This window comes from Streptomyces sp. 150FB (assembly GCF_000818195.1).
GTDB lineage: Bacteria > Actinomycetota > Actinomycetes > Streptomycetales > Streptomycetaceae > Streptomyces.
On the sequence record NZ_JTHL01000001.1, the window covers coordinates 7877580 to 7933887 of the forward strand.

General features: G+C 69.7%; 56 protein-coding genes and 2 pseudogenes (1 of these 58 running past the window's edge). 36 read left to right on the forward strand and 22 right to left on the reverse strand.

Annotated features, from left to right (window positions below):
• Positions 1-1427, reverse strand: a 1427-nt coding sequence (locus QR77_RS33805) for a PucR family transcriptional regulator ligand-binding domain-containing protein (protein WP_040029104.1), incomplete at its 3' end; no start/stop codon positions are given.
• A 353-nt stretch (positions 1428-1780) separates the two neighbouring features.
• Here QR77_RS33805 and QR77_RS33810 point away from each other — a divergent pair.
• The 10 genes from QR77_RS33810 to QR77_RS33855 all read left to right on the forward strand — a co-directional run bounded on the left by QR77_RS33810 (position 1781) and on the right by QR77_RS33855 (position 11665).
• The gene (locus tag QR77_RS33810) at positions 1781-2671 is read left to right on the forward strand and encodes a xanthine dehydrogenase family protein subunit M (protein ID WP_040025839.1); all 891 of its coding nucleotides are present in this window, start codon (positions 1781-1783) and stop codon (positions 2669-2671) included.
• Between the two features lie 2 nt (positions 2672-2673).
• Positions 2674-3366 carry a (2Fe-2S)-binding protein gene (locus QR77_RS33815; protein ID WP_040025840.1) on the forward strand — a complete coding sequence of 231 codons (693 nt, stop codon included), beginning with the start codon at positions 2674-2676 and terminating at the stop codon, positions 3364-3366.
• A 3-nt stretch (positions 3367-3369) separates the two neighbouring features.
• Positions 3370-5796: a molybdopterin cofactor-binding domain-containing protein gene (locus tag QR77_RS33820; RefSeq protein ID WP_040025842.1), complete on the forward strand. Its 2427-nt coding sequence runs from the start codon at positions 3370-3372 to the stop codon at positions 5794-5796.
• A gap of 241 nt (positions 5797-6037) precedes the next feature.
• Entirely contained in the window at positions 6038-7498 is a 1461-nt protein-coding gene (locus QR77_RS33825) for an NCS2 family permease (protein WP_040025844.1), read from the forward strand.
• Positions 7499-7566: 68 nt separating this feature from the next.
• On the forward strand, positions 7567-8721 hold the full coding sequence (locus QR77_RS33830) for an XdhC/CoxI family protein (protein WP_040025845.1): 1155 nt from the start codon (positions 7567-7569) through the stop codon (positions 8719-8721).
• Positions 8722-8805: 84 nt separating this feature from the next.
• Complete coding sequence (locus tag QR77_RS33835) at positions 8806-9363, forward strand: hypothetical protein (RefSeq protein WP_040025846.1); 558 nt, start codon at positions 8806-8808, stop codon at positions 9361-9363.
• 41 nt (positions 9364-9404) lie between these two features.
• Entirely contained in the window at positions 9405-9953 is a 549-nt protein-coding gene (locus tag QR77_RS33840; protein ID WP_040029105.1) for an isochorismatase family protein, read from the forward strand.
• A gap of 60 nt (positions 9954-10013) precedes the next feature.
• Positions 10014-10460 (forward strand): NUDIX domain-containing protein, encoded by a 447-nt coding sequence (locus QR77_RS33845; protein WP_040025847.1) that lies wholly within the window; start codon positions 10014-10016, stop codon positions 10458-10460.
• A 289-nt stretch (positions 10461-10749) separates the two neighbouring features.
• Positions 10750-10938, forward strand: a complete 189-nt coding sequence (locus tag QR77_RS33850) for a hypothetical protein (RefSeq protein ID WP_040025848.1) — start codon at positions 10750-10752, stop codon at positions 10936-10938.
• Between the two features lie 265 nt (positions 10939-11203).
• A complete protein-coding gene (locus tag QR77_RS33855) occupies positions 11204-11665 on the forward strand; it encodes a lamin tail domain-containing protein (protein ID WP_040025849.1) in 462 nt (153 codons plus the stop codon).
• Positions 11666-11786: 121 nt separating this feature from the next.
• Here QR77_RS33855 and QR77_RS33860 read toward each other — a convergent pair whose 3' ends face one another.
• The gene (locus QR77_RS33860; protein ID WP_078877476.1) at positions 11787-13010 is read right to left on the reverse strand and encodes a lactonase family protein; all 1224 of its coding nucleotides are present in this window, start codon (positions 13008-13010) and stop codon (positions 11787-11789) included.
• Between the two features lie 291 nt (positions 13011-13301).
• On the opposite strand from QR77_RS33860, the gene QR77_RS33865 reads away from it, so the two are divergent.
• The 5 genes from QR77_RS33865 to QR77_RS33885 all read left to right on the forward strand — a co-directional run bounded on the left by QR77_RS33865 (position 13302) and on the right by QR77_RS33885 (position 18480).
• On the forward strand, positions 13302-14579 hold the full coding sequence (locus QR77_RS33865; RefSeq protein ID WP_040025851.1) for a VWA domain-containing protein: 1278 nt from the start codon (positions 13302-13304) through the stop codon (positions 14577-14579).
• The gene (locus QR77_RS33870) at positions 14579-15511 is read left to right on the forward strand and encodes a hypothetical protein (RefSeq protein ID WP_040025854.1); all 933 of its coding nucleotides are present in this window, start codon (positions 14579-14581) and stop codon (positions 15509-15511) included. Before QR77_RS33865 ends, QR77_RS33870 begins: the two co-directional genes overlap by 1 nt.
• Positions 15512-15722: 211 nt before the next feature.
• Positions 15723-16601 (forward strand): metallophosphoesterase, encoded by an 879-nt coding sequence (locus tag QR77_RS33875; RefSeq protein ID WP_201778840.1) that lies wholly within the window; start codon positions 15723-15725, stop codon positions 16599-16601.
• Complete coding sequence (locus tag QR77_RS33880; RefSeq protein WP_173476392.1) at positions 16598-17260, forward strand: 4'-phosphopantetheinyl transferase superfamily protein; 663 nt, start codon at positions 16598-16600, stop codon at positions 17258-17260. Before QR77_RS33875 ends, QR77_RS33880 begins: the two co-directional genes overlap by 4 nt.
• A 95-nt stretch (positions 17261-17355) precedes the next feature.
• Entirely contained in the window at positions 17356-18480 is a 1125-nt protein-coding gene (locus QR77_RS33885) for a winged helix DNA-binding domain-containing protein (protein ID WP_040025855.1), read from the forward strand.
• Positions 18481-18510: 30 nt separating this feature from the next.
• Here the strand turns inward: QR77_RS33885 and lysA are convergent, their stop codons facing one another.
• Both lysA and QR77_RS47085 read right to left on the reverse strand, forming a co-directional pair.
• Entirely contained in the window at positions 18511-19842 is a 1332-nt protein-coding gene (gene lysA, locus QR77_RS33890) for a diaminopimelate decarboxylase (RefSeq protein ID WP_040025856.1), read from the reverse strand.
• Positions 19839-19991: a hypothetical protein gene (locus QR77_RS47085; protein WP_160310983.1), complete on the reverse strand. Its 153-nt coding sequence runs from the start codon at positions 19989-19991 to the stop codon at positions 19839-19841. Before QR77_RS47085 ends, lysA begins: the two co-directional genes overlap by 4 nt.
• Positions 19992-20375: 384 nt before the next feature.
• Between QR77_RS47085 and QR77_RS33900 the strand changes: the two genes are divergently transcribed.
• A complete protein-coding gene (locus QR77_RS33900; protein ID WP_040025858.1) occupies positions 20376-21143 on the forward strand; it encodes a class I SAM-dependent methyltransferase in 768 nt (255 codons plus the stop codon).
• 29 nt (positions 21144-21172) lie between these two features.
• Here QR77_RS33900 and QR77_RS33905 read toward each other — a convergent pair whose 3' ends face one another.
• Positions 21173-21817: a LysE family translocator gene (locus QR77_RS33905; protein ID WP_040025859.1), complete on the reverse strand. Its 645-nt coding sequence runs from the start codon at positions 21815-21817 to the stop codon at positions 21173-21175.
• Positions 21818-21876: 59 nt separating this feature from the next.
• Positions 21877-22731 carry a helix-turn-helix transcriptional regulator gene (locus tag QR77_RS33910; RefSeq protein ID WP_040029108.1) on the reverse strand — a complete coding sequence of 285 codons (855 nt, stop codon included), beginning with the start codon at positions 22729-22731 and terminating at the stop codon, positions 21877-21879.
• Between the two features lie 207 nt (positions 22732-22938).
• Between QR77_RS33910 and QR77_RS33915 the strand changes: the two genes are divergently transcribed.
• The 4 genes and pseudogenes from QR77_RS33915 to QR77_RS44310 form a co-directional block, all read left to right on the forward strand.
• Positions 22939-24648: an AMP-binding protein gene (locus QR77_RS33915; protein WP_040025860.1), complete on the forward strand. Its 1710-nt coding sequence runs from the start codon at positions 22939-22941 to the stop codon at positions 24646-24648.
• The gene (locus QR77_RS33920) at positions 24645-26276 is read left to right on the forward strand and encodes an AMP-binding protein (RefSeq protein WP_052489250.1); all 1632 of its coding nucleotides are present in this window, start codon (positions 24645-24647) and stop codon (positions 26274-26276) included. The genes QR77_RS33915 and QR77_RS33920 overlap by 4 nt, the downstream gene beginning before the upstream one ends.
• 118 nt (positions 26277-26394) lie before the next feature.
• The gene (locus QR77_RS33925; protein WP_052489251.1) at positions 26395-26946 is read left to right on the forward strand and encodes a TetR/AcrR family transcriptional regulator; all 552 of its coding nucleotides are present in this window, start codon (positions 26395-26397) and stop codon (positions 26944-26946) included.
• 67 nt (positions 26947-27013) lie between these two features.
• Positions 27014-27157, forward strand: a pseudogene (locus QR77_RS44310) (helix-turn-helix domain-containing protein); the annotation flags it as partial.
• A gap of 71 nt (positions 27158-27228) precedes the next feature.
• Here QR77_RS44310 and QR77_RS47605 read toward each other — a convergent pair.
• A complete protein-coding gene (locus QR77_RS47605) occupies positions 27229-27420 on the reverse strand; it encodes a hypothetical protein (protein ID WP_040025861.1) in 192 nt (63 codons plus the stop codon).
• A 139-nt stretch (positions 27421-27559) separates the two neighbouring features.
• Between QR77_RS47605 and QR77_RS33935 the strand changes: the two genes are divergently transcribed.
• On the forward strand, positions 27560-28684 hold the full coding sequence (locus QR77_RS33935) for an NAD(P)/FAD-dependent oxidoreductase (protein WP_040025862.1): 1125 nt from the start codon (positions 27560-27562) through the stop codon (positions 28682-28684).
• Between the two features lie 24 nt (positions 28685-28708).
• Here QR77_RS33935 and QR77_RS33940 read toward each other — a convergent pair whose 3' ends face one another.
• The 3 genes from QR77_RS33940 to QR77_RS33950 form a co-directional block, all read right to left on the reverse strand.
• Positions 28709-28918: a DUF397 domain-containing protein gene (locus QR77_RS33940; RefSeq protein WP_040025863.1), complete on the reverse strand. Its 210-nt coding sequence runs from the start codon at positions 28916-28918 to the stop codon at positions 28709-28711.
• Positions 28919-29046: 128 nt separating this feature from the next.
• Positions 29047-29247, reverse strand: a complete 201-nt coding sequence (locus tag QR77_RS33945; protein ID WP_040025864.1) for a DUF397 domain-containing protein — start codon at positions 29245-29247, stop codon at positions 29047-29049.
• A complete protein-coding gene (locus tag QR77_RS33950; RefSeq protein WP_040025867.1) occupies positions 29244-30095 on the reverse strand; it encodes a helix-turn-helix transcriptional regulator in 852 nt (283 codons plus the stop codon). The genes QR77_RS33945 and QR77_RS33950 overlap by 4 nt, the downstream gene beginning before the upstream one ends.
• A gap of 390 nt (positions 30096-30485) precedes the next feature.
• Between QR77_RS33950 and QR77_RS33955 the strand changes: the two genes are divergently transcribed.
• Both QR77_RS33955 and QR77_RS33960 read left to right on the forward strand, forming a co-directional pair.
• The gene (locus QR77_RS33955) at positions 30486-30698 is read left to right on the forward strand and encodes a hypothetical protein (protein ID WP_040025868.1); all 213 of its coding nucleotides are present in this window, start codon (positions 30486-30488) and stop codon (positions 30696-30698) included.
• A gap of 44 nt (positions 30699-30742) precedes the next feature.
• Entirely contained in the window at positions 30743-30943 is a 201-nt protein-coding gene (locus QR77_RS33960; RefSeq protein WP_078877919.1) for a hypothetical protein, read from the forward strand.
• Positions 30944-31082: 139 nt separating this feature from the next.
• Here the strand turns inward: QR77_RS33960 and QR77_RS33965 are convergent, their stop codons facing one another.
• The 3 genes from QR77_RS33965 to QR77_RS33975 all read right to left on the reverse strand — a co-directional run bounded on the left by QR77_RS33965 (position 31083) and on the right by QR77_RS33975 (position 34605).
• Positions 31083-31583, reverse strand: a complete 501-nt coding sequence (locus QR77_RS33965) for a GNAT family N-acetyltransferase (RefSeq protein ID WP_040025872.1) — start codon at positions 31581-31583, stop codon at positions 31083-31085.
• Positions 31584-31651: 68 nt separating this feature from the next.
• Complete coding sequence (locus QR77_RS33970; protein WP_040025873.1) at positions 31652-32005, reverse strand: VOC family protein; 354 nt, start codon at positions 32003-32005, stop codon at positions 31652-31654.
• Positions 32006-32130: 125 nt separating this feature from the next.
• On the reverse strand, positions 32131-34605 hold the full coding sequence (locus QR77_RS33975; protein WP_078877920.1) for a glycoside hydrolase family 2 protein: 2475 nt from the start codon (positions 34603-34605) through the stop codon (positions 32131-32133).
• Positions 34606-34944: 339 nt separating this feature from the next.
• Between QR77_RS33975 and QR77_RS33980 the strand changes: the two genes are divergently transcribed.
• The 3 genes from QR77_RS33980 to QR77_RS33990 are packed head-to-tail and all read left to right on the forward strand — an operon-like array spanning position 34945 to position 38147.
• Positions 34945-36270: an extracellular solute-binding protein gene (locus tag QR77_RS33980; protein WP_040025874.1), complete on the forward strand. Its 1326-nt coding sequence runs from the start codon at positions 34945-34947 to the stop codon at positions 36268-36270.
• A gap of 42 nt (positions 36271-36312) precedes the next feature.
• Complete coding sequence (locus QR77_RS33985; RefSeq protein ID WP_052489252.1) at positions 36313-37287, forward strand: sugar ABC transporter permease; 975 nt, start codon at positions 36313-36315, stop codon at positions 37285-37287.
• On the forward strand, positions 37284-38147 hold the full coding sequence (locus QR77_RS33990) for a carbohydrate ABC transporter permease (protein WP_052489253.1): 864 nt from the start codon (positions 37284-37286) through the stop codon (positions 38145-38147). Before QR77_RS33985 ends, QR77_RS33990 begins: the two co-directional genes overlap by 4 nt.
• 27 nt (positions 38148-38174) lie before the next feature.
• Here QR77_RS33990 and QR77_RS33995 read toward each other — a convergent pair whose 3' ends face one another.
• Positions 38175-39182 (reverse strand): LacI family DNA-binding transcriptional regulator, encoded by a 1008-nt coding sequence (locus tag QR77_RS33995; RefSeq protein WP_236710930.1) that lies wholly within the window; start codon positions 39180-39182, stop codon positions 38175-38177.
• Between the two features lie 332 nt (positions 39183-39514).
• Positions 39515-40222: a hypothetical protein gene (locus QR77_RS34000; protein WP_052489254.1), complete on the reverse strand. Its 708-nt coding sequence runs from the start codon at positions 40220-40222 to the stop codon at positions 39515-39517.
• Between the two features lie 305 nt (positions 40223-40527).
• On the opposite strand from QR77_RS34000, the gene gcl reads away from it, so the two are divergent.
• A complete protein-coding gene (gene gcl / locus QR77_RS34005) occupies positions 40528-42297 on the forward strand; it encodes a glyoxylate carboligase (protein ID WP_040025877.1) in 1770 nt (589 codons plus the stop codon).
• A 75-nt stretch (positions 42298-42372) separates the two neighbouring features.
• Here gcl and QR77_RS34010 read toward each other — a convergent pair.
• Positions 42373-42846: pseudogene (locus QR77_RS34010) on the reverse strand (DUF4037 domain-containing protein); the annotation flags it as partial.
• Between the two features lie 54 nt (positions 42847-42900).
• A complete protein-coding gene (locus QR77_RS34015) occupies positions 42901-43812 on the reverse strand; it encodes an SDR family oxidoreductase (RefSeq protein ID WP_040025878.1) in 912 nt (303 codons plus the stop codon).
• Between the two features lie 144 nt (positions 43813-43956).
• Here QR77_RS34015 and QR77_RS34020 point away from each other — a divergent pair, with 144 nt between their 5' ends.
• Positions 43957-44853 (forward strand): LysR family transcriptional regulator, encoded by an 897-nt coding sequence (locus QR77_RS34020; RefSeq protein WP_052489255.1) that lies wholly within the window; start codon positions 43957-43959, stop codon positions 44851-44853.
• Positions 44854-45221: 368 nt separating this feature from the next.
• Here QR77_RS34020 and QR77_RS34025 read toward each other — a convergent pair whose 3' ends face one another.
• From QR77_RS34025 to QR77_RS34035, 3 genes are all read right to left on the reverse strand, one after another.
• Entirely contained in the window at positions 45222-46112 is an 891-nt protein-coding gene (locus QR77_RS34025) for a 2-hydroxy-3-oxopropionate reductase (RefSeq protein WP_040025880.1), read from the reverse strand.
• A 34-nt stretch (positions 46113-46146) separates the two neighbouring features.
• Positions 46147-46968 carry a TIM barrel protein gene (locus QR77_RS34030; RefSeq protein WP_040025881.1) on the reverse strand — a complete coding sequence of 274 codons (822 nt, stop codon included), beginning with the start codon at positions 46966-46968 and terminating at the stop codon, positions 46147-46149.
• Between the two features lie 227 nt (positions 46969-47195).
• The gene (locus QR77_RS34035) at positions 47196-48434 is read right to left on the reverse strand and encodes an SGNH/GDSL hydrolase family protein (RefSeq protein ID WP_201778841.1); all 1239 of its coding nucleotides are present in this window, start codon (positions 48432-48434) and stop codon (positions 47196-47198) included.
• A 182-nt stretch (positions 48435-48616) separates the two neighbouring features.
• On the opposite strand from QR77_RS34035, the gene QR77_RS34040 reads away from it, so the two are divergent.
• Genes QR77_RS34040 through QR77_RS34050 form a run of 3 tightly spaced genes read left to right on the forward strand, consistent with a single transcriptional unit; the run spans position 48617 to position 50070 of the window.
• Positions 48617-49351, forward strand: coding sequence for a TetR/AcrR family transcriptional regulator (locus tag QR77_RS34040; protein ID WP_040025884.1), 735 nt, complete (start codon positions 48617-48619; stop codon positions 49349-49351).
• A 60-nt stretch (positions 49352-49411) separates the two neighbouring features.
• Positions 49412-49681, forward strand: a complete 270-nt coding sequence (locus QR77_RS34045) for a thiamine-binding protein (protein ID WP_040025885.1) — start codon at positions 49412-49414, stop codon at positions 49679-49681.
• Positions 49678-50070: a helix-turn-helix domain-containing protein gene (locus QR77_RS34050; protein ID WP_040025887.1), complete on the forward strand. Its 393-nt coding sequence runs from the start codon at positions 49678-49680 to the stop codon at positions 50068-50070. The genes QR77_RS34045 and QR77_RS34050 overlap by 4 nt, the downstream gene beginning before the upstream one ends.
• Before the next feature lie 78 nt (positions 50071-50148).
• On the opposite strand, the gene QR77_RS34055 is transcribed toward QR77_RS34050, so the two are convergent.
• Positions 50149-50352 carry a hypothetical protein gene (locus tag QR77_RS34055; protein ID WP_107069150.1) on the reverse strand — a complete coding sequence of 68 codons (204 nt, stop codon included), beginning with the start codon at positions 50350-50352 and terminating at the stop codon, positions 50149-50151.
• Between the two features lie 141 nt (positions 50353-50493).
• Here QR77_RS34055 and uraD point away from each other — a divergent pair, with 141 nt between their 5' ends.
• The 5 genes from uraD to QR77_RS34080 all read left to right on the forward strand — a co-directional run bounded on the left by uraD (position 50494) and on the right by QR77_RS34080 (position 55753).
• Positions 50494-51039, forward strand: a complete 546-nt coding sequence (gene uraD, locus QR77_RS34060) for a 2-oxo-4-hydroxy-4-carboxy-5-ureidoimidazoline decarboxylase (RefSeq protein ID WP_052489256.1) — start codon at positions 50494-50496, stop codon at positions 51037-51039.
• A 5-nt stretch (positions 51040-51044) separates the two neighbouring features.
• Positions 51045-51455, forward strand: a complete 411-nt coding sequence (uraH, locus tag QR77_RS34065) for a hydroxyisourate hydrolase (protein ID WP_040029117.1) — start codon at positions 51045-51047, stop codon at positions 51453-51455.
• A 3-nt stretch (positions 51456-51458) separates the two neighbouring features.
• On the forward strand, positions 51459-52409 hold the full coding sequence (pucL, locus tag QR77_RS34070) for a factor-independent urate hydroxylase (RefSeq protein ID WP_040025893.1): 951 nt from the start codon (positions 51459-51461) through the stop codon (positions 52407-52409).
• 227 nt (positions 52410-52636) lie between these two features.
• Complete coding sequence (locus QR77_RS34075; protein WP_040025894.1) at positions 52637-54013, forward strand: 8-oxoguanine deaminase; 1377 nt, start codon at positions 52637-52639, stop codon at positions 54011-54013.
• 315 nt (positions 54014-54328) lie between these two features.
• A complete protein-coding gene (locus QR77_RS34080; RefSeq protein ID WP_052489783.1) occupies positions 54329-55753 on the forward strand; it encodes a nucleobase:cation symporter-2 family protein in 1425 nt (474 codons plus the stop codon).
• A gap of 29 nt (positions 55754-55782) precedes the next feature.
• Here QR77_RS34080 and QR77_RS34085 read toward each other — a convergent pair whose 3' ends face one another.
• Positions 55783-56308, reverse strand: partial view of a GH92 family glycosyl hydrolase gene (locus QR77_RS34085; protein WP_040029119.1) — the 3' end only. Its footprint extends 2783 nt past the window's final position; 526 of the gene's 3309 nt are visible here — the last part of the coding sequence; its start codon lies beyond the right edge, outside the window — the gene reads right to left on this strand; its stop codon occupies positions 55783-55785.

Consider the following 56308-nt stretch of genomic DNA (forward strand, 5'->3'; position numbering starts at 1 on the left):
CCGTCGCCGGCCAGACCGGCGGACAGGGGAGCCTGTACGGCGCGCAGCAGCGCGTCCGCGTGCAGTTCGCCGTCCTTGTCGCCGTCACCAGGCCGCCGGGCCTCGGGGTCCTGGCCGGCGAGGGAGTCGGCATCCTCGGCCGCCGCCGGCGGCGGCAACGGCACCAGCGCGACTGCCTCATCGCCCGTATGGGCAACGGCGATTCGGTCGGAGGCATCCCCTGACCCACCGGACCCAACGGCCCCGGGTGCGTCGGCCGTACCCCCGCCCACCCGTGCCGGTCCCGCGAGAATCTCTTCCAGCAGCGACTGGGCCAGCGCGCCCCCGCCGCCCTTCCCACTGGCCGCACTGAGCCCACCAGTCCCACTGGCCGCACTGGTCCCACCGACACCGACACCGACGCCATCGCCTCGGCTGCCCGCCGCGCCGCCGTCCCATTCCACCCGCGCCACCACCACCTGCCAGCGCGGCGCCGCCCCCACCCCCGGCAGCAGCACAGGGGCCGCCACCCGCAGCCGCGCCGCGATCTCGGCCGGGGCCGCGCCCGCCTGGACCAGTTCCAGGACCTCCTGGGCGAGCCGGCGCCGTACCGCGCGTGCCGCGTCCCGCCGGTCGCGTTCGACCGCGATGAGCTGGGTGACGCCCTGGAGCAGATCGATCCTGGCCGCCGGCCAGTCGCTCGCGTCCGCCTCGACGGCGAGCAGCCACTCGGACAGCGCGGCCTCCCGTACGTCCCCCGCACCGCCGCCGTCCTGGTGCGCGAGGTCCCGCACGGGGAACAGCGAGTACGTACGTCTGTCGACGGCCACCCGGTAGGGCCCCCTGCGCCCGGTGCGCGCGGCGGCCAGATGCTCCCCGGCCAGCGTCGCGGCCAGCGCGCCCGGCAGCGGCTGTCCCGCGCCGGCGATCTGCCGTCCGGTCGGGGAGAGCACCCACGCCCGCAGATCGAGGTCAGCGCCCAGCAGATCGAGGACCACCTCGGGCCCGCCGCCCGCGGGCCCCGGGGTCATCAGCCTGCGGTGCCGGTCGACGACGGCGGCCAGGTCCCCGGCCCGCTCGCCCGACACCTGGCGGACCACGTACTCGGTGATGGTCGCGAACGCCACATCCTCGTTCACAGCGAGGAGCGGCAGCCGATGGCGCAGGCACGCCTGCACCACGTCGTCGGGAATGTCCGGCCGCCCTGCCTCGCCCGCCGCCAGCCCCGCGACCCCGGCGGCCGCGAGGATGCGTACGAACGGCTCACTGTCGGCCGGTTCCCGCCGCCAGGCGAGCCCGGACAGGACCAGCTCGCCGCCCGAGAGATAGCGGCTCGGATCCCGCAGATCGGTGGTCATCACACCCCGGACCGTCCGGTCCAGTTCGTCCTCGCCGCCGAGCAGCCGCAGACCCAGCGCATCGGTCTCCAGCAGTGCGCGCAGCCGCATCTCGTCGCCACCGATCCTTTTCATCGTTTCCGGGATTCCCATGGAATCCCTGGGGGCACGTCCTCCGCACCCGGGGCGCCGCACCGCCCGGCTCACCTGTCCGGAAGGGGCGCAGGGTTACCGAGCGCCACTTTTCGTTCGAATCTACAAGACTCGGAAGGCGCCCAGCCAACACCTTCATGGTTTCGGTGACTGCACCCAGCCGGAGCACAGCTTGTGTACTGGGACCACGCAGCGTTAACAACTCATGAACAGCCAGTCGACCCCCGGCCCACGGGCCGAACATACGTCGTACCGACAACCTCGCACCGACAACTTCGCACCGACAACGCATACGCGGAAGAGAGCCGCTCATGGACTTCCTTCGCCCCGCAAGCTGGGAGGAGGCGCTCGCCGCCAAGGCCGAGCACCCCACGGCTGTACCGATCGCGGGTGGCACGGATGTCATGGTCGAGATCAACTTCGACCACCGGCGCCCCGCTCACCTGCTGGATCTGAACCGCATCGACGAGCTGCGTGACTGGGCCGTCGGCGAGGAGAGCGTCCAGTTGGGCGCCTCCGTCCCGTACGCCCACATCATGGAGCACCTCCGCGCCGAACTGCCGGGTCTCGCGCTCGCCTCGCACACCGTCGCCTCGCCTCAGATCCGCAATCGCGGCGGCGTCGGCGGCAACCTCGGCACCGCCTCCCCGGCGGGCGACGCCCATCCGGCGCTCCTCGCCGCCGGGGCCGAGGTCGAGGTCGAGTCCGTACGCGGCTCGCGCCGCATCCCGATCGACGATTTCTACACCGGTGTGAAGCGCAACGCGCTCGCCGCCGACGAACTCATCAAGTGGGTGCACGTCAAGAAGGCGGAGGGGCCCCAGCAGTATTCGAAGGTCGGCACGCGCAACGCGATGGTCATCGCCGTGTGCGCCTTCGGGCTCGCACTCCACCCGGGCACCCGCACGGTACGGACCGGCATCGGGTCCGCCGCGCCCACACCCGTACGGGCGCTGGACGCCGAGTCGTTCCTGAACGCCGCGCTCGACGACGGCGGCTTCTGGGACAGCGGCAAGATCATCACGCCGTCGATCGTCACTCAGTTCGCGCAGCTCGTCTCCGGGGCCTGCAACCCTATCGACGATGTGCGCGGAACCGCCAAGTACCGCCGTCACGCGGTCGGCATCATGGCCCGCCGCCAGCTCGGCTGGACCTGGGAGCAGTACCGCGAGAGCGGCCGCCCCCTCGAAGGAGCTGCATAGCCATGCGTGTGAACTTCACGGTGAACGGACGCAGGCACGAGGCCGACGACGTCTGGGAGGGCGAGAGCCTGCTGTACGTACTGCGCGAGCGCATGGGCCTCCCCGGCTCGAAGAACGCGTGTGAGCAGGGCGAATGCGGGAGCTGTACGGTACGGCTCGACGGCGTCCCGGTCTGCTCGTGCCTCGTCGCCGCCGGCCAGGCCGAAGGCCGCGACATCGTCACGGTCGAGGGGCTCGCCGACTTCGCGAGGCGGCGCGACGACGCCGCCCGGAACACGGCACAGTCCACCGCCACTGCCCCCGCCCCCGGCGCGGGCATCAGCATCCAGCAGGCCCAGCAGTGGCAGGCGAAGGGCCCCGACTCCGGGACAGGCACCCCCCTGACAGGCGACCCCCGCACGACCGACCCCCGCACGACCGACCCCCGCACGACCGACTCCCGCCCCGGCGAAGGCGCCGACCTCTCCCCGGTCCAGCAGGCCTTCATCGACGCGGGCGCCGTGCAGTGCGGTTTCTGCACCCCCGGACTGCTGGTCACCGCCGACGAGATGCTGGAGCACAACCCCTCCCCGACCGACGCGGACATCCGCGAGGCGCTGTCCGGCAACCTCTGCCGCTGCACCGGGTACGAGAAGATCCTCGACGCGGTACGCCTGGCGGCAGCCCGTCAGGACCGTACGGAAGAGGCGGTCTGACCCATGGCCACCACAGGCACCCCCGGCAATCTCACCCAGGGCACCAGGACCAGAGGCGGCGTCGGCGAGTCGACTCTGCGCCCCGACGGCATACTCAAGGTCACCGGCGAATTCGCGTACTCCTCCGACATGTGGCACGAGGACATGCTGTGGGGCCACACGCTGCGCTCCACGGTGGCGCACGCCGAGATCAGGTCCATCGACACCGCCGAGGCACTCGCCACGCCCGGTGTGTACGCCGTACTCACCTACGACGACCTGCCGACCGAGGTGAAGCACTACGGCCTGGAGATCCAGGACACCCCCGTCCTCGCCCACGGCAAGGTCCGCCACCACGGCGAGCCGGTGGCGCTCGTCGCCGCCGACCACCCGGAGACCGCGCGCCGGGCCGCCGCCAAGATCCGTATCGACTACGCCGATCTGCCCGTCGTCACGGGCGAGGCGTCGGCGACGGCGCCCGGAGCGCCGCTCGTCCACGAGGGCCGGGACGACCTCCCCCAAGAACCTCCGACAAGCTCCGGTTCAGGGGGGACCCCCTCCAGCGGCCATGTCCCGCACCCCAACATCGTGCACCGCCAGCCCATCGTGCGCGGCGACGCCGACGAGGCGGCGAAGCGGGCCGATGTGATCGTGACGGGTGATTACGTCTTCGGCATGCAGGACCAGGCCTTCCTGGGGCCGGAGTCGGGCCTCGCCGTCCCCGGCGAGGACGGCGGTGTCGACCTCTACATCGCCACACAGTGGCTGCACTCCGACCTCCGTCAGATCGCCCCCGTTCTCGGACTGCCCGAGAAGAAGGTCCGGATGACACTCTCCGGCGTCGGCGGCGCCTTCGGCGGCAGGGAGGATCTGTCGATGCAGATCCACGCCTGTCTGCTGGCGCTGCGCACCGGCAAACCGGTCAAGATGGTCTACAACCGCTTCGAGTCCTTCTTCGGCCATGTCCACCGCCACCCGGCCACACTCCACTACGAGCACGGCGCGACGCGCGACGGCAAGCTCACGCACATGAAGTGCCGCATCGTGCTGGACGGCGGTGCCTACGCCTCGGCCTCCCCGGCCGTCGTCGGAAACGCCTCGTCGCTGTCCGTCGGCCCGTACGTGATCGAGGACGTCGACATCGAGGCCATCGCGCTCTACACCAACAACCCGCCGTGCGGGGCGATGCGCGGCTTCGGCGCCGTCCAGGCGTGCTTCGCCTACGAAGCCCAGATGGACAAGCTCGCGGCCCGACTGGGCCTGGACCCGGTGGAGTTCAGGCAGCTCAACGCCATGGAGCAGGGATCGCTGCTGCCGACGGGACAGCGGGTCGACTCCCCGGCGCCCGTCGCCGAACTGCTGCGCCGCGTCAAGGCCAGGCCGCTGCCGCCGGAACAGCAGTGGCTCACCGCCGGCGAGGCCGCCGACGTACGGTCACTGCCCGGCGGGCTGTCCAACACCACGCACGGCGAGGGTGTCGTACGGGGCGTGGGCTACGCGGTCGGCCTGAAGAACGTCGGCTTCTCCGAGGGCTTCGACGACTACTCGACGGCCCGGGTACGGATGGAGGTGATGGGCGGCGAGGCGGTCGCGACCGTACACACCGCGATGGCCGAGGTGGGCCAGGGCGGTGTCACCGTCCACGCGCAGATCGCCCGTACGGAACTGGGCGTCGCGCAGGTCACCATCCAGCCGGCGGACACCCGTGTCGGCTCGGCGGGCTCCACGTCCGCCTCCCGGCAGACGTATGTCACCGGCGGCGCGGTGAAGAACACCTGCGAGCACGTCAGGGAGCAGGTGTTGGAGATGGGCCGCCGCAAGTTCGGTACGTACCACCCCGCTTGGGCCACCGCCGAGCTGCTGCTCGAAGGCGGCAAGGTCGTCACCGACGGCGGCGAGGTCCTCGCTTCGCTCGCCGACGTGCTGGAAGGCGAGTCGGTGGACCTGGAGTTGGAGTGGCGGCACCGTCCGACCGAGGCCTTCGACCTGCGTACGGGACAGGGCAACGGCCATGTCCAGTACTCGTTCGCCGCGCACCGCGCCGTGGTCGAGGTCGACACGGAACTGGGCCTCGTCAAGGTCATCGAGCTGGCCGTCGCCCAGGACGTCGGCAAGGCGCTCAACCCGCTGTCCGTCATCGGCCAGATCCAGGGAGGCACCACCCAGGGCCTGGGCATGGCCGTGATGGAGGAGATCATCGTCGACGCCAAGACGGCGCGGGTGCGCAACCCGTCCTTCACCGACTATCTGATCCCCACCATCCTCGACACCCCGACGATCCCCGTCGACCTGCTCGAACTCGCCGACGACAACGCGCCGTACGGTCTGCGCGGCGTCGGTGAGGCCCCGACCCTGTCGTCCACCCCGGCGGTGCTCGCCGCCATCAGGAACGCGACGGGTCTGGAGCTGAACAGGACACCCGTACGGCCCGAACACCTCACCGGCACCTGACAGTTCGGGCCGCTCCGGCCCCACTCGCCACCACAGGAGGAGCGCATCACAGGACTGCCACGACGACAACTACAGCACCAGTAAGACCTGTAACACCTGCAAGACCTGCAAGACCTGCAACACCCGCAAGACCAGTTCGCCTCGGGCCGTCCCCCGGGTCGTGCAGCCCACGCACCATCCCAAAACCCGCGCAGTCACGCTCGTGGCGCGGGTGCCCCTTTGAACCTTGGGAGTAGGCATCATGACCCAGTCGTCAGTGGAGCCCAGGACAACCGCCGAGGACGCCGGCACAGGCTCGCGTCCTCCGGCCGGGAGGTCCTGGCTCGACCGGTACTTTCACATATCGCACCGAGGATCCACCATCCCGCGCGAACTGCGCGGCGGCGTCACGACCTTCATGGCCATGGCGTACATCCTGCTGCTCAACCCGCTGATCCTGTCCGGCAAGGACATCGGCGGCGATGTGCTCAGCCAGAAGGCGCTGATCACGGCGACCGCGTTCGCCGCCGCCCTCACCACCCTGCTGATGGGCTTCGTCGGCAAGGTCCCGCTGGCGCTCGCCGCCGGGCTCTCCGTGTCCGGTGTGGTCGCCGGCCAGGTCGTCCCCGTGATGAGCTGGCCGCAGGCCATGGGCATGTGTGTGATGTACGGAGCCGTGATCTGCCTGCTGGTCGTCACCGGCCTCCGTGAGATGATCATGAACGCGATCCCGCTCGCGCTGAAGCACGCGATCACCATGGGCATCGGCATGTTCGTGGCCCTGATCGGGCTGGTGAAGGCCGGTTTCGTGCACGCCTCCACGGGCGGCGGACCCGTCACACTCGGCCCCGCGGGTGAACTCGCCGGCTGGCCCGTCCTGATCTTCTGCGTCACCCTGCTGCTCATCTTCATGCTCCAGGCCCGCAAGGTGCCCGGTGCGATCCTGATCGGCATCGTCATCGGCACGGTCATCGCCGTGGTGCTCAACGCGGTGGGCCACATCAGCCCCAAGGCGTGGGGGAGCGGCCCGCCGGAGCTGAGCGGCGGCGCCGTCTCCATGCCGGACTTCTCGCTCTTCGGGAAGGTCGAGTTCGGCGGCTGGGGCCAGGTCGGCGCGATGACGGTCGGCATGATCGTCTTCACGCTCGTACTCGCCGGGTTCTTCGACGCGATGGCCACCATCATCGGTGTCGGTACGGAGGCCCAACTCGCCGACTCCAAGGGCCGGATGCCCGGACTCTCCAAGGCGCTGTTCATCGACGGCGCGGGCGGTGTGATCGGCGGTGTCGCCGGCGGCTCCGGCCAGAGTGTTTTCGTCGAGTCGGCGACAGGCGTCGGCGAGGGCGCGCGTACGGGCTTCGCCTCCGTCATCACCGGCCTGCTCTTCGCCGCCTGCCTCTTCTTCACCCCCATCACCCAGATCGTGCCGGGTGAGGTCGCGGCCGCGGCTCTCGTGGTCATCGGCGCGATGATGATGCAGAACGCCAGGCATGTGGACTGGAGCGACCGCGCGGTCGCGGTCCCGGTCTTCCTGACGGTGGTGCTGATGCCGTTCACCTACGCCATCACGCCCGGTGTGGCCGCCGGTGTCATCTCGTACGTCGCCATCAGGACCGCCCAGGGCAAGGTGCGGGAGGTCGGCCCCTTCATGTGGGGGCTGACGGTGATCTTCCTCGTCTACTACGCCCTCCATCCGATAGAGGCCTGGCTGGGCGTCTCCTGACCCGACAGCCCCCCCGCACACCCCGTGCCCCCTCCATACAGCCCCCGTGACCCATTGAGGAGACCGAGATGCTGGATATCGCCGAAGAACTGAACCGGTGGGTCGAGCAGGGACGTGACATCGCGGTCGCCACCGTCGTGGCGGTCGGCGGCAGTGCGCCCCGCCTGCCCGGAGCAGCCCTCGCCGTCGACGGCGAGGGAGCGGTGATCGGCTCGGTCTCGGGCGGCTGTGTGGAGGGGGCCGTGTACGAACTGTGCCAACAGGCGCTGGAAGACGGGCAGGTGGCGCTGGAGCGCTTCGGATACAGCGACGAGGACGCCTTTGCCACCGGACTGACCTGCGGCGGTGTCATCGACATCCTGATCACCCCGATCCGTGCCGACTCGCCCGTCCGGCAGGTGTACGCGGCGGCGCTCGCCGCCGCGGCGCGGGGGGAGGCGGTCGCCGTCGCGCGGATCACAGAGGGACCGTGGGAGCTGCGCGGCCGTATCCTGACGGCCAGTCAGGACGACACGTACGAGGGCGGCTTCGGCGGGCACCCGGAGCTGGACCGTACGGCGGCGGGCGAGGCCCGCGCCCTGCTGGACGCCGGCCGTACCGGCACGGTGGTCATCGGGGAGGGCGGTTCGCGCTGTGGACAGCCGCTGACGCTGTTCGTGGAGTCGAGCGTCCCACCGCCGCGCATGGTGGTCTTCGGCGCCGTCGACTTCGCCGCCGCGCTGGTCAGCACCGGCAAATTCCTCGGCTACCACGTCACGGTGTGCGACGCGCGCTCCGTCTTCGCGACCCCGGAGCGCTTCCCCGACGCCGACGAGATCGTGGTCGACTGGCCGCACCGCTACCTGGAGTCGACCCGCACGGACGGCAGGACCGTGCTGTGCGTACTCACCCACGACGCCAAATTCGACGTGCCGCTACTGGAGTTGGCCCTCAGGCTGCCGGTCGCGTTCGTCGGGGCGATGGGCTCGCGCCGTACCCACGAGGACCGCAACGCGCGGCTGCGCGACATCGGCGTCACCGAACTCGAACTGGCCCGCCTGCACTCCCCGATCGGCCTCGACCTCGGCGCCCGGACGCCGGAGGAGACCGCGCTGTCGATCGCGGCGGAGATCGTCGCGACCCGCAGGGGCGGCACCGGAGTCCCGCTCAAGGGCGCGCACACCCCCATCCACCACGACACCTCGCGGGCGCCACGGCTGGACCGGATCGACTCCGTGGCCTGAAGGCGCGCCCCCGCGCTTCCCGGCTGGCCGTGTCCCGCGAAAACCCCATGCCGTGGCCAAGAGCCCCGGCATACCGTGGCACGCATGGATGTGACGTTCACGAAGCTCGCGGGGCGCCGCTATCAGATCTCGGTCGTCCGGGAACACGGACCGGAGTTGGCCCCACGACAGGGGCCCGGCTATCACGCCTCCGTACCGCACGACGCCGTGCACTTCCTTGCCGAGGCCGAGGCACCGCTGTCAGGCGGTGTCTTCGGGCGGGTCGCCGCCGGCTGGAACAACATGTTCTGGCCCGCCGACCCCGAGGCGAGGCGGCGTCAGGCGCGTCGTGAGGCGAGGAGGTCGCCGAGCAGAGCCGAGCATGCCGACATGGCGCGCTCCGAGCGTCTGGCCTCCATGTGTCTGCCGCTGTGGGAGGTGCGAGCGGGCCAGATTTCCGAACTCCCCCTGTGGTTCTCCTCGGTGGAGCCGGACATCCTCGGCTCGCCGCTGGTGGGGCGGATACTGGCGCGCATGGACGACTTCGCGGCGAGCTGGCACGCACTGCCTGAGGGCGGCGGTGTCACCTTGTCGTGGCCGTCCGGTGGGCGCCTCGGCTCGACACCGGGAACCCGTAGGCCCGCGCCGGGATCACACGCGTGACCCGTACCGTACTCGACAGTGTCCAGCCCCTCGGCGGCTCCTTGCCACACCTCTCCGCGCTCCTCGTCATCGACATGCAGAACGCGACGGTCGCGATGGCCCACCGCGCCGCCGAGACCGTCGCGGCGATCGCCGGACTACGCGAAAGCGCCAAGGCCGCCGGCGTACCCGTCGTGACGATCCAGGACCAGGGCAACGGGATGGAGGCGGGCACCGAGGCCTGGCGAGTCGTACCCGAACTCGCGCCCGCCGATGGCGAGTCGGTCGTCCACAAGACCAGCCCGGACAGCTTCCTCGACACCGATCTCGACAAGACCCTGAAGACGCTGAGCGTCACCGAGGTGATCGTCACCGGGTTCGCGACGGAGATCTGCGTGGACACCACGGCACGCAGCGCGTTGAGCCACCGGTACGACCTGGTGGTGGTCACCGACGCGCACACCACATCCGTCAGGCCGGACAACGGCGACTACGCCCCGCCTGACGCATCCATCGCACACCACAACGAGATCTTCCGCCACCTCACCTTCCCCGGCCGCATGATCCGGGTACTGCCGGCGTCCGAAGTGGCCTTCGCGGCGCCCGGGTAGCGGCACGGACGGGTCGGTACCGTCGGTGGTCTCGCCCGACCCAACAACCCCCCAGGGAACATGAATCCGGAACTCGCACAACCCGTCATCGACACCCATGTCATCCTCCGCGACGGTGACAAGATGCTCTTCTCCCAGCGCGGCGGCCCCTACGGCTACGGTCGCTGGCACATGCCGTCGGGCAAGCTCGACCGGGGCGAGTCCCTGAGCGCCGGGGCCGCGCGGGAGTTGATGGAGGAAACCGGGGTCGCCGTCGATCCGGACCACCTGCGCATGGTGTACGTCGTGCACCATCAGCAGAGCGACACCGTGGAACGCATCGGGTTCTTCTTCGAGGCCACCCAGTGGACCAACGAACCCGTCAACCGGGAACCGGCGAAGTGTCTCGGCCTGGAGTGGTTCAGTGTCCACGAACTGCCCGAGGACATCATCGAGTACCCGAAGGAAGGTCTCCTCGGCTACCTGAGAGACGACAGCAGTGGCCTGACAGAGCACGGCTGGACGTAGCTTCCCACGCGGCTTCCCACGCGGCTTCCCACGCGTTACGCGGAAGGTCCGCCCCGGGCGGCACGCGCGCTGCCGTTCCGTGCCGCGACCCCCCACGGGCACAGCACGGAACGGCGCGGTCGCTGCTTCCTCACGATACGGGAGCGCTCCCAAAAGCTTTGTCCCGGACGGGTGCTCCCGTCAAGTGCGGGGATGTCGCGAGATATGTGCGGCCCGGCTCGGTTACGTTGCGCATGGTCGATTCATCCGCATTCGTGACCATTCGCCGGCCCCGCCCGAGGAGCCGCCCATGTCCCGCCTCCGCCCGCCCGCCGTTCTCATCCCCGTCGTCCTGGCGTTCGCGTTGACAGGCGGGGCCCCCGGGGCCGACCCGGGAGCGGGCTCGGGGGCGGGGCCCGTTCTCGTCAACTGGAACGCGCCATTGGTCTGGGCCGCGACCTGGCTGGACGTCACGGCGCCGCTCCTCGCGAACAGATAAAACGCCCCGGCGCCTCGTGCCGGATCCCCAACAGCCCTTGCGGCGCCTGGGTACGTGCATCAGCCGTCGCGCGGGCGGCTGCGGGCGCCGGGGAGCGTGCGCCAGGGGTGAAAAGGGTGCGTAAATGTCCCTGTTTTGTAACCTGAAGGCGGATTTTCGACGGCATCCCACGGTCTGGAGCCACAGTGTGGAAGCGCCCGGCGATCGTCCGGGCACAGGCACCATCGGCACCCAGGGAGGGTGCCGAGAACGCAGGAGGATTCCTATGTTCAGCTCCGTACCCCGCATCACCGCCGCGGTCTTCGGCTCGGCCGCGCTGGTGGCCACCGCCGTTCTCCCCGCCACGGCCGCCGGCCACGAATCGGCGCCGCGCCCGCCCCGTTCGGCCGTCGTGCTCGGCGCCGTGCAGTACGACAGCCCCGGACGTGACGACCGCTCCAACCGGAGCCTGAACGCGGAGTGGGTCACGGTCAAGAACACCGGCAAGAGGGCCGTCGAGCTCAAGGGTTGGACCCTCGCCAAGGACGGCCGCCACACGTACCACTTCAAGAACCTGCGCCTCGCCGGCAACCAGTCGGTGCGTGTGCACACCGGCACCGGCCGCAACACCGCACGCGATGTCTACCAGGGCAGCCGCCTCTACATCTGGGACAACACCGACACCGCAACCCTGCGCGACGCCCACAAGCACGTCGTCGACTCCAAGCACTGGGGCCGGGGGCGCTGACCGCGCCCACCCTCGTACCTCAGGTGCGCCGCGGGCCCACAAGGCCCGCGGCGCACCGCCGCGTTCACGGTCCGGCAGGGGAGCAGCGGAGGAGTGGATACGTGACGGATCGGCCGCCCGGCTACAGCGGCAGCGCGCAGACGGCCACCGGAGAGGCGAACGGCTCGCCCACGGCGGCGAGTTCACCGCTCGTGCCGTCCACCCTGAAGACCGTCACCGAACTCGACTTCTGGTTCGCGGCGAACAGCAGGTCACCGGTGGGTGAGAACGCGATCTGCCGCGGATAGTCGCCGCCGACCGGCGTGGTGCCGAGCAGCCGCAGTTCGGCGCCGTCCGCTTCGACGGCGTACCTGGCCAGGGTGTTGCCGCCACGGTTCGCCAGATACGCGAAGCTCCCGTCGGCCGTCACCAGGATCTCGGCGGGGAAGTTGCTGCCCGCCGTGCCGGAGCCGCTGGACTGCGGCTCGCCGGGCGTGAGTCGGCCGCTCTCCGCGTCATAGGCGCAGACGACCACGGTGTTGTCCAACTCGTTGGCCAGATAGGCGAAAGCACCCGCCGGGTGGAAGGTGAGATGACGCGGTCCCGCGCCCGGCCGCAGCGCCGCGATCGAGACCCGGGTGAGCGTGCCGGCCGATTCGTCGAGACGGTACGTGTACACCGTGTCGGTGCCCAGATCGACCGCGAGGACATGCCCGCCGTCCGGACTCGTGATGATCTGGTGGGCGTGCGGCCCGTCCTGGCCGGGTCCGGGCGGCGGCGTGGAGTGTGCGACCAGATCCGTACGTTCACCCAGCGCGCCCGAGGCGTCGATGGGGTGCACGGCCACGCTGCCCGACGTGTAGTTGGCGCTCAACAGCCAGTTGCCGCCCGGGTGTACGGACAGATGGGTCGGTCCGGCCCCGCCCGTGGAGCGGGTGCCGATGACCGTGGGCGCGCCGTCACCGGTCAGGGCGATCGCGGTGACACCGCCGTCCTGCTTCTCGTCGACCGTGTAGAGCGTCGAACCGTCCGGGTGGACCGCCAGATACGAGGGGTCGGCCACCCCGGTGAGTGTGGAGCCGCCCGAGATCGCACCCGTCGCCGGATCGTAGGACGCGACGCCAACGCCCGTACCGCCACCGGCCTGTGAGGTGTACGTGCCGAGGTACAGCGGCCGGGAAGCCGCCGCCCGGCCCGAGGGCGGGATTTCCGCGCCGTCGGGCGCGGGTGTACGGGTGACGGACTCGGCGGCGGCCGACGCCGGGGCCGCCGCCACCACCGTGGTCGCGGCGAGCGCTCCCATGAAGTGGCGCCGGCTGAGGCCACTCCACTGTCCTTGCGATGTCTGTTCTTTCCTGCGGGTCATACCGGGCACCTCGGATATCTGATGTGGGGGGAGTTGGGGTGCTGGTGATTGATGTGGCGCACACACAGTGACCCGAAACGGCCCGCGACGACAAGGGGACCCGCCCGACTGCTTTGACGGCGGGGAACGCGAGTCTTTCGGCAGCGGGAAATCCGGGTGCCCGACAAGGGCGAAGGCAAGGGCAAAGACAAGGGCAAAGAAAAGGGCAAAGACAAGGGCGAATGCGACCGGGATATGACGAGCCGTCAGTTCCTGTTTGGTTTACCGCTCGATCCTCAATATCATCCGGCGATGATCATAAGTAAACGGCCGGCGATCGCACTGTGCGGTGTGCTGGCCACCCTGGCCGTAGGGCTGCTGCCCGCATCCGCCTCAGCCGCCGACGAACCCGTGAACCGGCCCGCCCCGAAGGTCGATCTGGTCCTCGACGTCAGCGGCTCGATGCAGGCCCGCGACATCGACGGCCAGTCCCGGATGGCAGCGGCGAAACAGGCCTTCAACGAGGTACTCGACGCCACTCCCGAGGAAGTGCAGCTCGGCATCCGCACCCTCGGCGCCAACTACCCGGGGAAGGACACCAAGGTCGGCTGCAAGGACACCAAGCAGCTTTACCCCGTAGGGCCGTTGGACCGTACGGAGGCCAAGACCGCGGTCGCCACCCTCGCGCCCACCGGCTGGACCCCGATCGGACCCGCCCTCCTCGGCGCGGCCGACGACCTCGAAGGCGGCAACGCCACCCGCCGTATCGTGCTCATCACGGACGGCGAGGACACCTGCGCACCGCTCGATCCCTGCGAAGTGGCGCGCGACATCGCCGCCAAGGGCATCCACCTCGTCATCGACACCCTGGGCCTGGTCCCCGACGACAAGACCCGCAAGCAGCTCAGTTGTATCGCCGAGGCAACCGGCGGCACCTACACCTCCGTCCGGCACACGAACGAACTGTCGGGCCGCGTCACACAGTTGGTGGACAGGGCGGCCGACCCGGTCGCCACCCCCGTGGTGACGCAGGGAGCGGCGAGCTGCGCCCAGGCACCCGAACTCAAGCCCGGGCTCTACAGCGACCGCGAGAAGTTCTCCGAGCACCGCTGGTACCGCGTGAACGTCCTGCCCGGACAGGAACTGCGCGCCTCGGTGAGCGTCGCCGACGACCGTGCGGTGGACAAGGACTACGGCGTGCTGCTGCGCGCGGTGACCACGCACGGCAGAGAGATCGTCCGTGGCTCCGAGTCGGGCGACGGACGCACCGATGTGATCTCGACGGGCCTGCGCTACCCGAAGCCACCGGACGACAACGCCGACGACAGCGTCGAGCCCACGCCGGAGGCGGTCTGCCTCCAGGTCAGCAACGCGTTCTCCGCGCCCGACTCCGTGAAGACCACCCCGGGCCTGCCCGTCGAGCTGACGGTCGACCTGGTGGACTCGCCCGACCAGCCGTCCGACATCGCCGCGTTCGGCCTCGGCCGTGGCTGGTGGCTGCTCGGTCTGATGGCCCTCACCGGTCTGCTCGCCGGACTGATCTGGGGCTGGATCTCACGCTGGCGCGTAGCCGTCTGGAGGACCAACTGATGGGTACCACCGGAATGTTGACGCGCGGTGTCACCGCCGGCTCCCTGCTCGCCGCCGCTCTGCTCCTCGGCGGAGCGGGCAGCGCGAGCGCCGACGGCACGGACAGTACGGACAGCGCGAGCCCGTCCCCCAGCGCCTCGGAGGGTGCGGGCCCCACCGAGGCAGGTACCAACTTCCTCAACGCCAAGGCTTTCCAACCGGGCCAGCAGGCCACGGCCGACGCGTCCACGGGCGACTACCTGTACTGGGTGTTCCCCGCCGATGCCGGGCAGCGCCCCACCGTGACGGCGAAGGTCAGCTTCCCGACCTCCGCCGCGGCCAGGTCGGCCGCTTCCACCTGGCAGGTGGACGTGTACGACGGGCTGCGCCGCCGCCAGCCGTGCGTGTACGGAGCGCAGACCAGGGCGATGGCCTCGGACGCGACCACGGTCGAGGTGAACTGCACACTGCGACCCGTACGGGCCTGGGCGGACACCTGGTCGACGGACCCGCTGCCCGGCAGTTACTACATACGCCTCACGGTCGTCGACGCGCAGGCGGTGGACCTCGGTCTGCCGGTGCGCGCCGAGGTCGGCGTCGCGATCAAGGACATCGGCGGCTCCCAGGCGGTCGGCGGCCACCTCGCGAAGCCGCTGACGCCCGGCTTCAAGGACGCCAGTACGGTCGCGGGCGGCTCCGAAGCGAGCAGTGACGCCCCGAGTGACGAGGCGAGCGACGACGCAGGCTCGGACGACCCGAGCGCCGACCCGAGCGCCGATCCGCAGACAGCGGCGGCGAACGGCGAGCCCGAGGACGGCTGGTCCTCCGGCTGGTGGTCGGACCGCTGGCTCTGGACAGCGGGCGGGGGAGTGGTCGCCGCACTGGCCGCCATCGCCGGCTACTCGCTGGCCCGGCCTTCCCGCCGCTCGTCGGGTCTCCCGCCACGGATGTGACCCGGTCCGGTCCGGTCCTGACCCGTCCTGACCCGTCCTGACCCGTCCTGACCCGTCCTGATCCGATACGCGGAGGCAGGCCAGGTCGGGCCCGGTCCGGCCCGATGCGGCGCACGTCACACGGCGGCGGCTCTGGGGTAACTCCCAGGCCGCCGCCCCTGTTTCGGTATGGGCTGGCCTGGGCGGAGGGCGCCGGGATAGCCTCGCGAACGTGACCTTGCCCAGCGAATCCGCCAGCCCGGGCGACCCGGTGCCCAAGCTCCTCGCGATCAGCGACCTCCATGTCGCCTTCGCCGAGAACAAAGCGATCCTCGACACCCTCCGGCCGACCACCGACGAGGACTGGCTGATCGTCGCCGGGGACACCGCCGAGAAGGTCGCCGACATCGAGTGGGCGCTGCGCGCGCTCTCGGAGCGGTTCGCCAAAGTCCTCTGGGTGCCCGGCAATCACGAGCTGTGGACCCACCGGGAGGACCCGGTCGTGCTGCGCGGCGACGCCCGCTACCAGCATCTCGTAGCGATCTGCCGGGACTTGGGGATATCCACGCCCGAGGACCCCTACCCCGTCTGGAAAGGCGCCGGCGGCCCCGTGACGGTCGCGCCGCTCTTCCTGCTCTACGACTACACCTTCCGCCCCTCGGGCACGCGGACGAAGGCGGAGGCGCTGAAGGTCGCGTACGACGCAGGGATCGTCGCCAGCGACGAGGTGCTGCTGCACCCGGACCCGTACCCGACCCTCGACGCGTGGTGCAGGGAGCGCGTGCGGCTGACCGAGGAGCGGCTCGCGGCCAGGGACCCGGAGCTGCCCACCGTACTGATCAACCACTGGCCGATGGCCCGCCATCCCACGGACATCCTCAGGTACCCGGAGTTCGCCCTGTGGTGCGGCACCGAGCTGACAGCCGACTGGCACCTGAAGTACAGGGCGGCCGCGATGGTCTACGGCCACCTCCACATCCCGCGCACGACCTGGCAGGACGGCGTGCGGTTCGAGGAGGTCTCCGTCGGCTACCCCCGCGAATGGAGCAACCCCCGTCACCCCGATCCGGCGCTGCGCCAGATCCTTCCGTATACGGAGACCACACGGTGATCGACGAGATCCTGCCGCCGCAGGTCATGTCCGTGGCCAGGACCGACGACGTGACGGTCCCCGATCTCTTCCCCGAGGAGGAGGCGCTGATCGAGCGCGCCGTCCTCAAGCGCCGCCTGGAGTTCACCACCGCCCGGCACTGCGCCCGGCGCGCGCTCGCCCGCCTCGGCCTGCCGCCCGCGCCGCTGCTGCGCGACGAGCGGGGGGCGCCCCGCTGGCCGGAAGGGACGGTCGGCAGCATGACCCACTGCGACGGTTTCCGGGCAGCCGCTGTCGCCCGGCGGAGCGAGATCGCCACCCTCGGCATAGACGCCGAACCCCACGGTGAACTCCCGGACGGCGTACGGGAGGTGGTCACCGTCAACGGTGAACTCGCCCTGCTGGAACGGCTGGCGGCCGACCACCCGGAGATCCACTGGGACCGGCTGCTGTTCAGCGCCAAGGAGTCGGTCTACAAGGCGTGGTACCCGGTGACCAAGCGCTGGCTGGACTTCACCGAGGCGGAGCTGACCATTGACGTGCCGGGCCGGGGCTTCACCGCGCGCCTCCTGGTGCCCGGCTTCGAGCTGCCGGGGCACGGCACGGTCAAGGAGTTCGACGGCCGCTGGACGGTCCGGGACGGCCTGGTGATGACGTCGGTGGTGATCCCCGCGGGATGACCAACCGCCCGGTCGTCCTACGGGATGACCGGCCTCCCGTAGGACGACCGGCATTGCGGACAGAAGGTGGCCGCGATGCTCGCTACGGTGCGGACATGGCAGCGAAGACGACGTACCCCGTACTCACCACCCGCGCACTGGGCCGCGCCACCCTGGACCGCCAGTCGCTGCTGCGCCGCTCCGCGATGTCCCCGAAGGACGCGCTCACCCGGCTGGTCGGGCTCCAGGCCCAGAACGTCAAACCGCCCTACGTCCAACTCGCCGCCAGGCTCGAAGACTTCGACCCCGAGGATCTGTCCGCGCTGCTGGCCTCCCGCGAGGCCGCCCGCATGGTCACCATGCGCTCCACCATCCACCTGCACACCGCCGACGACTGCCTCGCGCTGCGCCCGTTGTTCCAGGCGGTGTGCGACCGTGAGCTGAGGCAGTTCCGCAAGGATCTGGCCGGGATCGAGCCTGAGCGGATCGCCGCGTACGGCCGTGAGCTCGTCGAGGAGCGGCCCCGGCCGGTGAAGGAGCTGCGGGAGCTGCTGCTGGGCCGATGGCCGGACGCCGGTCCTCTCGCGCTCACCGTCGCCGTACGCTGCCTGCTGCCCCTCGTCCAGACCACCCCGCGCGGGCTGTGGGGCCGGAGCGGACAGGTCACACTGACCACCACCGAGCAGTGGTTCGGCCGCCGGGCGGAACCCGCGCACGAGCCGGACGCGGCCATCCTGCGCTATCTCGCGGCCTTCGGTCCCGCCTCGGTCAGGGACGCGGGGACCTGGTCGGGCCTGACCAGACTGCGGGAGGTCTTCGAGCGGCTGCGACCCGGTCTCCTGACCTTCCAGGACGAGAACGGCGTCGAACTCTTCGATCTCCCCGAGGCGGCCCGACCGGCGGAGGACACCCCGGCACCGCCGCGCTTCCTGCCGGAGTTCGACAACCTGCTGCTCTCGCACGCCGACCGTACGAGGATCATCCCCGCCGCGTACAAGGGACGCCTCTCGCGCGGCAATCTCAGCTACCGCGCGCTCCTCGTGGACGGCATGGTCGCCGGTGTGTGGCGGCTCGCGTTGCGGCCCGCCGAGAGCCGGGACGGTGTGACGCTGACCGTGCAACTCTTCGGCGGGCTGAGCCGCGAGCGGCGCCGCGCGGTGGAGGAGGAGGGGGAGCGGCTGCTCACCACCCTCCACCCCGCCACCGCGCACGACCTCAGGTTCGCCGACTTCACCCACTGACGACCGGCAGGGGAGTGCCGGGAGCCGGTGTCAGAGGCCGACGTCCCGGTGCCGCAGGTCCTCGAAGTTCTCCCTGCGCACCAGCAGCCGCGATCTGCCGCCCGACACCGCCACGACCGGCGGCCGTCCCGTCATGTTGTAGCCGGACGCCATCGAGACCTGGTACGCGCCGGACGCCGGCACCGCCAGTACATCCCCGGGCCGTATGTCGTCGGGCAGTTCCACCACGTCGGCGAGTACGTCGCCCGCCTCGCAGTGCCGGCCGACGACCGTCGCCGACCGCATCGGCGCGTCCGACGCGCGGCCGACCCGGCGGACGGTGTAGCGCGCCCCGTACAGCGCGGGCCGCGGGTTGTCGCTCATGCCGCCGTCGACGGCGACGAAGACGCGGCCCGTGGTGCGCTTGACGGAGAGCACCCGGTAGAGCGCGATCCCGGCCGGAGCCACGACGGAGCGCCCTGGCTCGACGGTCAGTCGGGGGACCGGCAGGCCGTGCTCGGCGCAGGCGTCGGCCAGCGTCTCGGTGATCAGCCGGCCGTACTCCGACGGTGCGGGCGCCGGATCGCCGGGCAGGTACGCGACGGCGAAGCCGCCGCCCATGTCCAGCTCGGGCAGCGTCACCCCGTACCGGTCCCTGATCAGCGCCATGAACGCCACGACGCGCCGCACCCCCTCGGCGTACGGTTCGGCCTCGGTGATCTGCGAGCCCAAGTGGCAGTGCAGGCCGACCAGTTCGAGCCGATGCTGACCGAGGATACGGGCGATCGCCTCCTCGGCGTCGCCGTCGGCGATCGACAGGCCGAACTTCTGGCCCTCGGCGCCCGTCCGGATCTTGTGATGCGCGCCGGCCTGGATCCCGGGCAGGACGCGGACCATCACCCGCTGTGCGTCGGGCCCCGGCACCTGTGCGGCGAGCCGGGCGATCTCGCAGTCCGAGTCGATGACGATCCGGCCGACACCGAGCCGTAGCGCGGTACGCAGATCCTGGGGCGACTTCGCGTTGCCGTGCAGCACGATCCGCTCGGGCGGGAAGCCGCGCGTGGCGGCCAGCTCCAGTTCGCCGGCGGAACACACGTCGAGCCCGAGGCCCTCCTGCTCCACCCAGTCGACCATGGCCCGGCACAGGAACGCCTTGGCCGCGTAGACGACATCGGCGTCGGGCAGGGCACGCCGCCACGCCTGGGCGCGGGCGCGTACCTCGTCCTCGTCGATCACATAGGTGGGCGTGCCGTAGTGCTCGGCCAGCTCGGCGAGACCGACGCCCGCCACGGCGATGTCTCCGCCGGGTGCGACGACGGCAGAGGCGGGCCAGACCATGGCTGTGCTCAACTCGCTCATGAGCAGCCGGGGTTGGGTGGTCATACGAGCATCGCCTCCTCCAGACTCAGCGCGCGCCGCGCGCAGGCGAGGGCCGGACCGGCGGGCCGTGCTTCGCGGTGGCCGGGGGCCGGATACGACGCCGGGTCGGGGTCCGAGGCCTCGTCCTCGGCCTCGGGCAAAAGGTGCTCCATGGTGTCCTCCCAGAGGAGTGTCGACCGCTCGGGAGAGGGCCGATCACTGTCCGACACCTGGAAGCTAAGCCCGCGGAAAGGCGGGCGGTGGGGGCCATGACGGAGCATTGACCGGGCGGGCCCGGATATTGACGCGCTCCTGGCGCGCAGTCCCCGGAGGACGCGGTGAACGCGCGGAAAAACCCGCGTGAGCGCGCCCGGGAACGCGCCGGTGAGGGCCTCCGGCGGGGGCAGGAACGGCCGTACGCATACGGTCGCGAGGGCAGCGCCCCGACCCCTCCCACGGGGCCCGCCGAACCTCGCTCGCGCCCCCGCCGCATACGGTCTGAGCTGGGCTTTCGCGGTGTTCGGCCCTAGCCTTTTCCCATCCTGGAAGGGGGCCGGATGGACCGGAACATACGCACGGTCGACGACGTGCTGAAGCTCATGGACAGCCTGTTCGCGCCGGAGGCTGACCGCTGGACCGAGGAGGGTGCCACCTGGTGGGACGGCTTCTACGCGGACCGTACGAGGGGGGTGCCGTTCTTCGTCGAGAAGCCGGACGAGAACCTGGTGTCGTACCTCGACCGGGGCCTGATCACTCCGGGCCGGGCGCTCGATCTGGGCTGCGGTCCCGGCCGTAACGCCCTTCACCTCGCCTCGCTGGGCTTCGAGGTGGACGCCGTCGACCTCTCACCGACGGCTGTCGCCTGGGCCGAGGAGCGGGCCGACGAGACCGGGGAAACCGTCCGGTTCCACTGCGGTGACGCCTTCGCCCTGACCCAGCCCGGCGCGGGGCTGACCGGCGACGCGCTCACCGAACCCGAGCTGATCGGCCCGTACGACCTGATCCACGACTCGGGGTGCTTCCACCACCTGCCGCCGCACCGCCGCGTCAGCTACCTCGCGCTCCTCGACCGCGCACTCGCGCCCGGGGGCCACTTCTCGCTCGCCTGCTTCGCGTCCGGCGAGATGGGATCCGAGCTTCCCGACGAGGCCTTCTACCGCCAACAGCCCGGCCTGCACGGCGGACTTGCCTATACACCGGAGTCCCTGCGCCGGATCTTCGGGCACCTCACGGAGGTCGAGCTGCGCCGGATGAACGACGAGCCACCCGAGTCCCCCTACTTCGGCGAGGCGTTCCTCTGGACGGCTCTGTTCCGCCGCCCCTGAGGCGCCGCGTGCGGCCCCCGGGGGATGGCTCAGTCCACACTCCCCGTGGTCGCGACCGTCACACCGAGCCCGATCATCGCGACGCCGCCCGCGCCGCCCACCATAGAGAGCCGCCGCTCCGAGCGGCCGAACCAGGCGCGGGCGGCCGAGGCGCCCAGCCCCCACAGGGTGTCCGTGACCATGGCGACGCCCACCGGAATCAGCCCGAGCACCAGCATCTGCGCGGTGGCGTGCCCGGCCGCGTGGTCCACGAACTGGGGCAGCACTGCGGCGAAGAACACCATGCTCTTGGGGTTGGTGACGCCCACCAGGACACCGTCGGAGACGGTACGGAGATGTCCGCGCGCCTCGCCGTCCGGCGCCGCGGCGACGGCGGCCCGCATCGACCCGCGGTGCCGGAAGGCCTGCACACCGAGGTAGATCAGATAGGCCGCTCCGGCGAGCTTCACCGCCGTGAAGACGGTCACCGACTCCTCGATCAGCGCGCCGATCCCGAGGGCAACCGCCACCACCAGCACGTACGAACCGACGCAATTGCCGAGCACCGACCGCAGCGCCGTCCGGCGTCCATGCGCGAGGGCACGCCCGATGACGAAGAGCACACTCGGCCCCGGGATCGCGATGACGAGCAGCGAGATCGCCGCGAAGGCGAGCAGACGGTCGGACGACACCATGACGGGACACTCCAAAGGACGGCACTGAGGCCGCCATTGAAACAGACGCGGGACGCCGCCTAAGGGAGCAGTCCGGCCCGGCGGGCCGCGACCACGGCCTCAAGTCGAGTGTGTGCGCCGAGCTTTCGCATCGCGGCGCGCAGATACCCCTTCACGGTCTCGGGGCGCAGCCCCAGCAGTTCGGCCGCGGCGGCGTTCGTGGAGCCCGAGGCGACGCAGGACAGGACGTCCAACTCGCGCGGCGCCAGACCGATCGGCATCTCACGGGCGGCGGCGCCCGTCGGGGCCTCGGCGTGTCCCACCGCTGTCGCGCCCGCCAACCTGGCGCAGACGGCGAGGAGTTCGTCCCGCAGCGGTGAGTCCTCGATCCGGGGCGCCAGCGCGCGCAGCTCGCTGTGCGCCGCCCGTACCTCCTCCCACGCCGCGCGACCGGCCACCGGTTCGCGCGCCACCGACAGCAGCCGCCGCACCTCCTCCCGTACGAGCAGGGACTGCTCCACATCCCTGGCCGCGGCGACCGCCGCCTCGAAAGCGCGGTCACCGATCGGGAGCGCGGTGCGCAGGGCGCCGTACAGCACACCGCGCACCTTGCGCCGGACGACCACCGGCACCGCGAGCACCGAGCGCAGGCCCTCGGCGGACACGGCGGCGTCGTACTCGTGGCTGATCTGGCGCGCCACGCGGTAGTCGGTCACCGCGCAGGGGCGCGCGAGCGCCATGGACTTCCCGCCGAGTCCGTTCCCCGAGGAGATCGCGAGGCCGCGCAGCGCGCCGGTCACCGTTCCGTCCAGATCCGCGATGCGTACCGGCGCGCCTCCCGCCTCGCCGCTCTCGCCGTCCGCCGCGTGCGTCAGCCCGCCGAAGGCGACGGGCAGCCCGGTCGTCCTGCGCAGCCGCGCCAGCGCGGCCCGCATCCGCACCGCCTCGACCGCCCGCACCGCCTCGACCGCCCGCACCGCCTCGACAGCCTTGACCGCCTCCACCGCCTCGGTCATGCCCGTCATGCCCCGCGCCTCCTGTCTTTCACCCGCTCGCGCGGACACCACCCCCGTCCGGGGGTGGTGAGACCCTCGTCACTGATTACACGATGGCGGGGAACGGTCCCGCAACGAGGAGGACACATGACGTCATCCAGTCCGACCGAGCAGTTCAGGGCGGCCAGGGACTTCCTCCTGGAACATCGGGAGGACTACGCCACCGCGTACGAGGGCTTCGCCTGGCCCCGCCCCGAGCACTTCAACTGGGCGCTCGACTGGTTCGACCAGGTGGCGCTGGGCAACGACCGCCTCGCCCTGCACATCGCCGAGGAGGACGGGCGCCACACCCGCCTCACCTTCGAGCGGATGTCCGCGCGCTCCAATCAGGCGGCCAACTGGCTGCGCGCGCAAGGCGTACGCGCCGGCGACCGCATCGTGGTCATGCTCGGCAACCAGGTCGAACTGTGGGAGACCGCCCTCGCCGCGATGAAGCTGCGCGCCGTCGTCATCCCCGCCACGCCGCTGCTCGGCCCCCTCGACCTGCGCGACCGCATCGAGCGCGGGCGGGCGGCGCATGTGATCGTCCGCGCCGACGACACCGGGAAGTTCGCCGACATCGCGGGGGACTACACCAGGATCGTGGTCGGCGAAGCGAACCACCCGAACCACCCGAACCACGCGGATGGCGTGGGCAGTTGGCTCCCGTACGCCGCCGCGTACGACGAGTCAGAGGCCTTCGAACCGGACGGGGTCACCCGCGCGGACGACCCGCTGATGCTGTACTTCACCTCGGGGACGACCGCCACCCCGAAGCTCGTCGAGCACACCCACGTCTCGTACCCGATCGGGCATCTCGCGACGATGTACTGGATCGGCCTGAAGCCGGGCGACGTCCATCTCAACATCGCCTCACCCGGCTGGGCCAAGCACGCCTGGTCGAACCTCTTCGGCCCGTGGAACGCCGAGGCGACGGTCTTCATCCACAACTACACCCGCTTCGACCCGGTCAGGCTGATGGCGGAGATGGACCGTGCCGGAGTCACCAGTTTCTGCGCCCCGCCCACGGTCTGGCGGATGCTGATCCAGGCCGACCTGTCCCAACTGCGCACCGTGCCGCGCGAGGTCGTCGCCGCCGGTGAGCCGCTCAACCCCGAGGTGATCGAGACGGTGCGCCGCGCGTGGGGTGTGACGATCAGGGACGGCTTCGGGCAGACGGAGACGGCGGTCCAGGTCGCCAACTCGCCGGGCCAGTTGCTCAAGACGGGTTCCATGGGCCGGCCGACCCCCGGCTTCAAGGTCGAGCTGCTCGACCCGGTCACCGGGCAGCCCGGCGTGGACGAGGGCGTGATCTCCCTCGACCTCTCCAACAACCCCGTCGGCCTGATGACGGGCTACCACGGCGACCCGGAGCGTACGGCCGAGTCGATGGCCGGCGGGTACTACCGGACGGGCGACATCGGCGCGCGGGACGCCGAGGGCTACATCACGTACATCGGCCGCAGCGACGACGTGTTCAAGTCCAGCGACTACAAGATCTCGCCCTTCGAGCTGGAGAGCGCACTGCTGGAGCACGAGGCGGTGGCCGAGGCCGCCGTCGTACCGGCGCCCGACGCGCTGCGGCTCTCCGTACCGAAGGCGTACGTCGTCCTCGCCGAGGGCTGGGAGCCGGGACCGGACACCGCCAAGGTGATCTTCGCCCACTCGCGCGCGGTCCTCGCCCCGTACAAGCGCGTGCGCCGCATCGAATTCGCCGAGCTGCCGAAGACCGTGTCGGGCAAGATCCGCCGGATCGAGCTGCGCGAGCGTACGGCGGCGGGCTCGACGGCCGAGTACGACGAGGGGGACCTGCGATGACACCGGACACCGCCCTGCCCACGGGGGGCGACTCATACACACACGGCACCGGAACCACCGCACTGCTCGGCGACACCATCGGCGGCAACCTGGACCGCGCGATCGCGGCCTTCCCGGAACGGGAAGCGCTGGTCGACGTATCGTCCGGACGGCGCTGGACGTACGGGGAGTTCGGCGACGACGTCGGCGAACTGGCGCGGGCCCTGATGGCGCGCGGGGTGGCGAAGGGCGACCGGGTCGGGATCTGGGCGGTCAACTGCCCCGAGTGGATGCTCACGCAGTACGCCACCGCGCGCATCGGCGCGATCATGGTGAACATCAACCCGGCTTACCGGGCGCACGAGTTGGAGTACGTGCTCCGGCAGTCCGGGGTCTCACTACTGATCGCCACCCCGACCCACCGGACCAGCGACTACCGGGCCATGGTCGAGCAGGTACGGGGCGGATGCCCCGAACTGCGCGCCGCGCACTACATCGGTGACGAGAGCTGGCACGAACTGCTCAGCGCCGCAACGGAAGTGACGTCCGATCAGTTGCGGGCGCGCGAGGCCGAGCTGTCCTGCGACGACGCGATCAACCTTCAGTACACCTCCGGAACCACCGGCTTCCCGAAGGGGGCCACTCTCTCCCACCACAACATCCTCAACAACGGGTACTTCGTGGGCGAGACGGTCGGCTACACGGAACAGGACCGGATCTGCGTTCCCGTCCCCTTCTACCACTGCTTCGGCATGGTCATGGGCAACCTCGCGGCCACCTCGCACGGCGCGTGCATCGTGATCCCGGCCGGTTCGTTCGACGCGGACACCACGCTGCGCGCCGTCCAACAGGAGCGCTGCACCTCGCTGTACGGGGTCCCGACGATGTTCATCGCGGAACTGAACCTGCCCGGCTTCGCCGCGTACGACCTCTCGTCGCTCCGCACCGGCATCATGGCGGGCTCACCCTGCCCGGTCGAGGTGATGAAGCGGGTCGTCGCCGAGATGAACATGGCCGAGGTGTCGATCTGTTACGGCATGACGGAGACCTCCCCGGTCTCCACCCAGACCCGCCGCGACGACGACCTGGAACGCCGCACCGGCACAGCGGGCCGCGCACTGCCGCACATCGAGGTCAAGGTGGTCGACCCGGTCAGCGGTGTGACAGTGCCACGAGGTGAGGCGGGGGAGCTGTGCACGCGCGGGTACAGCGTGATGCTCGGCTACTGGAACGACCCCGAGCGCACGGCCGAAGTCATCGACGCGGGCCGCTGGATGCACACGGGCGACCTCGCGGTGATCCGCGAGGACGGATACGTGCAGATCGTGGGTCGGATCAAGGACATGATCATCAGGGGCGGTGAGAACGTCTATCCCAGGGAGGTCGAGGAGTTCCTCTACACCCACCCGAAGATCGCGGACGTCCAGGTGGTCGGCATCGCCGACGAGCGGTACGGCGAAGAGATCCTGGCCTGCGTGATCCCCCGCGACCCGGCCCGGCCGCCGACGCTGGAGGACATCACGTCGTACTGCCGGGAGCAGCTCGCGCACTTCAAGATCCCGCGCCGGGTGGAGATCATGGACGCGTTCCCGATGACGGTGAGCGGCAAGGTGCGGAAGATCGAGCTGAGGGAACGGTTCTCCGGGTGACGGACGGGGTGACAGGGAGGCTCCGGTCAGTCACGGAGGCCGACCCGTCCCCTGCGGCCTTCCACTCAGAGGGACTCGCAACAGCCTTCGGGCGGACGCGGCCCGCAACCGTGACCAGTTGCTCGCGGTGGCGACCCGCGTGTTCATGTCGGCCGATGCCGAGCCGTCGATGCGCGCGATCGCCCGTGAGGCCGGGGTCGGAATCGCCACGCTCTACCGGCACTTCCCGACCCGCGAGTCGCTGGTCGACGCCGTCTACCAAGACCAGGTGGTGCGGCTTACGACCGGCGCCCGCGAGCTACTCGACCAGATGCCCCCATCTGCGACGATGCGGCGCTGGATGGACTTGTTCGGGGACTGGATCGCGACCAAGAACGGCATGCTCGACACACTGCTCGCGATGATCGAATCGGGCGAGATCACCCACGCCCGGACCCGGACCGAGCTACTGACGGCCATCACCACGATTCTTGACGCGGGCCACGCGGCAGGCGACCTCCGCTCCGACGTCACCGCCGAAGACATCGCCGCCTCCCTCATCGGCATCTTCACCGTGGCCCCCCGGCCCGGGCGCGAAGCCAAGGCCGGCCGCCTGCTGAACCTCCTGATGGACGGCCTACGGCCCGCCGCCCGGCTGAGCCGCCTCGAAACCGACGGGCCGCCTACGTAGAGCAACGAGCTGATGCTGTGACCGCGTAGGTTCGCCGGGATGGTGGTCGTGGCGGTACCGGCGCGCGATGATGCTGCCGGCCTCGGCCGGCGGTAACCGCGGTCCCGTGATCGCCCAGTTGGTGCAGGCCGACGAGGACACGGTGCGCGATGCGATCCACCGGTTCAACGAGATCGGGCCGGCACGCCTGGACCCTCGGTGGGCGGGAGGGCCGTCCACGCTCACCGCCGAACCCGGCCTCGTTGCCGCACGTCCCGCCCAGACGCTGATCGGCGACACGAACTACGTCCGCCGGGGCATCGAACACGAACCAGCCGACCATTGCGGCAGGTCATCGAGTCGGTCAACGAATCCCTCAAAGGTGAACTCGATCTCGAACACCACCGAGCGCGCCTCCGGCGGTGTCGCCACCCGCCGTAACCCGGCCATCAGGTACGTCATCCACTTGTCGAGATCGGAGCCGACCACTGCCATGTCGGGGCTGCCGGGTTCTGTCGGTCCGATGTCGGTGGGCCGTACGCGGTTGTCCGCGGCCTGTCGGTGCGGCCTGGCACGTTTTCAGAGATCCCGCCGGGTGCCCACTCGGCAGGCGTGCGACACGTAAGGACTCACCATGACCACTGACGTCACGATCATCGGCGCCGGCCTCGGCGGACTCGTACTGGCCCGCGTCCTGCACGTTCACGGGATCCCGGTCACCATCTACGAGGCGGAGCCCTCAGCGGGGGCGCGTTCGCAGGGCGGGATGCTCGACATCCACGACTACAACGGCCAACTGGCCCTTGAGGCAGCGGATCTGATGGACGAGTTCCGGGGCATCGTCCTGGAGGGCCGCCAGGCGACGCGGGTCCTCGACCGGGACGGAAACCTCCTGCTCGACAAGGCCGACGACGGTACGGGCGGGCGCCCCGAGGTGCAACGCGGCGAGCTGCGGCAGATCCTGCTCGACGCGCTCCCGGCCGACACCGTCCGGTGGGGGCACAAGGTCAGCGGTGCGCGTGCCCTCGGTGAGGGCCGCCACGAGGTGACCTTCGCCGACGGCGCCACCGTTACCACCAGCCTGCTGGTCGGCGCGGACGGCGCGTGGTCACGGGTCCGGCCGCTGCTCTCCGACGCCACACCCGAGTACGCGGGCCTGTCGTTCGTGGAGACCTACCTGTTCGACGGCGACTCCCGGCACCCTGCCACCGCGAAAGCGGTCGGCGGCGGGTCGCTGTTCGTGCTCGACACGGGCGGCAAGTGGATCGGGGCTCACCGGGAAAAGGGCGGGACCCTCCACGCCTATGTGGTGCTGTCCAAGCCGCTGGACTGGTTCGAGGCCATCGACTTCACCGATGCCGCCGAGGCCGCCGCGCGGATCGCGGCGGAGTTCGACGGCTGGGCGCCGGAACTCACCGCGCTGATCACCGAAAGCGACACCCCGCCGGTCCTGCGTCCCCACAACACGCTGCCCGTCGGGCACCGTTGGGACCGAGTGCCGGGGGTGACCCTGGTCGGCGACGCCGCCCACCTCATACCCCCGAACGGCGAAGGCGCCAACCTGGCCATGCAGGACGGCGCCGAACTCGGCACGGCCCGCGCCGCGCACCCCGACGACATCGAGGCCGCACTCACCGCGTACGAGCGGACCATGTTCCCCCGGGGCCGCGCGGCCGCCGAAGCGGAAGCCGAAGCCCCCACCAACCCCACAGCCCAGGACGTGATCAGCTTCTTCACCCAGGACGAGCGGGACGACTGACGACCGGAGCCGGGGCGGGCCCGGTCAGGCGTCGGCTTTGAGATCGGCGACGAACGCTGTCCACGCGCCGGCGGGGAAGACGATCGCGGGGCCGGTGGGGCGCTTGGAGTCGCGTACGGGCATGAGGTTGGCGACGCCGTGGGCGACTTCTACGCAGTTGCTCTGGTTCCCGCTGTGGGAGGACTTCGTCCACGTGACGCCGACGGCTGCGGAGGCGTTCGGGATGCAGGTCATCTCGTGTCCTTCGTGTCGATGGTGGCCCCAACGGTGAGCGCTGTGGCCTTCCTCCGCAAGTAGGCCTATGAGTGAGCCCCCGCCGGGTGCGGCTTCCGGCGGGGGCTCACAGTGCGCTTGTGCCTCTATCAGGCGACGTCGCCTGTCTTCACGCTGTTGACGAACGCGTTCCACGCGCCGGCCGGGATGACGAGCGCCGGGCCGGTGGGACGCTTGGAGTCGCGCACGGGCAGAGTGTCGGTGAGCCCGAGGGCCACCTCGACGCAGTCGCTGTTGCCCCCGCTGTAGGAGGACTTGGTCCAGGTTAGGTCGAAGTCGATGCTGGTCATGTGATGTTGTCCTTCGTTCTGGCGATGAGGTCGGCTGAATCGTCGAACGGAAGCGCTGCGGCTCGAAGTCTCTCGAACGCAGTGCTAAAGATCGACACTTCCACAGGATCTTCGACGTAGAGCGCGCTCGTCAGGGATTCCACGTGAACGACATCAAGATCTGCTGTCTCTGGGAAACCCACTACGGCGAAGCTACCGGCCAGGCCCGGATGAGGCGTGGCCTCCAACGGGAGCACTTGTATCGAAACATGCGGAAGTTCGGAGAGATCGATAAGTCGCTGAAGCTGGTCCCGCATGACCTGAGAAGCGGCGACTCGTGGACGCAGCGCGGCCTCATGGATGATCGCCCAGAACTCCAGAGGTTCAGGACGGGTGAGCACCGACTGACGCGCCATGCGTACCTCGACCAGCGCGTTCACGCGGTCTTGCGTAGACGTCATGTTGATGGCATCGATCGTGGCGCGGGCGTAGGCCGCCGTCTGGAGAAGCCCAGGGATCAGTGTTGTCTGGTAGGAGCGCATGTTCCGCGCGTCGGACTCGAGCGAGATCAAGTCGGCGTACGCAGGCGAGATGGAGTCACCGTAGGTCTGCCACCAGCCGCGCTTGCTCCCGTGTTTGGCCAGGTAGTGCAGCACCGCGCGCTTGGCTGCGTCCACTTCTCCATAGAGGTCCAGAAGCGTTGTGAGGTCGGCGGCCTTGACTCCGGTGCGTGCGGTCTCGATCCGGCTCGTCTTCGCCGCGTTCAGCGTCGTGCGCTCCGCAACATCGTCAAGCTTCAGTCCTGCGCCCTCGCGCATCCGACGTAGCACCGAGCCCAGTTGGCGCTTACGTACGGTCGGATAACTCATCCGCGCCTCTCCGCCCTTCTCATGGTCCTCAGTTTGGCGCCAGCGAGGCGCCGAGGCCACAGCTTTCCACAGCGGCGGCCTCTCATTTGGACGCCACGAATGTAATTTTACAGATTGACGCGGCGGGCTTGCAATCTGACATGTGAAGTCGTCACACTGACTGTGCCAGGTCGAGCACAGCGGGTGATCGCATGCAGGACGTTGGAGGCGGTGAGTCATGCCCTATGAGCGGACCACGGACGGCGCGAGAGCCGTGGCTGAAGTCGATGTGACGGTTCAGCACTGGGGGTTCTGGCGCTTGCCGCCCCCGACCGACGTGCCCTGCGGCGCGTATCCGACCGTCACAAGAGACCTGCTGGTGCGCGTACTTCAGGGACTGGAGAGGTTGCCGTGAAGGAGAAGGAGAACGACGAGACGCCCTCAGCTCGCGACAGGCTGAGGAAGCGGTTCGGATCGAAAGACGCGCGGATCATCCAGAAGTTCGACGCCGGATGGGGCGGCGCCGACCTCGTGCCGGGCTCCGCGCTCCGGTGGCCCAAGTGCGACTGCGGGGATCCGGTGCGGTGTCCCGACTACGTACCGCCCGGCGGTGGGCAACAGTGAGGCGCCGGCAGGGGGGTGTGCTGCCCGGCGGGTTGTGTGTCGGCATGGTCGTGTACGACCGGTCCTACGAAATGGTGGGGGTCATCGACAACATCGTCGGCCCCTTCGTTCATCTCTCGCGCCCCACCGGGCTTACCTGGCAGAGCCGTTGGGTGTCCGTACGAGTCGGCACCGAGTACGAGCACCGTCAACTGCGCGCCATCGGCGCTCTGCACAGGCTGCGGCACAAGGGCCTCTGCTCCTGAGTCCAGCTCTTGCTCCCCATGAACCCCCGCCGCGAACCTGGGGCGTCCAGGGTCCGCGCGGGAAGGGGGCGGGTGGCGCCGAGGTCGGCACCTGGCGTCACCCGCTCGCCGCGCCCAACTCCCCCCGTACCGCTGCTCCTCACACCTCGCGGCGCATGCAGACCCGGGGCCAGGCATCCAGGCCGTGGGCGGCTTCCGCGCGGCGGATCTCCCGTAGGCCGTCGGTCAGTTCGGCCTCGGTGAGGGTACGGAAACCGAGTCGCGCGTAGTACGGGGCGTTCCACGGGACCTCGGCGAACGTCGTCAGTGTCAGTCCGGACGTTCCGGTCGCGTGTGCGGCGAGGTGGTCGATCAGGGCGCTGCCCAGGCGGCGGTGGGCGGCGGACGGGTGGACCGTGAGCTGTTCGATGTGGGCGGCGCCGTCCACGTCGTCGTGGATCAGATAGGCGACGGGGCGGCCCGTACCGTCGTCCGTCACCCAGGCGTGGCCCGCGAGCCGGTAGGAGTCCAGTACGTCCAGGGGTGGCGGCGCGTGGTCGGCGATCTCGCCCATTCCGACCGTACGGAACGCCTCGCCTCCGGCCACTTCGATCTCCTGAAGCAGCGGCAGATCGGCGACGGTCGCCGGGCGGATGCGCATGGCGTGAGAGTACGCGAAGGCACGGCGGCGGGCTGGTCCGTTTGCCCGGACCGCTCCGCCCCGCTCAGTTACTGCGACCGCTGGCCAAGGATGCAGAACTCGTTACCTTCGGGGTCTGCCAGGACGACCCACGACTGATCACCCTGGCCGATGTCGACGCGCTGTGCGCCATGAGCCACCAGACGCGCCACCTCGGCGTCCTGGTCATCAGGCCTGAAGTCGAGATGCAGTCGGCTCTTGACCTTCTTGCTCTCCTCGAGCCGGACGAAGTCCAACCCCGGCAGGCGATCCGGCGCCGGGCGGATCTCGAACTCGTCGTCGGAGGAGTAGACAACAACCCAGCCAAGAGCCTCGGCCCACCACTGGCCCAAGGCGGTTGGGTCCGCCGAGTGAACGATTACCTGTTCCCATTCCAAGGTCATTCGCGGAGCTTAGACCAGCCGGGGGCTTCGAGACGGATGTTTATGAAGGGGCGACTGGCCTGCGGGTTCGCTGAGTTCGGAGAACGGGCCACGCATGCGCACGTCGTGGGTCCCCGGCTGGTCGGTCACCCGGTGTGCGGTCCGGCGGCGTCGTTCACGCAGAACAGCGCGGCCGGTACGGCCTGGGCGTTGGGCGTGGGCCAGCCGGTGACGGTGAAGGTGACCTGTTCACCGGGCAGCAGTGTGACCCGGCCCCGGTCGGTGGCGGCTGCCGGGTCGAGCCGGTCGGCCTGGAGCAGCAGATCCCGCAGCAGGGTGCGGGCGGTCACCGTGATCCTTGCCGTGTCGTCGTCGGCAGTGACCTCGATGCCGTAGTCGGCGACGGGGTAGGCGAAGTCCTTGTCCGGCGCTGCGAAGTGGACCGCCCGCAGTCCTTCGCAGTCAGCGACCCAGAACTCCGTGTCCGCGTCCGCACCTTGGGTCAGCGACTCCGGCACGACGACGCGGGCCACTGCCCTGGGCGCGGCCCGCAGGTGGACGGTCGCGTGGGCGGCGGTGGTGCCGTCGGCGCGCACCCGTCGCAGCTCCACCGCGGCCGGCCACGCGGAGCCGGACTGGTTGACCGCGGTGACCAGCAGTCCGTCCGGGCCGTGCTGGAGGGTCAGTAGCCGGTCGGCGTACAGGCGCCGCAGCTCGTAGTAGAGCGGCTTGAGGTGGCCGTCACCGTCGATCGCGGCCCAGGAAGTGACCGGCCAGCAGTCGTTGAGCTGCCAGACCACTGTGCCGGAGCACAGCGGCCAGTTGGCCCGCCAGTGCTCGATGCCGGTGGCGATGGCGCGGGCCTGGTTGAGCTGGGTCAGGTAGTGCCAGGTGTCGAAGTCGTCCGGTGCGTTGAAGTACGGCGCCAGGCCGCGGGCCAGCTTGCCGTTGCCGTCCTCGGCCTTCTGGTGGTGGAGCATGCCGGGCGAGTCCGGCAGCAGCGGGCGGTCGCTGATGGAGCGGCGCACGGTCGCCATGGCGGGCGGCGCCTGCCAGCCGAATTCGGCGACGAAGCGCGGCACGGTGGTGAGGTAGTCGGTGTACGGGCGGCGGTTCCACTCCTCCCACAGGTGCGTGGTGCCGTGCCGTACGTCGTTGGGGTGGATGTCGGGCGACCCCGACCACGGGGAGCCCGCCCAGTAGGGCCGGGTCGGGTCGAGCTCGGCGACGATGCGGGGCAGTAGTTCCAGGTAGTAGCCGCGGCCCCAGGTGCGGCCGGCCAGCGGCCCCTTCCAGTCCCAGTCCTCGTGGCCCCACAGGTTCTCGTTGTTGCCGTTCCACAGCACCAGGGACGGGTGGGGCATCAGCCGCACCACGTTCTCGCGCGCCTCGGCTTCGATCTCGGCCGGCAGCGGGCCCTCTTCGGGGTAGGCGGCGCAGGCGAACGGGAAGTCCTGCCACACCATCAGGCCCAGCTCGTCGCACGCGGCGTAGAACGCCTCATCCTCGTAGATCCCGCCGCCCCACACCCGTACCAGGTCGATATTGGCCGCTTTCGCCTGCTCCAGCCGGGTCCGGTACCGCTCCGCCGTGACCCGGGAGGGCAGTGCGTCGTCGGGGATCCAGTTGACCCCGCGGGTGAAGACCGGCACTCCGTTGACGACGAACCGGAAGGCCGAACCCATCGCGTCGGGAGTGGTGTCCAGTTCGACCATGCGGAACCCGACCCGGCGCCCCCAGTCGTCCAGCCGCTCCCCGGACTCGGCGTCCTCCAGCGTCACCGTCAGCTCATGGAGATTCGGCGCCCCCAGAGTGTGCGGCCACCACAGGGTGGGAGAGGGAACGCGCAGGTCGGCCGCGCCGGCTGCCTGCCCCGCCGGCAGGAGGGTCTCGGTGGCGCAGCCGGCGACGTTCACGCGCAGCCGCAGTTCCCGGCCGGCACCGGCGGCAGTGCGCTCGACCGTGACCCGCACGGTCACGTGCCCGTCGCCGTCGCGGACAGTGACCTGGGGGGCGACGGACGCCAGCCGGGCGGTACTCCACCGCTCGATGCGCACCGGCCGCCAGATACCGGCGGTGACCAGCTTCGGTCCCCAGTCCCAGCCGAAACTGCTCGCCATTTTGCGTACGTAGTTGAACGGCTCCGGATACGCGTTGGGCCTCGGGCCCAGCTCCGCCTCCAGCGCCTCGGCGACGGTGTAGGCCGAGGTGAACGCCACCGTCAGATCGCTGTCGCGGCGCGCCACATACTCCGTCACATCGAAGCGGTAGCCACGGTGCATGTTCGACGTCGCGCCGACCGGCACGCCGTCGACAGAGATCCCGGCGAAGGTGTCGAGCCCTTCGAAGACCAGGTCGGTGCGCTCGAAGCCGTCGTCCGTCCGGGGCAGCCGCGTGGCATAAGCCCAGTCGGTACGCCCCACCCACGCGACACGTTCCTCATTGGCGTCCAGGTACGGGTCGGGAAGCGCGTGCGCGGCAAGCAGATCGCTGTGCACACAGCCGGGAACCTGCGCGGCGAACACTGTCCCGGCCACCTGAGGCGGCACGGGCCCGGTGCTGTCCGGGGCGGCGACCGCACGCAGCGTCCACGGTCCGGGCGGGGCAGAAGCGACCAGCATGAAGGCCTCCAAAGAATGCGACCGTTCCGAAGAACGCACCGATGCCGTTCCGCCGGAGCGGACGGCGTCGGCGCCCGACCGGCGACCAGGCGCACGAACAGCCGCCAGGCGGGCCGGAGAGCGGTCGCCTGATGGCTTGCTCGCCAATCTAGGCCGCGGAAACGCCCCTGTCTATTAACCGGTCTAGTGGTGCCAGGTGCTGGCGTAACGGTTAGGTATCGACAACGATTCGGCACCTTTACCCCCCGGTGGGCTCATGGAAAGGTTCCGCTCAGACTGAAGCGCTTAAGTGTTTCAGGGGTCAGGGCCCGGCGTGTGCGGGCGGGATGAGGGAGTCACATGCGGAGAAGAGTTCTGCCGGCGGTCTCCTTGGCCGCGGCGATCGTGGTCGTGGGCACGGCGTGTTCCTCGTCGGGCAGCGGCGGGTCCACGTCCACGGCGGCCGCCACGGCGGCCGCAGACCCCTCGTCGGTCTCCGGCGACATCACGGTCCTCACCAATCGCACCGACCTGATCGGCGACGGCACACTGAAGAAGTACGCCGCCGACTTCAAGAAGCTCTACCCGAAGGTCAACGTCAAGTTCCAGGGCCTGACGGACTACGAGGGCGAAGTCAAGATCCGGATGAACACCGAGAACTACGGGGACGTGCTCCTCATCCCCACCGCGGTGGCACGCACGGACTATCCCAAGTTCTTCGCCCCGCTGGGCGACTCCGCCGATCTCGCCGGCACGTACCAGTTCACCGACTCCGGCACGGTCGACGGGAAGGTCTACGGGATCGTGTCGTTCGCCTCGGCCAACGGCTTCGTCTACAACAAGAAGGTCTGGCAGCAGGCCGGCATCACCTCCTGGCCCACCACTCCGGCACAGTTCCTGGCCGATCTGAAGCAGATCAAGTCCCGTACCGAGGCCACCCCGTACTACACCAACTACAAGGACGGCTGGCCGCTGACCGCCTGGACGAACGTGCTGGGCTCGGCGACCTGCGACCCCGGGGCGAACGACAAGCTCACCACCGACGATCCGTGGAAGGCCGGCAGCGACCTGAACACCGGAGACTCGCTGCTGTACGACATCGTCCACAGCAAGCTCTCCGAGGACGACCCGACGACCACGAACTGGGAGAACTCGAAGAACCTGCTGGCCACCGGCAAGGCGGCCACCATGTGGCTGGGCACCTGGTCCGTACCGCAGTTGCAGCAGGCCGCCACGAAGGCCGGCGCCGACCCGAAGGACATCGGCTACATGCCGTTCCCCGCACAGGTCGGCGGCAAGTACTGCTCCGTCGAGGCCCCGGACTACCAGTACGCGGTGAACATCCACTCATCCCACAAGGAGGCAGCCCGGGCCTGGGTGGACTGGATCGAGGGCAAGTCCGGCTTCGCCACATCGGTCTCGGGCATCTCCAGCGCCAAGGGCTCGGCCCTGCCGGAGATCCTGGCGCCCTTCACCGCGGCCGGCGTGAAGATGATCGTCGAGAGCCAGGCCAGGACTCCTCAGGTCAACACCATCGACAAGGCGTCGGAGGTCGGCCTGCAGACTCCCGAGTACCGGCAGAAGCTCATCGACGCGGCCCGCGGGGCGGGCGGCGGAAGCCTCAGCTCGATCTTCTCAGACCTGTCCAAGAAGTGGAAGTCCGGCCAGCAGAACGCCGGTCTGTGACCGTACACGCGTCCTAGGCAGCCACGACGAGCAAGGATGCCCATGAGCGACACGCATACGCCACTCGATCTGGGAGAACGGGACACCCCGCGCACAGCCGGGCCGCCCACGTCAGCGCATCGCGGCAAGTCCCGCCGGGGGTGGCCGGGCGGAGCCTGGCCGGGCCGGCTCACCCCTTGGCTGTTCCTGGTGGTGCCGGTCGGTTTCCTGGTCGTCTTCACCTATGTACCGATCGTCAACATGATCGAGTACGGGTTCACCGACTGGGACGGGGTCAGTCCCGACCATAGCTGGGTCGGCATGAAGAACTACACCGAGATCTTTACCCGTTCCGAGCTTTTCCAGGTGTTCTACGTCAGCATCTACTACCTCGTCGCCTCGGTGGCGCAGTTGGTGCTGGCTCTGTACTTCGCCACCATTCTCAGTTTCAGCACCCGGCTGCAAAACCTGTTCAAGGGAATTCTCTTCTTCCCCTATCTCATCAACGGCGTCGCCATCGGCTTCGTGTTCCTGTACTTCTTCCAGTCCGGCGGCACCCTGGACACCGTCCTTTCCGCATTCGGAATGCACGGCAAGCACTATTGGCTCGGCAACCCCCATCTGGTCAACATCTCCTTGTCGGGAGTGTCCGTGTGGCGGTACATGGGCCTGAACTTCGTGCTCTTCCTCGGCGGCATCCAATCGATCCCCAGTGAGCTGTACGAAGCCTCCGCACTGGACGGAGCCGGCCGCTGGGCGCAGTTCCGCCACATCATCGCTCCCAGCCTGCGTCCGCTGATCAGCCTCAGCGTGATCCTGGCGATCTCCGGCTCCCTGGCGGTCTTCGAGATCCCGTACATCATGACCGGCGGCTCGGGGGCGAGCGAAACGTTCGTCATCGAGACGATCAAGATGAACTTCGAGTTGAGCAAGACCGGACTGGCTTCGGCGATGGCCGTGGTCCTGCTCGGTTTTGTCCTGCTGGTGACCTGGGTGCAGCGCCGCCTGGTCCCCGATGAGAGGTCCGATCTGGCATGAGCGACGCACCCATTCCCACTCTCCGCAGCTCACGCCCCATCCGGATCGCGCCCACGCTGAAGTACCTCTCGCTGATCCTGGCCTGCGTGGCAGTCCTGCTTCCGCTCAGTGCGGTGTTCCTGACGTCACTCAAGACGCACAAGGAGATCGCCAACGGCAGCGGCGCGCTGACCCCGCCCGACAACTGGCTCAACTTCTCCAACTACCAGGTCGCCTTCGAGCAGGGCCACATGCTGCGCGGCCTGTTCAACACCGCGTTCATCCTGCTGTTCTCCGTCGTCGGCAGCGTCCTCATCGGCTCCATGGCCGCCTACGCCATCGACCGCTACCGCTTCCGCTTCCGCCGCGCCATCCTGGCGGCGTTCCTGATCGCCACTCTCGTGCCCTCGGTCACCACGCAGGTCGGCACGTTCCAGGTCATCAACAACTTCGGGCTGTTCGACACCCGGTGGGCAACGATCCTGCTGTACACCGGCACCGACATCGTGTCGATCTACATCTTTCTGCAGTTCATCCGCTCCATCCCGGTCTCCCTGGACGAAGCCGCCCGCATAGACGGAGCCTCAGCCCTGCGGATCTACTGGACCATCATCATGCCGCTGCTGAAACCGGCCATCGCGACCGTGGTGATCATCAAGGGCATCCTGGTCTACAACGACTTCTACTATCCGTTCCTCTACATGCCCTCCGAGGAGCTGGGCACCATCTCCACCTCGCTCTTCCGGTTCAAGGGGCCGTTCGGCGCGGAGTGGCAGGACATCTCCGCGGGAGCGATCCTCGTCATCGTCCCCACGCTGCTGCTCTTCCTGTTCCTCCAGCGCTACATCTACAGCGGGCTCACCCGGGGCGCGACGAAGTGACCCCCCTCAGGGCGACCACCGTTCTCGTCAGGAAGCAGGCGGGGCCGTGGACGCGCGGGGCACCAGCACGGGCGCGGGGGCGGGGCGTGACGGAACGTCCGGGGAGGCCAGGGCCTCGAAGAGAAGTTCGGCGGCCTGGGCTCCGTACTGGAAGACGTCGTGACTCATCGCGGACAGTTGCGGCCGGACCAGCTCGCACAACTGCGAGTCGTCCCAGGCCAGCAGGGACAGGTCACGCGGGACGCTCACACGCATCTCCGCCGCCACGCCGAGCCCGGCGACGGCCATGATGTCGTTGTCGTAGATGATCGCCGTCGGGCGCTGGGCCGACAGCAGCAGGGAACGGGTGGCCCGGGAGCCGTCGTCGCCGGAGAAGTCCGCGGTTACCACACGCGCTTCGGTGATACCCGCCTGGGCCGCCGCCGACCGGAACGCCTCGGTCCTGATCGCGGTGTGCCCCAGAGCGGACGGACCACTCACCCGGGCGACGGAACGATGGCCCAGCGCCGCCAAGTACCGGACGGCCTCCACCATCACGACGGCGTCGTCCGTCCACACCGCGGGGAACGGGCCCGCCAGCGACGGGTGTCCCACCACGACGGCCCGCAAGTCGGTCTGCGACAGGGTTTCGATGCGGGGATCGTCGGCCTGAAGGTCCACCAGCAGACTGCCGTCGACGCGTCGGCCCTGCCACCAGGCGAGCTGGACCTCGGCCTCCTCCTCAACGCTGTCGGCGAGCCGCAGCAGCAGCGAGTAGCCGCGTTTGACCAGAATCGACTCGACGCCGCCGATGAACTCCATGTAGAAGGGCTCGCGCCCCAGCATGGGAGCCGGCCGCGCCAGGACAAGCCCGATGGTCTGAACGCGCGACGCGGACAGGGACACCGCCGCCGTATTGGGCGTCCACCCCATCTCTTTGGCCGCCAAAGAGATCCGCTTACGGGTGGACTCCGACACCCCTGGGCGATTGTTGAGCGCCAGCGACACCGCTGCGGACGAGACGCCCGCCCGCTGAGCGACATCACGAATGGTCACTCTGCGCCCGTTTTTCACCGTCACTGTCCCACTCTCCTTCGGCACCCCGTCGCGCGGTGCCGGAGCGCGACACGAACGCGGTGCTGCGCGCACCAATATAGTTCGCGGCCGCCCCAAGTGTCCATAAACCGCTTGAGTGAGCCATTCTCGGCGACAGTCTCTGTATGAGGGAGTGAATGCCTCACATCGGAATCGGACATGACCGTCGAGTCGGTGCGGGCAACAGATCGAGCGCTATCTCTTGGCATGGGATAAATACCACGGCACGTTACCGGAATAGTGACGCCGGGGATTCTGTCCGATCCGGCTGCCGACGCCGGGCGCGGCCCCGGTCACGCGCCCGCTGAAATCAGTTCCTCCGCAGGGCCGTTGACGGGCTGTGGCGCTCCCGTGAGGTCGAGGACGAAGAGCGGTACGCCCAGATCGTCGGCGCGGGCGCGGGCGTCGTCCGCGTACCCCGCCAGGGAGAAGAAGACGCTCACCGCTGAGGAGCTGAGGCCGTTCAGCCACAGGCACTCGACGTCGCGCAGCGAGGTGGGCGAGGTCGTCGGGTCGACCTGGGCGACGACCTCGGGCCCCCGCAGGTCGATGCCGGAGGCGGGCTGCTCCTCCGCCTGTTCGACATGGTGGAAGCCGAGCCAGCGCAGATAGAGCGCGGCGGCGGTCACCGCGTCGCGGGTGGTGCGGATGGTCAGCGGGTGGAACGTGGGCCGGGGCGCGGCGGCCGTGCGCGGCAGCGGGATGTGCATGGGCGCGCCGGGGACCGGTTCGGGCGGTTCGGGCTCGGGTTCCGGCTCGTGGTCGAAGACGGGGTCGTGCCCGGTGGCGGTGTCCACCGGGCGTACGGGTATGCGCAGCACCGAGCCGCAGACGCAGCCGAGTTCGGGTTGCGGCCAGTGGCCCGCACGCCCGCAGGACGTGCACCGTACCGTCACCCACTCGTCCGTCCAGGTGCGGTGGGTGATCGGCTCCGCCGGTACGCCCCTGAGCAACGGCGGGGCGACCGGAGCCCCGCACGCGCATGGGTAGACCGACGCCATGAAGGTGTGATTACGGCTACAGGCCGGGCAACGCACCGGAACGCTCTCTCGCACGACGATGGATCCCCTTCGGTTGCACTCCGTGGGCCATCGTCCACCAAGAGCGAGGTCTTGGGGAGCCCCTTCGGGTATCCCCTGTCCCATATCTGCCCGCGCGGCTCCCCTTCTCCTTGACGCCGTTTCGCATCGCCCTTAGATTGATTCCGTATAGCAGAACAAAACTTCCACATTACGGAATTGGCGCTCTCAGGTGGCGCGACAGAGCCCGAATCCGCCAGCCGAATGAGGAGCACCCCATGGCTCGAATGACCGCTGCCCGAGCGGCAGTTGAGATCCTCAAGCGCGAAGGCGTGACAAACGCGTTCGGTGTGCCAGGCGCCGCGATCAATCCCTTCTACGCGGCCCTCAAGGCGGCCGGTGGCGTCAACCACACGCTCGCCCGCCATGTCGAGGGCGCCTCGCACATGGCTGAGGGCTACACCCGCACGCACCCGGGCAACATCGGTGTCTGCGTCGGTACCTCGGGGCCCGCGGGCACCGACATGATCACCGGCCTGTACTCCGCGCTCGGTGACTCCATCCCGATCCTGTGCATCACGGGCCAGGCGCCCACAGCGGTGATCCACAAGGAGGACTTCCAGGCCGTCGACATCGCCTCGATCGCCAAGCCCGTCACCAAGGCGGCGACCACCGTCCTGGAGGCCGCGCAGGTCCCCGGCGTCTTCCAGCAGGCGTTCCACCTCATGCGCTCGGGCCGGCCAGGACCGGTCCTCGTAGACCTGCCGATCGACGTCCAGTTGACCGAGATCGAGTTCGACATCGACACGTACGAGCCGCTGCCGGTCTACAAGCCGTCAGCGACGCGCGCGCAGGTCGTCAAGGCCGTCAAGATGCTCAACGAGTCCGAGCGGCCCCTGATCGTCGCAGGTGGCGGCATCATCAACGCCGACGCGTCGGAACTGCTGGTGGAATTCGCCGAGTTGACCGGTACGCTGGTCATCCCCACCCTGATGGGCTGGGGCACCATCGCCGACGACCACGAGCTGAACGCCGGCATGGTGGGCCTCCAGACCTCGCACCGCTACGGCAACGCCACGTTCCTGGAGTCGGACTTCGTCCTCGGCATCGGCAACCGCTGGGCCAACCGCCACACCGGCAAGCTCGATGTCTACACGCGGGGACGGAAGTTCGTCCACGTCGACATCGAACCCACCCAGATCGGCAAGATCTTCGCCCCCGACTACGGGATCGCCTCGGACGCCAAGGTCGCCCTGGAACTGTTCGTCGAGGTCGCGAAGGAGCTGAAGGCCGCGGGCGAACTGCCCGACCGCCGTGCGTGGATCGAGTCGGCACGCGAACGCAAGGCGACGCTGCACCGCCGTACGCACTTCGACAACGTGCCGATCAAACCGCAGCGGGTGTACGAGGAGATGAACCGCGCCTTCGGCCCCGAGACCCGGTACGTCACCACCATCGGCCTCTCCCAGATCGCCGGCGCGCAGATGCTGCACGTCTACCGGCCGCGGCACTGGATCAACTGCGGCCAGGCGGGCCCGCTCGGCTGGACCATTCCGGCCGCACTGGGCGTCGCCACCGCCGATCCGGAGGCCTCGGTGGTCGCGCTCTCCGGTGACTACGACTTCCAGTTCATGCTGGAGGAGCTGGCTGTCGGCGCGCAGCACCACATCCCGTACGTCCATGTGCTGGTGAACAACTCGTACCTGGGGCTGATCCGTCAGGCACAGCGCAACTTCGACATCGACTTCCAGGTGAATCTGGAGTTCGAGAACATCAACTCACCCGAGCTCGGTATGTACGGCGTCGACCATGTGAAGGTCGTCGAGGGCCTCGGCTGCAAGGCGATCCGGGTGACCGAACCGGATCAGCTCCTCGCGGCCTTCGAGGAGGCCAAGAAGCTGGCGGCCGAGTTCCGGGTGCCGGTGGTCGTGGAGGCCATCCTTGAGCGGATCACGAACATCTCGATGAGTGGCAGCGACATCGCCAGCGTCAACGAGTTCGAGGACATCGCCACGGAGCCGGGCCACGCGCCCACGGAAATACTGCCGCTGGTCTGACCCAGCGGTGGACCGAGGGGGACGGGACGGCCCCCGCACCGGAGAGATCCGGGGCGGGGGCCGTCTTCCTGTCCGTCAGGGTGCGGGCCGGTCGCCGGCGCGGGCCCGCTGGAGCAGGTCCGTGCTGTCGGCCCACTGGTCCACACTTCCCAACAGCGGCAACGCGCGAAGGTCCGGGTCCGTCACGGTTCGCGCGAGAGCCTGCGCGAAGCGCTCGGCGCGCAGGACCAGGAAGGGGCGCGAGTGGTACGGGCGGCGCCTCGGGTCCACCGCACTGGTGAGGCCGGAGGCGTTCTGGAGCGCCGCGACGGCCTCGTAGGCATCGCACAGGTGCGCTTCCCGGCTCGGGTGGTCCGTCGCGGCCAGGACCCCGCGCAGGACCGGGGCCAGTGACTCGGCCACCGGCAGCCGGCTGAACGCGCTGCCGAGCCACTTGGTGTAAGGGGCGTACCGGCGCTCCAGCAGCAGGCACACGCGCATCAGGTCCCGCACCAGCCCGGCCGCCACGACGGCCGAACCGAGGTCGTCGCCGACCTCCGCGCAGCGCCCATCGTCATGGCCCCAAGAGTGCCGGAGCGTCCCGCCCGGGACCAGCGGCTATCCCTACCGCCTGAAGTAGTGGCCCTCCTCGATGTCCGCGAGCAGCGGCAGGTGGGTCGGCCGCCAGTCCAGGCGTTCGCGCGTCAGCGCGCTGGACGCCGGGGTGTCGAGCGACACCAACGGTCCGAGGAACCCGAAGTGGCCGGCCGCGTCCTCGGCTGCGACACCGGCGACCGGCACCTTGAGTTGGCGGCCCACGGTCTCCGCGATCTCGCGGAACGGCACCCCCTCGTCGCCGACCGCGTGCAGGCGTGAGCCGGCCGGGGCCGACTCCAGGGCCAGCCGGTACAGGCGTGCCGCGTCCAGCCGGTGCACTGCGGGCCACCGGTTCGATCCGTCGCCCACGTACGCCGATACGCCTTTCGCCCGGGCGATGCCGATGAGGGCCGGTGTGAAGCCCCGGGCATCTCCCTCACCGTGCACCAGCGGCGCGAGCCGCAGCGCGGCCGAGCGCACACCGCGCTCGCTCATCGCGATCACCGCCTGCTCCGCCGGAACCCGCAGGGCCGAGGCGCCCAGCTTCTCCACGTCGGGGGTGTCCGCCTCCGTGCCCGGCCGCCCGAACGCCAGGCCCAGAGTCCCCGACGTCACGACGAACGGTTTGCCGGAGCCCTCCAGCGCCGCTCCTATCGCCTCGACGGCGTTCAGTTCGACCCGGGCGCGAGCGACCGGATCCGTTGTCTCCGTCACGTGCTTGTTGGCCGCGTAAACGACCCCGTCCGCCGCGACGGCACCTTCGCGCAGGCTCTTGAGCTCCTCCAGTTCGCCGCGGTGTACCTGCACGCCGGCCGCCGACAGCGCCTCGGCGGCCGAGTCCGAGCGGGCGAGGCCGACGACCTGATGGCCTGCTCCGAGAAGTTCGGCGGCCACCGCGGATCCGATGTACCCGGTGGCACCGGTGAGAAAAACGCGCACGCTGATGATCCCCTTGTGGTCGCGGATCGGCCCTCCAGAAGCGGCGGGGCCTGTGCCTCAACGTTAGGAACCTCCGGCGCCGCGCGTCCAAGTCCTGTTCCGCACCACGCGATACGGAACGGGCATCACGCGTAGCCTGGCGGGGTGCCCGACACCCCCGCCTCCCGGGCGGACCTCGAACTCCGCCTGGTGCGCTACTTCACGGTCCTCGCCGAGCACGGCAACTTCCACCGCGCGGCCGACGCCCTGCACCTCGCCCAGCCGTCCCTGAGCCGGCAGATCCAGCGCCTCGAAGCGCGGATGGGCGTCCGGCTGCTCGACCGCACCAAGCAGGGCAGCCAACTCACCGACGCGGGACGGGCGTTCCTGCCCGAGGCACACGCACTCCTGCACTCCGCGCAGCACGCCGTGGCGACGGCACGCGCCGCTGTCGGACCCGGTGTGTTCACGATCGGCTACACGGGCGACCTCATCGTGACCGCAGCCGTACGGGAGTTGCGCCGGCTGCGTCCCGACGCCGAGGTGCGCACCTCGCACCTGGAGGTCAGTCAGGTGAACGCGAGCCTGCTGGACCACCGGGTCGACGCGGTCCTCACCCGGGAGCCTTTCCCCACCGACCAGTTGGGTGTGACGGTGCTGCACGAGGAGCCCCGGGTGCTCATGGTGCCCGCGGTCCACCGGCTCGCCGGCCGTACGTCGGTCACGCTCGCCGACTTCGCGGACGAGGCCCTGGTCCGGTACGCCGACCCGGTGTACGACGCGTTCTGGCGTCTGCTCCCACGCCCGGACGGACGCCCGGCACCCGATGGCCCACTCGTGGAAGCGGTGGCGGACAAGCTCGAACTCATCGCCGGAGGCGAGGCGTTGGCTCTGGCGCCGGCCGGCGACCACCACACTCCTCTTCGGTCCGACCTCACGACGGTGCCTGTGGAAGGGGTCGAGCCGTGCCGGGTCGTACTCGCGACCAGGGCCAGGGACCACGTACCGCTCGGCGGGGACTTTCTCGACATCGTCGTGAGGCAGCGCGCGGGCGGAGGCTGATGACGGCGTGCGGGACAGGTGCCGGGGGGCCGGTGTGTGACCGCGGCGGCGGCGACGGGCCTTCCGGCTTCCTTCTCTCAGGCCGAGAGGGAGCCTTCGTGGCCCTTACCACCGCACTGGCTCCCGCTCGCCGCCGCGGTCTGGCCCGCGCCACCGGTCACCCCTCATAGGGCCGGTGGGCGGACGTCGGATGCCACTTCGGTCCCCGCGCGGGGCGCGGACCGGAGTGGGCGAGGTTCTTGGTCGAGGGTTCTTGTCGATCTCCTGCTGGTTACCTGTGGTTCCGGGCGACGGTGGCACTTGGGCGCGACAGGACAGGTGTCAGCGCCACCGCCGCCCGGGTCTGTGGGGCCCGGAGTCCGGGCGGGTCAGACCTGCTCGCCGGAGAGGCGTTCGACCGAGCGCAGCAGCGCGGAGTGGTCGAGTCCGCCGTCGCCCTGCGCACGCAGGGAGGCGACCAGTTGGGCCACCACGGCGCCCACGGGAAGCGCGGCGCCGACATTGCGGGCGGCGTCCGTGACGATGCCCATGTCCTTGTGGTGCAGGTCGATCCTGAAGCCGGGCTTGAAGTCGCGGTTGAGGAAGTTGTCCTTCTTGCGGGTCAGCACGGTCGACCCGGCGAGACCGCCGTTCAGCACGTCCAGCGCGGCGTTCAGGTCGACGCCGGACTTCTCCAGGAAGACCACGGCCTCGGCGCACGCCTGGATGTTGACGGCGACGATGAGCTGGTTGGCCGCCTTCACCGTCTGCCCCGAACCGTGCGGGCCGCAGAGCACGATGGTCTTGCCCAGCGCGTCGAGGAGCGGCTTCGCGTCGTCGAAGTCGGCCTGCTCGCCGCCGACCATGATGGAGAGCACGGCCTCGATGGCACCGGCCTCGCCGCCGGAGACCGGGGCGTCCAGGACGCGCAGGCCCTTCTCGGCGCCCGCCTTGGCCAGGTCGACGGAGGTCTGCGGGGTGATCGACGACATGTCGATCAGCAGCGCGCCGCGCCGGGCGTTCTCCAGGATGCCGTCGGCGCCGTACGCCACGGCCTCGACCTGCGGGGACGCGGGCACCATGGTGACGATCACGTCGGCGTCCCGTACGGCCTCGGCGATGGAGCCCGCGACCGTACCGCCGGCGCCCGCCAGCCGGTCCAGCTTGTCCTGCTCCAGCGTGTAACCGGTCACGGAGTAACCGGCCTTGATCAGGTTCTCGGACATGGGGGAGCCCATGATGCCGAGTCCTATCCATGCGATCTTGGGGAGGTTGCTCATGCGGATGCCTCTTTCAACGCGCGCGGGAGAATGGTCAGTTGGCGAGCCAGCCGAAGGAATCGGCGCTCGGGCGATCGCCCGCCTTGTACTCCAGGCCGACCCAGCCGTCGTATCCGGCCTTGCGCAGCCGCTCCAGCAGCTCGTCGAGCGGCAGCGTGCCGGTGCCGGGGGCGCCACGGCCCGGGTTGTCGGCGATCTGTACGTGACCGGTCTTGGCCGCATACGCGTCGATGACCTCGTTCAGGTCCTCGCCGTTCATGGACAGGTGGTACAGATCGAGCAGGAACTTCGTGTTGCCGAGGCCCGTCGCCTCGTTCACCTTGTCGACGACCTCGATCGCGGACGGCGCGCTCACCAGCGGATAGAGGGGCGACTCCGGCTTGTTGAGTGCCTCGATCAGCAGGATCGCCCCGACGCGGTCGGCGGCGCGGGCGGCGAGCACCAGGCTCTCCAGGGCGAGTGAGTCCTGGAGGCGGGGGTCGGCGCCTTCGACGCGATTGCCGTACAGCGCGTTGAGCGCGGTGCAGCCGACGGAGCCGGCGAAGGCCGCCGCCACCTCGATGTTGGCGCGGAACCGGTCACACTCCTCGCCCGGTACGGAGAGCGCCCCGCGATCGGGCCCCGGAAGCTGTCCGGCGTAGAAGTTCAGCCCCACCAGCTCGGTGCCCGCGTCGTCGAGCGCCTTCTTGAGGGCGTCCAACTCGGACTGCGGCGGAGTGGGGGAGTCGATCCACGGCCACCACAGCTCCACGGCGGTGAAACCGGCCGCGGCTGCGGCCGCCGGTCGCTCCAGGAGCGGCAGCTCGGTGAAGAGGATGGACAGGTTCACATCGAAGCGCTGGTCTGCGTAGCCCATGAGGCTCAGCCGCTCCTTCCGTATTGCGGAAGTTAGTTTCTGCTTGATGGAAGCCTGCCCGTGGGGCTCAGTGGCTGTCAAGTGCGGCCGACGGAATGGCCGAGTAATTCGGCCCCCGATCCGCCGGGAGGGGATCGGAGGCCGTGTGCGGTGGTCCGGGTACGGGCTGGTCGCTGGGCCGGGTGTGGGGCCAGGCTCTGCGGCCGGGTACGGCCCGCCGGCTCAGGTCACTGGAACAGCGCCGGATCGACCGCGTCGGCGATCGCCTGGAGTCCCGCCTCGTTGGGGTGCAGATGGTCTCCGCTGTCGAAGGCGGCGCGGAACTTCGTCGGCTGCGCCGGATCGTGCGTCGCCGTGTCCTGGTCGACAATCCCATCGCAGCCGCTGCCCGCGCCCCGGATGAAGCTGTTCACAGCGGCGCGCTTCGGCTCCAGCTCCGCCTTCCAGCCTCCGGCGCCCTCGAACGGTGTGAGCGTCGAGCAGATGAACTTGACGCCCTTGCCGTGCGCGGCGGAGATGAGCTGCTTCAAGCCGGTGATGAGCTGATCGGCGGTCGGGTTCCTGTTCGTCAGGTCGTTGATCGGGTCGTCGGCGAAGATCACCCACCGGACGCCCGGCTGTGCGAGCACATCCCGGTCGAAACGCTTCAGCGCGCTCTGCCCGGCCCCGTCCGCCAGCAACTGGTTTCCGCTGATGCCCTGGTTGAGTACGCCGACCACGCGCCCGGCGGCGGACAGCCTCGTCGCGAGGTCGTTCGGCCAGCGGCGGTTGGCGTCGGTCCGGGACGCGATGCCGTCGGTGATCGAGGCGCCGAGCGTGACGACGGCGCCCGTGGCCGCGGTGTTCACGACGTCCAGCCCCGACAGGAAGTAGTAGCTGCCGGTGGTTTTCACGCCCGTCAGGTCGGCGTTGCCTGCCACGTCCCCCGGAGCGATGTAGTTGGTCTGAAGTCCCGACTGGTGGTAGGTCGCTGGGCCGGTGGAGTCGGGTACGTGGAAGCTGACCGCCACATCCGCGCCCGCCGGTACGGCGAAGCCGGTCGAGTCGCTGGCGACCGTACCCCCGACGGGGATGGTGACATCGGTCCGTCCGCCGAAGGTGACAGCGCGGTCGGTGGACGCGGAGACGGACGAGCCCGAGGTGCGCCGGGCTATGTGTACGTCGCGGATGACCACGGGCTTGTTGCCGAAGGCGTTCGACAGATGGACGCGCGCGGCGGTGCCGGAAATGCTGGTGTGCACGATCTGACGAATCGTCTGCTGCCCGAAGGTGTCGCTGCCGCTCTGTGGGGAGGCGGCCCAGGTGCCGATCCAGGTGTCGGCGGCGGGGGCGGACGCCGACGCGGACGTGGCGTCGGCCTCGGTCCCGGTCTCGGCCGAGGCGGATCGCTGGACGCCGGCGATCAGCAGAACGGTGGTGGCGGTGGCAGTGGCGGTGGTGGCAAGGGTGCGGAGCTTTCGCTTCACTGTGGGGTGTCCCTCTGTCCCGCGGCGCCCCTTGGCCGGGGCGCCTTCTGCCTCAACCATTACCCAGAACACACCAGTTGGTGCGGCGCGGTCGGGGGCGAGGCGGGGGGTGGGGTCGGTGCCGGGTTGGCATTATAAAGGTCCACTGGTTCCTTATTGGCGGGGTCGGTTAGGCTTGCCGTATGTCCTCGCAGCCCCCTGAATTCCAGCGCGCGCGCAGACCCGAGCAGATCGAGGCGCGCCGCCGGGCCATCCTGTCGACCGCGCGCGGGATGCTCGGTGAACGCTCCCTGGCGGACATCAGCCTCCGTGAACTCAGTCTGCGGGTGGGGCTGTCCAAGTCGAACGTCCTGCGCTACTTCGACAGCCGCGAAGCGATCTTCCTGGAGCTGCTGGACACCGAATCCGAAGCCTGGCTGGACGCTCTCGAAGTGGTGCTCGCGGCAGGAGGCCAGGTAGGGGAGGCAGGGGAGGCGGGGGAGCCCCGGGATGCGACCGGGGAGGCCGAGCCGTACGCCGTCGAGGTCCGCCTCGCCTCGGCCGTCGCCGACACCCTTTACGAACGCCCGCTCCTGTGCGAGCTGATCGGCTCGATGAGCGGCGTACTGGAACGCAACATCAGCGTGGATTTCGCCCGCGCCTTCAAGCGGCGCGCGACCGGGCACACCGAACGCCTGGCGGCGCTGGTCGGCTCCCGGCTGCCGGGGCTCGGCGGCGCGGCGTCCGGTCAGTTCGCCGCCGCGGTCATCGTGATCACCGCGGGTCTCTGGCCGTACGCCAACCCGACCGAGGCAGTGGCGACGGTGACGGCGGAGATGGGCCACCCGCCGACGGACGAGACCTTCCCGCACGCTCTCCGCGAGGCCCTCATCACGCATCTCATCGGGCTGAGCGCTTCCCCGCATCGTTTCGTATGACCACCCGGCGGGTCGGTTAAGGTCGTCCCCGGAGCGACGCGATGGAGGTATGGAGGCACAGTGCGACTCAGGGTGGAGTTCACGACCGAACCCTTCGACCTGGACGAGGCACCCGCCCACGCGGTGGTGGCCCGCGAGGTCGTCCAGGGGGCCGGCCTCGACGCCGTGGACGTGGGGCCGTTCGGCAATACGGCGGAGGGTGACGCCGAAACCGTACTGGCCGCGGTCGACACCCTGCTGCGCAGGACACTGGCCGCAGGCGCGACCCGGGTCTCGCTCCAGGTGAATGTGGCCGGACCCGATACCGCGCCCGGCGGAGGCGCCCGGTGAGCGGGCCGGTGGACCACCCCTTCGTCGCAGCGGTCAAGCCCCTGATCGACGCCATGGGCGGCGAGCTGATGGCGCCGGAGGCGGCGGAGCCCGACGATGTGGTGCTCGCCTGGGAGGGCGAGGATCTGCTGGCCGTACGGCTGCCGCAGCTCTCCGAGTCGCTGGACCACATCCTCGCCGCGCTGGAGCGCCGGCACGGAGTGCCGCTGGCCGAGCTGGACCGCAGGACGAAGCAGTCGGTCGTACGGATACTGGAGGCGCGCGGCGCCTTCTCGGTGCGGCACGGCGTGGAGACGGTGGCGAGTGCCCTCGGGGTCAGCCGCTTCACCGTCTACAACTACATCAACTACGTCAACGAGCAGCGGGCGGCCGAGACGCCCGAGGCGTGACGGCGCGCGAAGCGGCACAGCGAAACGCCCCTGTGGGCCGGGTCCGTCCGGCGTGCAGGGGCGCTGACGTTCTCGCCGTCAGGCGGAGTACTTGACCATCCAGTCGGCGTCGGGGTCACGGCCGAACTCGGGGTCGTTCGGCGCGTCCGCCGGGACCTCCTCGACCATGCGCTCCGGGGGAATCCGGTCAGGCAGGTGGCCGAAGCGAGCCGCCCGTTCGGCGGCGCCGTCGCCCGCCGGGGGCGTGTGCGTTTCAGCCGTGCTTTCCTCGCGTGCGCTCATGACGGTCCCCATGTGTTTCGAGATGTTTCGAGAAGGTGACGCCCCGCGCCGGGGGCCCCGGAGAACTCCTGCCCAGTCTACCGCTGGGCGGACAGCAACTTTCAACAAAGTGTTGACGCGGTGTTGTCGAGGGCGTTAGCTATGCGGAGCCCGTCCAGCACAGCCACGGAGGCTCCCGTGACGATCGACCCGCCCCCGGGCCTCACCCGGTTCAACACCTCCTCCGACCAGGACGCGCTCGCCGCACTGGGCGAGGTGTGTGCCAGTACGGCGTGGGGCAGCGAACTGCTCGCCCGGCGCCCGTACGCCACCACCGACGCCCTCCTCGCGGCCGGCGACGCGGTGACAGCCGCCCTGACCGACGACGATCTCGCCGAGGCGATGGCGGGCCATCCGCCGATCGGGCGGCCCAAGCCCGGGGACCCGACCTCGACCCGCGAACAGCGGGGGATGGCCGGTGCCTCCGAGGAGCTCAAGGCCGAGATGCTCGCACTGAATCTGGCCTATCAGGAGACGTTCGGACAGGTCTTCCTGATCTGCGCCACCGGTGCGAGCGCCTGGCAACTGCGGGACGCACTGAGAACCAGGCTCCGCAACACACCGGAGGAGGAGCGCGTGATCGTGCGCACCGAACTGGGCAGGATCAATCGCATTCGACTGGGACGCCTCGTCGCGGAAGGAGAGTGAAGGCCGTGAGCACCGGCACCACCGCGAGTACGGGCAGCACCGCATCGGTGTCCACGCACATCCTGGACACCACCGTCGGCCGCCCCGCCGCGGGTGTGCCCGTCACACTCGCCGCCCGCAGTGGCAGCGGGGCGGGCTGGGTGGCGCTCGGCGGTTCGCTGACCGACACCGACGGGCGCTGCAAGGATCTGCCGGCGCTGCCGGAAGCCACCACCCATGTGCGTCTCGGCTTCGAGACCGAGGCGTACCTCGTCAGCAAGAAGCAAGCCGAGGCACAGCAGGACGCCCCCGCGCTACGGGACAGCGATGCGTTCTTCCCGGAAGTGGCGATCACCTTTACCGTCACTCCGGGCGAGCACTATCACGTACCGCTGCTGCTCAACCCGTTCGGCTACTCCGTATACCGAGGGAGCTAGCAGATGCCCACCATTCTCGGCCAGAACCAGTACGGCAAGGCGGAGAACCGCGTCGTCAGGATCACCAGGAACGGCGACACCCACCACATCAAGGACCTGAACGTCTCGGTCGCCCTCTCCGGCGACATGGAGGACGTCCACCACTCGGGCTCCAACGCCAACGTCCTGCCGACCGACACCACCAAGAACACGGTGTACGCGTTCGCCAAGGAGCACGGCATAGAGTCCGCCGAGCAGTTCGGCATCCACCTGGCGCGGCACTTCGTCACCAGCCAGGAGCCCATCCACCAGGCGCGCATCCGGATCGAGGAGTACGTCTGGGAGCGCATCGGGGCGCCGGACGCAGGTCCCGGGCCCACCGCCGGACCGGAAGCCGCCGGCGCCGACGAACCGAAACACTCCTTCGTCCGCAAGGGCCAGGAGACCCGCGTCTCGCAGATCACCTTCGACGGTGAGACGTGGGAGGTCGTCTCCGGGCTGAAGGATCTGACGGTGATGAACTCGACCAACTCCGAGTTCTGGGGCTACGTCAAGGACGCGTACACCACGCTCCCCGAGACGCACGACCGCATACTCGCCACCGACGTCTCCGCCCGCTGGCGGTACAACTGGACCAGCGACGACCAGCAGATGCCGGACTGGGACACCTCCTACGAGCAGGCGAAAAAGCATCTGCTCGACGCGTTCGCCGAGACGTACTCACTCTCGCTGCAACAGACCCTGTACCAAATGGGATCGCGGATCATCGAAAGCCGCCCCGAGATCGACGAGATCCGCTTCTCGCTCCCCAACAAGCACCATTTCCTGGTGGACTTGGAACCGTTCGGCCTGAAGAACGACACCCCCGACGGAGCTGTCTACCTCGCTGCCGACCGGCCCTACGGGCTGATCGAGGCGACGGTCCTGCGGGACGGCGTCGAGCCGCGGATCCCGCTGGACCTGAGCACACTCTGACCGACCCGCCACCCTTGACGCGCGCGCCGGCGTCGACCCCCGGAGTCCGGTTCCACGGCCCCGGGGGCCACAGAAGGGGAGCGGGGGCATCTGCGCGGTACAGCAGTGTGGAACGGCCGCAAAGGCGCGGCCCTTCCACACACCACGGACTCGGTCGTCACCCCGCTCGGCCCCCGACTCCGTACAACATCCGGGCCGCAGGCCCGACATCAGGAAGAGGAACCGCCATGGCGGCTTCGCGCATCGTCATCGAGAACTGTGCCATCGCGACCGTGGACGCCGACGACACCGAGTACGCGTCGGGCCATGTCGTCGTCGCGGGCAACCGGATCGAATCGGCAGGTGCGGGACCGGCGCCCGGTGATCTCCGGGACGTGGTCCGCCGCGTCGACGGCACCGGCCACCTGCTGACCCCGGGCCTGATCAACACACACCACCACTTCTACCAGTGGATCACCCGGGGCCTCGCCACCGACCGCAATCTCTTCAACTGGCTGGTCGACCTCTACCCCATCTGGGCACGGCTCGACGAGCCGATGGTACGGGCCGCCGCGCAGGGCTCCCTCGCGATGCTGGCGCGCGGGGGCGTCACCACGGCGATGGACCACCACTACGTCTACCCGCGCGGTGCGGGCGACCTGTCCGGCGCGATCATCGGCGCCGCGGCTGAGACGGGCGTACGGTTCACCCTCGCCCGGGGCTCCATGGACCGGGGCATGTCGGACGGCGGTCTGCCGCCGGACTTCGCCGTCGAGACCCTCGACGGCGCGCTCGCCGCCACCGAGAAGACCATCGACACACACCACGACACGTCGTTCGACGCGATGACCCAGATCGCGGTCGCACCGTGCTCGCCGTTCTCCGTCACGACCGAACTGCTCAGGCAGGGCGCGGAGTTGGCGCGGCGCAAAGGCGTACGCCTGCACACCCACGGCAGCGAGACCGTGGAGGAGGAGCAGTTCTGCAAGGAGCTGTTCGGCATGGGCCCGACCGACTACTTCGAATCGACCGGCTGGCTCGGCTCCGACGTGTGGATGGCCCACTGCGTCCATATGAACGACTCCGACATCGCGGCGTTCGCCCGTACCGGTACGGGGGTCGCGCACTGCCCGTCCTCCAACGCCCGGCTGGGCGCCGGGATCGCCCGCGTCCCCGACATGCTGGCCGCCGGAGTGCCCGTGGGGCTCGGCGTCGACGGCACCGCCTCCAACGAGTCCGGTGAACTCCACACGGAGTTGCGCAACGCCCTGCTGATCAACCGCCTTGGCGCACACCGCGAATCGGCCCTGACGGCCCGTCAGGCGCTGCGCCTCGGGACGTACGGCGGCGCCCAAGTGCTCGGGCGTGCCGACCAGATCGGCTCCATCGAGGCAGGCAAGCTCGCCGACCTGGTGCTCTGGAAGCTCGACACCCTGGCCCACGCCTCCATCGCCGATCCGGTCATCGCGCTGGTCTTCGGCGCCGCCGCGCCCGTCACCCTCTCCCTCGTCAACGGCAGGACCGTCGTCGAGGACAACCATCTGACCACGGTGGACGAGGACGCCATCGCCCGCTCCACCCGGAGCGAGGCGCGGCGCCTCGCACGGATCGCCGCGGAAGGCTGATCCCGCCCGCACGTCCGGTCGGGGGGGACGGCCCCCGGCCGGGTGGGCCGAGGACCCGAGTGGGGTCCACGGCAGCCGTGACCGGGAGGCGCCGTACCGTCAATGGCGCGGCGCCTCCCGGGGCGGTGGAACGGAGACTCCACCCGTACGATTCCGAGCCTCTCCGCATCTCTCGGAACCTTCCCCCCATCTCTCGGAACCTCGCCCCGTCATCCCTCGGAACCTCTCCCCGTCTCACCGCATCACCTCCCTGACACCCGCGCCGCCGCCGGCGCGTAACCGACCGGAGGAACCCCTGTGACCGCTCACCCCGGGATACCCACCGACACACAGACCGAGGCCGGTCTCGACGCCGGCGCCGAGCCCGACCGTAAGCACCCGGTCGACGAGAAGCTGCCACCGTTCAAGATGTTCACCAGCGGGTTGCAGCATGTGGCCGCGATGTACGCGGGTGTGGTGGCGCCGCCCATGATCGTCGGGCCCGCAGTGGGGCTCGGCGCCAGGGACACCGCGTACCTGATGGGCGCGAGTCTTTTCACCGCCGGAATCGCCACCCTGCTCCAGACACTCGGCTTCTGGAAGATCGGCGCCAGGCTCCCGTTCGTCAACGGCGTCTCGTTCGCGGGAGTGACCCCGATGATCGCCATCGGCAGGGACCGGGGCGCCGACGGCCTCACCGTCGTCTTCGGCGCGATCATCGTCGCCAGTGTGCTGGGCTTCTTCCTCACCCCGTACTTCTCCCAACTGGTGAGGTTCTTCCCGCCCGTTGTCACCGGCACCGTCATCACCCTGATCGGTGTGTCCCTGCTGCCGGTGGCGTTCGGCTGGGCGCAGGGCTCCGACGCCGGGGCCCCCGACTACGGCTCCATGCGCAACATCGGCATGGCGGCGCTCACCCTGGCGATCGTGCTGGCCCTGCGCAAAGTGCTGCGCGGCTTCCTCCAGCAGATCGCCATCCTGCTCGGACTCGTCGCCGGGACCGTCATCGCCGTCCCGATGGGGATGACGGACTTCGACGCCGTCAGGGGCGCCGGGCTCATCGGCTTCCCGAGCCCCTTCCACTTCGGTGCGCCGCACTTCGAGATCGCGGCCGTCGTCTCCATGTGCATCGTCATGCTGGTGTGCATGACGGAGTCCACGGCCGACATGCTCGCTCTCGGCAAGATCGTGGACCGTCCCGCCGACCGGAGGACCATTGAGGGCGGACTGCGCGCCGACACCCTCGGCAGTGCCATCAGCCCGCTCTTCAACGGCTTCATGTGCAGCGCCTTCGCGCAGAACATCGGCCTGGTCGCGATGACCAAGGTGCGCAGCCGCTTTGTCGTCGCCACGGGCGGCGGCATCCTCATCCTGCTCGGGCTGTGTCCGGTCCTGGCGTCGGTGATCGCGCTCGTACCGCTGCCCGTCCTCGGGGGCGCCGGCATCGTGCTGTTCGGTTCGGTCGCGGCGAGCGGCATCCAGACGCTCTCCACGGCGGCGCTGGAGAAGGGCGAGAACGCGCTGATCGTCGCGGCGTCCGTGGGCATCGGGCTGATCCCGATCGCGGCGCCGGACTTCTACCAGGCCTTCCCCAAGGACCTGATGGTGGTGCTCGATTCGGGCATAAGCACCGGGTGCGTCGTGGCGATCGTCCTCAACCTGGCCTTCAACCACCTGGGGAGGAAACCCGTTTCGGACGTGGCTGAACTGGCGGACGTGCCGGAACGCGACGGAGGCCTGCTCAGCCCTTCCGGGGACTGAACAGGCCTCCGACGTACGCTCGACTCAGATCAGGATGTCGCCGCCGCGAAGACGTGGAGCACGCCGCCGTCGGTCGTCGCGGGCAGTGTCACACTCGCGAGCTGCTTACCCGCCTGCAAGGTGACCGGAGCGGTGGCGAAGATCTCCGTACCCACCGGGTCCGTACCGCCGCCCTGCACATCGCGGTACGGGGTGTGGACCGCGACCGTGTTGCCGAACGCCGGCTTCCCGGCTCCGCCGCCGAGTGTCCAGTCGCTGAAGCCGATCTCGGCCTGCTGCGTCGTGCCGTCGGTGTACGTGAGCGTGGCCGTACCGCTCGCGTCGCCTTCCGCGGCGCTGCCCAGCAGACTCAGCTTCGTCGCGCCGGCGGCAGCCGGTACGGCGAGCACCTGACCGCCCCCGACGACCTCGATGTTGTCCGGGTCACCGGCGGCCGACTTCGGCCAGGTGAAGGTGAATCCGCCCGTGGAGACCGTGCCGCCGGGCTGGGCGCCCGCAGCCGCGAGCGCCTTGGCCGAGTAGCTGTAGCCCTCACCGTCGAAGTTGGCCTGGGGG

Coding starts and splice junctions, on each gene's coding strand:
- QR77_RS34030 (WP_040025881.1), bottom strand. CDS start 46,968: ATGGGCTACGCAGACCAGCGCTTCGATGTGAACCTGTCCATCCTCTTC.
- QR77_RS33910 (WP_040029108.1), bottom strand. CDS start 22,731: ATGCGGGCCGCGCTGGCGCGGCTGCGCAGGACGACCGGGCTGCCCGTC.
- QR77_RS33900 (WP_040025858.1), top strand. CDS start 20,376: ATGGACCGGAACATACGCACGGTCGACGACGTGCTGAAGCTCATGGAC.
- QR77_RS33975 (WP_078877920.1), bottom strand. CDS start 34,605: ATGCTGGTCGCTTCTGCCCCGCCCGGACCGTGGACGCTGCGTGCGGTC.
- QR77_RS33845 (WP_040025847.1), top strand. CDS start 10,014: ATGAATCCGGAACTCGCACAACCCGTCATCGACACCCATGTCATCCTC.
- QR77_RS33990 (WP_052489253.1), top strand. CDS start 37,284: ATGAGCGACGCACCCATTCCCACTCTCCGCAGCTCACGCCCCATCCGG.
- QR77_RS33915 (WP_040025860.1), top strand. CDS start 22,939: ATGACGTCATCCAGTCCGACCGAGCAGTTCAGGGCGGCCAGGGACTTC.
- QR77_RS33860 (WP_078877476.1), bottom strand. CDS start 13,010: ATGACCCGCAGGAAAGAACAGACATCGCAAGGACAGTGGAGTGGCCTC.
- QR77_RS34025 (WP_040025880.1), bottom strand. CDS start 46,112: ATGAGCAACCTCCCCAAGATCGCATGGATAGGACTCGGCATCATGGGC.
- uraD (WP_052489256.1), top strand. CDS start 50,494: ATGCGGAGCCCGTCCAGCACAGCCACGGAGGCTCCCGTGACGATCGAC.
- QR77_RS33850 (WP_040025848.1), top strand. CDS start 10,750: ATGTCCCGCCTCCGCCCGCCCGCCGTTCTCATCCCCGTCGTCCTGGCG.
- QR77_RS33830 (WP_040025845.1), top strand. CDS start 7,567: ATGCTGGATATCGCCGAAGAACTGAACCGGTGGGTCGAGCAGGGACGT.
- QR77_RS33905 (WP_040025859.1), bottom strand. CDS start 21,817: ATGGTGTCGTCCGACCGTCTGCTCGCCTTCGCGGCGATCTCGCTGCTC.
- QR77_RS33815 (WP_040025840.1), top strand. CDS start 2,674: ATGCGTGTGAACTTCACGGTGAACGGACGCAGGCACGAGGCCGACGAC.
- QR77_RS34075 (WP_040025894.1), top strand. CDS start 52,637: ATGGCGGCTTCGCGCATCGTCATCGAGAACTGTGCCATCGCGACCGTG.
- QR77_RS33935 (WP_040025862.1), top strand. CDS start 27,560: ATGACCACTGACGTCACGATCATCGGCGCCGGCCTCGGCGGACTCGTA.
- gcl (WP_040025877.1), top strand. CDS start 40,528: ATGACCGCTGCCCGAGCGGCAGTTGAGATCCTCAAGCGCGAAGGCGTG.
- QR77_RS33945 (WP_040025864.1), bottom strand. CDS start 29,247: ATGACCAGCATCGACTTCGACCTAACCTGGACCAAGTCCTCCTACAGC.
- QR77_RS33820 (WP_040025842.1), top strand. CDS start 3,370: ATGGCCACCACAGGCACCCCCGGCAATCTCACCCAGGGCACCAGGACC.
- QR77_RS33985 (WP_052489252.1), top strand. CDS start 36,313: ATGAGCGACACGCATACGCCACTCGATCTGGGAGAACGGGACACCCCG.
- QR77_RS33825 (WP_040025844.1), top strand. CDS start 6,038: ATGACCCAGTCGTCAGTGGAGCCCAGGACAACCGCCGAGGACGCCGGC.
- QR77_RS33870 (WP_040025854.1), top strand. CDS start 14,579: ATGGGTACCACCGGAATGTTGACGCGCGGTGTCACCGCCGGCTCCCTG.
- QR77_RS33865 (WP_040025851.1), top strand. CDS start 13,302: ATGATCATAAGTAAACGGCCGGCGATCGCACTGTGCGGTGTGCTGGCC.
- QR77_RS34040 (WP_040025884.1), top strand. CDS start 48,617: ATGTCCTCGCAGCCCCCTGAATTCCAGCGCGCGCGCAGACCCGAGCAG.
- QR77_RS34000 (WP_052489254.1), bottom strand. CDS start 40,222: ATGGCGTCGGTCTACCCATGCGCGTGCGGGGCTCCGGTCGCCCCGCCG.
- QR77_RS33885 (WP_040025855.1), top strand. CDS start 17,356: ATGGCAGCGAAGACGACGTACCCCGTACTCACCACCCGCGCACTGGGC.
- QR77_RS33965 (WP_040025872.1), bottom strand. CDS start 31,583: ATGCGCATCCGCCCGGCGACCGTCGCCGATCTGCCGCTGCTTCAGGAG.
- pucL (WP_040025893.1), top strand. CDS start 51,459: ATGCCCACCATTCTCGGCCAGAACCAGTACGGCAAGGCGGAGAACCGC.
- QR77_RS33940 (WP_040025863.1), bottom strand. CDS start 28,918: ATGACCTGCATCCCGAACGCCTCCGCAGCCGTCGGCGTCACGTGGACG.
- lysA (WP_040025856.1), bottom strand. CDS start 19,842: ATGACCACCCAACCCCGGCTGCTCATGAGCGAGTTGAGCACAGCCATG.
- QR77_RS33835 (WP_040025846.1), top strand. CDS start 8,806: ATGGATGTGACGTTCACGAAGCTCGCGGGGCGCCGCTATCAGATCTCG.
- QR77_RS33970 (WP_040025873.1), bottom strand. CDS start 32,005: ATGACCTTGGAATGGGAACAGGTAATCGTTCACTCGGCGGACCCAACC.
- QR77_RS33855 (WP_040025849.1), top strand. CDS start 11,204: ATGTTCAGCTCCGTACCCCGCATCACCGCCGCGGTCTTCGGCTCGGCC.
- QR77_RS33810 (WP_040025839.1), top strand. CDS start 1,781: ATGGACTTCCTTCGCCCCGCAAGCTGGGAGGAGGCGCTCGCCGCCAAG.
- QR77_RS33920 (WP_052489250.1), top strand. CDS start 24,645: ATGACACCGGACACCGCCCTGCCCACGGGGGGCGACTCATACACACAC.
- QR77_RS33960 (WP_078877919.1), top strand. CDS start 30,743: ATGGTCGTGTACGACCGGTCCTACGAAATGGTGGGGGTCATCGACAAC.
- QR77_RS33950 (WP_040025867.1), bottom strand. CDS start 30,095: ATGAGTTATCCGACCGTACGTAAGCGCCAACTGGGCTCGGTGCTACGT.
- QR77_RS34055 (WP_107069150.1), bottom strand. CDS start 50,352: ATGAGCGCACGCGAGGAAAGCACGGCTGAAACGCACACGCCCCCGGCG.
- QR77_RS47085 (WP_160310983.1), bottom strand. CDS start 19,991: ATGGAGCACCTTTTGCCCGAGGCCGAGGACGAGGCCTCGGACCCCGAC.
- QR77_RS33980 (WP_040025874.1), top strand. CDS start 34,945: ATGCGGAGAAGAGTTCTGCCGGCGGTCTCCTTGGCCGCGGCGATCGTG.
- QR77_RS47605 (WP_040025861.1), bottom strand. CDS start 27,420: ATGGCAGTGGTCGGCTCCGATCTCGACAAGTGGATGACGTACCTGATG.